Source organism: Streptomyces sp. NPDC030245 (assembly GCF_055572995.1).
In genome coordinates, this window is record NZ_JBVICF010000013.1 from 1 (window position 1) to 56595 (window position 56595).

General features: G+C 72.5%; 45 protein-coding genes and 2 pseudogenes (1 of these 47 only partly in view). 19 read left to right on the top strand and 28 right to left on the bottom strand.

The window, feature by feature from the left end:
• The 4 genes and pseudogenes from ACZ4Z4_RS30370 to ACZ4Z4_RS30385 form a co-directional block, all read left to right on the top strand.
• A pseudogene (locus tag ACZ4Z4_RS30370) lies at positions 1 to 198 on the top strand (enoyl-CoA hydratase); the annotation flags it as partial.
• Positions 199 to 263: 65 nt separating this feature from the next.
• Positions 264 to 1112: a CoA transferase subunit A gene (locus ACZ4Z4_RS30375; protein WP_468334262.1), complete on the top strand. Its 849-nt coding sequence runs from the start codon at positions 264 to 266 to the stop codon at positions 1110 to 1112.
• On the top strand, positions 1109 to 1903 hold the full coding sequence (locus tag ACZ4Z4_RS30380; protein WP_468334265.1) for a CoA-transferase subunit beta: 795 nt from the start codon (positions 1109 to 1111) through the stop codon (positions 1901 to 1903). The genes ACZ4Z4_RS30375 and ACZ4Z4_RS30380 overlap by 4 nt, the downstream gene beginning before the upstream one ends.
• 17 nt (positions 1904 to 1920) lie before the next feature.
• Positions 1921 to 3018, top strand: a complete 1098-nt coding sequence (locus ACZ4Z4_RS30385; RefSeq protein WP_468334268.1) for an NAD(P)H-dependent flavin oxidoreductase — start codon at positions 1921 to 1923, stop codon at positions 3016 to 3018.
• Here ACZ4Z4_RS30385 and ACZ4Z4_RS30390 read toward each other — a convergent pair.
• The 4 genes from ACZ4Z4_RS30390 to ACZ4Z4_RS30405 form a co-directional block, all read right to left on the bottom strand.
• Positions 2995 to 5658 (bottom strand): ATP-binding protein, encoded by a 2664-nt coding sequence (locus ACZ4Z4_RS30390; protein ID WP_468334271.1) that lies wholly within the window; start codon positions 5656 to 5658, stop codon positions 2995 to 2997. The genes ACZ4Z4_RS30385 and ACZ4Z4_RS30390 overlap by 24 nt on opposite strands.
• Before the next feature lie 376 nt (positions 5659 to 6034).
• Positions 6035 to 7192, bottom strand: coding sequence for an acetyl-CoA C-acetyltransferase (locus ACZ4Z4_RS30395; protein ID WP_468334274.1), 1158 nt, complete (start codon positions 7190 to 7192; stop codon positions 6035 to 6037).
• A gap of 46 nt (positions 7193 to 7238) precedes the next feature.
• Positions 7239 to 7883: a TetR/AcrR family transcriptional regulator gene (locus ACZ4Z4_RS30400; RefSeq protein ID WP_468334277.1), complete on the bottom strand. Its 645-nt coding sequence runs from the start codon at positions 7881 to 7883 to the stop codon at positions 7239 to 7241.
• Positions 7884 to 7898: 15 nt separating this feature from the next.
• Positions 7899 to 8681 (bottom strand): SDR family oxidoreductase, encoded by a 783-nt coding sequence (locus ACZ4Z4_RS30405; RefSeq protein WP_468334280.1) that lies wholly within the window; start codon positions 8679 to 8681, stop codon positions 7899 to 7901.
• Between the two features lie 102 nt (positions 8682 to 8783).
• On the opposite strand from ACZ4Z4_RS30405, the gene ACZ4Z4_RS30410 reads away from it, so the two are divergent.
• From ACZ4Z4_RS30410 to ACZ4Z4_RS30425, 4 genes are all read left to right on the top strand, one after another.
• On the top strand, positions 8784 to 9974 hold the full coding sequence (locus ACZ4Z4_RS30410) for an acyl-CoA dehydrogenase family protein (RefSeq protein WP_468334283.1): 1191 nt from the start codon (positions 8784 to 8786) through the stop codon (positions 9972 to 9974).
• Complete coding sequence (locus ACZ4Z4_RS30415; RefSeq protein WP_468334286.1) at positions 9974 to 10960, top strand: acyl-CoA dehydrogenase family protein; 987 nt, start codon at positions 9974 to 9976, stop codon at positions 10958 to 10960. Before ACZ4Z4_RS30410 ends, ACZ4Z4_RS30415 begins: the two co-directional genes overlap by 1 nt.
• A 117-nt stretch (positions 10961 to 11077) precedes the next feature.
• A complete protein-coding gene (locus tag ACZ4Z4_RS30420) occupies positions 11078 to 12262 on the top strand; it encodes an anhydro-N-acetylmuramic acid kinase (protein ID WP_468334289.1) in 1185 nt (394 codons plus the stop codon).
• A gap of 93 nt (positions 12263 to 12355) precedes the next feature.
• Positions 12356 to 13306, top strand: coding sequence for a DUF2510 domain-containing protein (locus ACZ4Z4_RS30425; RefSeq protein ID WP_468334291.1), 951 nt, complete (start codon positions 12356 to 12358; stop codon positions 13304 to 13306).
• A 195-nt stretch (positions 13307 to 13501) separates the two neighbouring features.
• On the opposite strand, the gene ACZ4Z4_RS30430 is transcribed toward ACZ4Z4_RS30425, so the two are convergent.
• Complete coding sequence (locus tag ACZ4Z4_RS30430) at positions 13502 to 14086, bottom strand: TetR/AcrR family transcriptional regulator (protein WP_362994993.1); 585 nt, start codon at positions 14084 to 14086, stop codon at positions 13502 to 13504.
• Between the two features lie 159 nt (positions 14087 to 14245).
• On the opposite strand from ACZ4Z4_RS30430, the gene ACZ4Z4_RS30435 reads away from it, so the two are divergent.
• Positions 14246 to 15082: a phosphatase PAP2 family protein gene (locus ACZ4Z4_RS30435; RefSeq protein ID WP_468334294.1), complete on the top strand. Its 837-nt coding sequence runs from the start codon at positions 14246 to 14248 to the stop codon at positions 15080 to 15082.
• A complete protein-coding gene (locus ACZ4Z4_RS30440) occupies positions 15079 to 15990 on the top strand; it encodes a DMT family transporter (protein WP_468334297.1) in 912 nt (303 codons plus the stop codon). Before ACZ4Z4_RS30435 ends, ACZ4Z4_RS30440 begins: the two co-directional genes overlap by 4 nt.
• Before the next feature lie 181 nt (positions 15991 to 16171).
• On the opposite strand, the gene ACZ4Z4_RS30445 is transcribed toward ACZ4Z4_RS30440, so the two are convergent.
• From ACZ4Z4_RS30445 to ACZ4Z4_RS30455, 3 genes are all read right to left on the bottom strand, one after another.
• The gene (locus ACZ4Z4_RS30445) at positions 16172 to 17104 is read right to left on the bottom strand and encodes an LURP-one-related family protein (RefSeq protein WP_468334300.1); all 933 of its coding nucleotides are present in this window, start codon (positions 17102 to 17104) and stop codon (positions 16172 to 16174) included.
• Between the two features lie 171 nt (positions 17105 to 17275).
• Positions 17276 to 19825, bottom strand: a complete 2550-nt coding sequence (gene valS, locus ACZ4Z4_RS30450) for a valine--tRNA ligase (RefSeq protein ID WP_468334303.1) — start codon at positions 19823 to 19825, stop codon at positions 17276 to 17278.
• 73 nt (positions 19826 to 19898) lie between these two features.
• Complete coding sequence (locus ACZ4Z4_RS30455; protein WP_468334306.1) at positions 19899 to 21956, bottom strand: phosphocholine-specific phospholipase C; 2058 nt, start codon at positions 21954 to 21956, stop codon at positions 19899 to 19901.
• Positions 21957 to 22228: 272 nt separating this feature from the next.
• Here ACZ4Z4_RS30455 and ACZ4Z4_RS30460 point away from each other — a divergent pair, with 272 nt between their 5' ends.
• Together ACZ4Z4_RS30460 and ACZ4Z4_RS30465 are read left to right on the top strand one after the other, a co-directional pair.
• Positions 22229 to 23518, top strand: coding sequence for a serine hydrolase domain-containing protein (locus ACZ4Z4_RS30460; RefSeq protein WP_468334309.1), 1290 nt, complete (start codon positions 22229 to 22231; stop codon positions 23516 to 23518).
• On the top strand, positions 23515 to 24063 hold the full coding sequence (locus ACZ4Z4_RS30465; protein WP_468334312.1) for a DinB family protein: 549 nt from the start codon (positions 23515 to 23517) through the stop codon (positions 24061 to 24063). The genes ACZ4Z4_RS30460 and ACZ4Z4_RS30465 overlap by 4 nt, the downstream gene beginning before the upstream one ends.
• A gap of 50 nt (positions 24064 to 24113) precedes the next feature.
• Here ACZ4Z4_RS30465 and ppk2 read toward each other — a convergent pair whose 3' ends face one another.
• Positions 24114 to 25070 (bottom strand): polyphosphate kinase 2, encoded by a 957-nt coding sequence (gene ppk2, locus ACZ4Z4_RS30470; RefSeq protein WP_468334315.1) that lies wholly within the window; start codon positions 25068 to 25070, stop codon positions 24114 to 24116.
• A gap of 140 nt (positions 25071 to 25210) precedes the next feature.
• Here ppk2 and ACZ4Z4_RS30475 point away from each other — a divergent pair, with 140 nt between their 5' ends.
• Positions 25211 to 25714 (top strand): FBP domain-containing protein, encoded by a 504-nt coding sequence (locus tag ACZ4Z4_RS30475; protein WP_468334318.1) that lies wholly within the window; start codon positions 25211 to 25213, stop codon positions 25712 to 25714.
• Between the two features lie 24 nt (positions 25715 to 25738).
• Here ACZ4Z4_RS30475 and ACZ4Z4_RS30480 read toward each other — a convergent pair whose 3' ends face one another.
• The 5 genes from ACZ4Z4_RS30480 to ACZ4Z4_RS30500 are packed head-to-tail and all read right to left on the bottom strand — an operon-like array spanning position 25739 to position 31719.
• Positions 25739 to 27175, bottom strand: coding sequence for a polysaccharide lyase 6 family protein (locus ACZ4Z4_RS30480; protein WP_468334321.1), 1437 nt, complete (start codon positions 27173 to 27175; stop codon positions 25739 to 25741).
• 36 nt (positions 27176 to 27211) lie between these two features.
• Positions 27212 to 28510 (bottom strand): alpha-L-fucosidase, encoded by a 1299-nt coding sequence (locus ACZ4Z4_RS30485; protein ID WP_468334324.1) that lies wholly within the window; start codon positions 28508 to 28510, stop codon positions 27212 to 27214.
• A gap of 46 nt (positions 28511 to 28556) precedes the next feature.
• Entirely contained in the window at positions 28557 to 29423 is an 867-nt protein-coding gene (locus ACZ4Z4_RS30490; RefSeq protein WP_468334327.1) for a carbohydrate ABC transporter permease, read from the bottom strand.
• Positions 29420 to 30394, bottom strand: coding sequence for a carbohydrate ABC transporter permease (locus ACZ4Z4_RS30495; RefSeq protein WP_468334329.1), 975 nt, complete (start codon positions 30392 to 30394; stop codon positions 29420 to 29422). Before ACZ4Z4_RS30495 ends, ACZ4Z4_RS30490 begins: the two co-directional genes overlap by 4 nt.
• Complete coding sequence (locus tag ACZ4Z4_RS30500) at positions 30391 to 31719, bottom strand: ABC transporter substrate-binding protein (RefSeq protein ID WP_468334331.1); 1329 nt, start codon at positions 31717 to 31719, stop codon at positions 30391 to 30393. The genes ACZ4Z4_RS30495 and ACZ4Z4_RS30500 overlap by 4 nt, the downstream gene beginning before the upstream one ends.
• A gap of 304 nt (positions 31720 to 32023) precedes the next feature.
• Here ACZ4Z4_RS30500 and ACZ4Z4_RS30505 point away from each other — a divergent pair, with 304 nt between their 5' ends.
• Positions 32024 to 33034 carry a hydroxyacid dehydrogenase gene (locus ACZ4Z4_RS30505; protein ID WP_468334334.1) on the top strand — a complete coding sequence of 337 codons (1011 nt, stop codon included), beginning with the start codon at positions 32024 to 32026 and terminating at the stop codon, positions 33032 to 33034.
• 17 nt (positions 33035 to 33051) lie between these two features.
• Here the strand turns inward: ACZ4Z4_RS30505 and ACZ4Z4_RS30510 are convergent, their stop codons facing one another.
• Together ACZ4Z4_RS30510 and ACZ4Z4_RS30515 are read right to left on the bottom strand one after the other, a co-directional pair.
• Positions 33052 to 33441: a (2Fe-2S) ferredoxin domain-containing protein gene (locus ACZ4Z4_RS30510; protein ID WP_468334337.1), complete on the bottom strand. Its 390-nt coding sequence runs from the start codon at positions 33439 to 33441 to the stop codon at positions 33052 to 33054.
• Positions 33442 to 33493: 52 nt separating this feature from the next.
• Entirely contained in the window at positions 33494 to 34834 is a 1341-nt protein-coding gene (locus ACZ4Z4_RS30515; RefSeq protein ID WP_468334339.1) for a 6-phospho-beta-glucosidase, read from the bottom strand.
• A gap of 95 nt (positions 34835 to 34929) precedes the next feature.
• On the opposite strand from ACZ4Z4_RS30515, the gene ACZ4Z4_RS30520 reads away from it, so the two are divergent.
• Complete coding sequence (locus tag ACZ4Z4_RS30520) at positions 34930 to 35790, top strand: hypothetical protein (protein ID WP_468334342.1); 861 nt, start codon at positions 34930 to 34932, stop codon at positions 35788 to 35790.
• 69 nt (positions 35791 to 35859) lie between these two features.
• Positions 35860 to 37159: pseudogene (locus ACZ4Z4_RS30525) on the top strand (MFS transporter).
• 6 nt (positions 37160 to 37165) lie between these two features.
• Here ACZ4Z4_RS30525 and ACZ4Z4_RS30530 read toward each other — a convergent pair.
• The 4 genes from ACZ4Z4_RS30530 to ACZ4Z4_RS30545 all read right to left on the bottom strand — a co-directional run bounded on the left by ACZ4Z4_RS30530 (position 37166) and on the right by ACZ4Z4_RS30545 (position 40437).
• On the bottom strand, positions 37166 to 37657 hold the full coding sequence (locus tag ACZ4Z4_RS30530) for a thioesterase family protein (RefSeq protein ID WP_468334344.1): 492 nt from the start codon (positions 37655 to 37657) through the stop codon (positions 37166 to 37168).
• Entirely contained in the window at positions 37654 to 38610 is a 957-nt protein-coding gene (locus ACZ4Z4_RS30535) for a 3-hydroxyacyl-CoA dehydrogenase NAD-binding domain-containing protein (protein ID WP_468334347.1), read from the bottom strand. Before ACZ4Z4_RS30535 ends, ACZ4Z4_RS30530 begins: the two co-directional genes overlap by 4 nt.
• Before the next feature lie 32 nt (positions 38611 to 38642).
• Positions 38643 to 39536 (bottom strand): beta-keto acid cleavage family enzyme, encoded by an 894-nt coding sequence (locus ACZ4Z4_RS30540; protein WP_468334350.1) that lies wholly within the window; start codon positions 39534 to 39536, stop codon positions 38643 to 38645.
• Between the two features lie 61 nt (positions 39537 to 39597).
• Entirely contained in the window at positions 39598 to 40437 is an 840-nt protein-coding gene (locus ACZ4Z4_RS30545; RefSeq protein WP_468334353.1) for a TetR/AcrR family transcriptional regulator, read from the bottom strand.
• Positions 40438 to 40712: 275 nt separating this feature from the next.
• On the opposite strand from ACZ4Z4_RS30545, the gene ACZ4Z4_RS30550 reads away from it, so the two are divergent.
• On the top strand, positions 40713 to 42596 hold the full coding sequence (locus ACZ4Z4_RS30550; RefSeq protein ID WP_468334925.1) for a potassium channel family protein: 1884 nt from the start codon (positions 40713 to 40715) through the stop codon (positions 42594 to 42596).
• Between the two features lie 12 nt (positions 42597 to 42608).
• On the opposite strand, the gene ACZ4Z4_RS30555 is transcribed toward ACZ4Z4_RS30550, so the two are convergent.
• The 4 genes from ACZ4Z4_RS30555 to ACZ4Z4_RS30570 form a co-directional block, all read right to left on the bottom strand.
• On the bottom strand, positions 42609 to 43463 hold the full coding sequence (locus ACZ4Z4_RS30555) for a metallophosphoesterase family protein (RefSeq protein WP_468334356.1): 855 nt from the start codon (positions 43461 to 43463) through the stop codon (positions 42609 to 42611).
• Positions 43464 to 43475: 12 nt separating this feature from the next.
• Positions 43476 to 45137 (bottom strand): cytochrome bc1 complex cytochrome b subunit, encoded by a 1662-nt coding sequence (gene qcrB, locus ACZ4Z4_RS30560; protein WP_468334359.1) that lies wholly within the window; start codon positions 45135 to 45137, stop codon positions 43476 to 43478.
• Positions 45138 to 45208: 71 nt separating this feature from the next.
• Complete coding sequence (locus ACZ4Z4_RS30565) at positions 45209 to 47113, bottom strand: helix-turn-helix domain-containing protein (protein WP_468334361.1); 1905 nt, start codon at positions 47111 to 47113, stop codon at positions 45209 to 45211.
• 128 nt (positions 47114 to 47241) lie between these two features.
• Positions 47242 to 48627 carry an MFS transporter gene (locus ACZ4Z4_RS30570; protein WP_468334364.1) on the bottom strand — a complete coding sequence of 462 codons (1386 nt, stop codon included), beginning with the start codon at positions 48625 to 48627 and terminating at the stop codon, positions 47242 to 47244.
• A 228-nt stretch (positions 48628 to 48855) separates the two neighbouring features.
• Here ACZ4Z4_RS30570 and ACZ4Z4_RS30575 point away from each other — a divergent pair, with 228 nt between their 5' ends.
• Positions 48856 to 50472: a GMC oxidoreductase gene (locus tag ACZ4Z4_RS30575; RefSeq protein ID WP_468334367.1), complete on the top strand. Its 1617-nt coding sequence runs from the start codon at positions 48856 to 48858 to the stop codon at positions 50470 to 50472.
• A gap of 4 nt (positions 50473 to 50476) precedes the next feature.
• On the opposite strand, the gene ACZ4Z4_RS30580 is transcribed toward ACZ4Z4_RS30575, so the two are convergent.
• Together ACZ4Z4_RS30580 and ACZ4Z4_RS30585 are read right to left on the bottom strand one after the other, a co-directional pair.
• Positions 50477 to 50956: a carboxymuconolactone decarboxylase family protein gene (locus ACZ4Z4_RS30580; RefSeq protein ID WP_468334928.1), complete on the bottom strand. Its 480-nt coding sequence runs from the start codon at positions 50954 to 50956 to the stop codon at positions 50477 to 50479.
• Between the two features lie 15 nt (positions 50957 to 50971).
• A complete protein-coding gene (locus ACZ4Z4_RS30585; protein ID WP_468334370.1) occupies positions 50972 to 52048 on the bottom strand; it encodes an NAD(P)H-dependent amine dehydrogenase family protein in 1077 nt (358 codons plus the stop codon).
• Between the two features lie 112 nt (positions 52049 to 52160).
• Here ACZ4Z4_RS30585 and ACZ4Z4_RS30590 point away from each other — a divergent pair, with 112 nt between their 5' ends.
• A complete protein-coding gene (locus ACZ4Z4_RS30590; protein WP_468334373.1) occupies positions 52161 to 54947 on the top strand; it encodes a helix-turn-helix transcriptional regulator in 2787 nt (928 codons plus the stop codon).
• A 23-nt stretch (positions 54948 to 54970) separates the two neighbouring features.
• On the opposite strand, the gene ACZ4Z4_RS30595 is transcribed toward ACZ4Z4_RS30590, so the two are convergent.
• Positions 54971 to 56011, bottom strand: a complete 1041-nt coding sequence (locus ACZ4Z4_RS30595) for a diiron oxygenase (RefSeq protein ID WP_468334376.1) — start codon at positions 56009 to 56011, stop codon at positions 54971 to 54973.
• A gap of 25 nt (positions 56012 to 56036) precedes the next feature.
• Positions 56037 to 56595, bottom strand: the end of a protein-coding gene (locus ACZ4Z4_RS30600) for an ATP-grasp domain-containing protein (RefSeq protein ID WP_468334378.1). The gene runs 704 nt beyond the window's last position; 559 of the gene's 1263 nt are visible here — the last part of the coding sequence; the start codon falls outside the window, past its right edge; it ends in the stop codon at positions 56037 to 56039.

Sequence of the window (56595 nt, forward strand, 5' to 3'; positions counted from 1 at the left end):
ATGGAGTTGGCCCGGGAGATCGCCCGCAAGGACGGCACACTGCTGCGCTTCGCCAAGACCGCGATCAACGGAATCGACCCCGTGGACGTGCACCGCAGCTACCGCTTCGAGCAGGGCTTCACCTTCGAGGCCAACCTCAGCGGCCTGGCCGACCGCATCCGTGAGGACTTCGGGACGCGAGAAGAGGGCGGGTCATGACCGACAGGAGCGATGGGGCCGGCAGGAGCGGCAGGAGCGGTGGGACCGGCAGGACCGACAAGCGAATGACGCCCGACGAGATCGTGGGGCGGCTGGCCAGCGGCATGACGCTCGGCATCGGCGGCTGGGGCTCGCGCCGCAAGCCGATGGCCCTGGTCCGCGCGCTGCTGCGGTCCGAGGTCACGGACCTGACCGTCGTGTCGTACGGCGGCCCGGACATCGGTCTGCTCGCCGCCGCCGGCCGCATCCGCAAGCTCGTCACGGCCTTCACGACGCTCGACTCGATCCCCCTGGAGCCGCACTTCCGCGCGGCCCGCGAGCGTGCCGCCTTCGACCTCGTCGAGCTGGACGAGGCGATGTTCATGCAGGGCCTCACCGCGGGCGCCCAGCGGCTGCCGTTCCTGCCGATCCGCGCGGGACTCGGCTCGGACGTCCTGCGGGTCAACCCCCACCTCCGGACGGTCACTTCGCCGTACGAGGACGGGGAGGAGCTCGTCGCCGTGCCCGCCCTGCGGATGGACGCGGCCCTGGTCCACCTGAACCGCGCGGACCGCTTCGGCAACGGCCAGTATCTGGGCCCCGACCCCTACTTCGACGACCTGTTCTGCGAGGCCTCCGACACCGCGTACGTCTCGTGCGAGCGGATCGTCGACTCCGCCGAGCTCACCGCGCACGCCGCGCCCCAGACGATGCTCGTCTCCCGGCACTCGGTGACGGGCGTGACCGAGACGCCCAAGGGCGCGCACTTCACGTCCTGCGTGCCCGACTACGCCCGCGACGAGCCCTTCCAGAAGGCCTACGCCACCGCGGCGGCCGACCCGGAGGCCTGGCAGACCTTCCGCGACCGCTTCCTCGCCGGGACCGAGCACGACTATCAACTGGCCGTCCAAGCCTGGCACAAGGAGCAGCGATGACCCTCCCGCGACCGACCGCGCCAGGGGCGCCCGGAGCCACCGCGACCCGCGCCGAGTACTGCGTGATCGCCTGCGCCGAGGCCTGGCGGGACGACGGCGAGATCCTCGCCTCCCCCATGGGCACGGTCCCCTCGGTCGCGGCCCGCCTCGCCAAGCTGACCTTCTCCCCCGACCTGCTGCTCACGGACGGCGAGGCCCTCCTCATCGGCGACGTCCCGGCCGTCGGCTCCGCGTCGGCGGTGACCGAGGGCTGGCTGCCGTACCGCAGGCATCTGACCATGGTGATGGGCGGCCGACGGCACGTGATGATGGGCGCGAGCCAGCTCGACCGCTTCGGCAACCAGAACATCTCGTGCATCGGCGCCTGGGAGCGCCCGAAGCGGCAGCTCCTGGGCGTGCGCGGCGCGCCCGTCAACACGCTGAACAACCCGGTGAGTTACTGGATTCCGCGGCACTCGACGCGGGTGTTCGTCGAGAAGGTCGACATGATCAGCGGGGTCGGGTACGACAGCGCGGCCGTCGCCGGGCCCTCCGCGACCCGCTTCCACGAGCTGCGCCGGGTCGTCTCCGACCTCGGCGTCTTCGACTTCAGGACCCCCGATCACACGATGCGCCTGGTGTCCCTGCACCCGGGCGTGACCCTGGAGGAAGTGCGCGAGGCCACCGGGTTCACCCTGGCCGTGCCGGACGCCGACATCCCGTACACCCGCGAGCCGACCGCCGAGGAGCTGCGGCTGATCCGCGACGTGGTGGACCCGGGCGGCCTGCGCGACCGCGAGGTGCGCCCGTGACACAGGAACCGCCGCCCATGACACCCACCCTGCGGACGCCGCTCACCGAGCTGGTCGGCGTCCGGCACCCCGTCGTCCAGACCGGCATGGGCTGGGTGGCAGGCCCCCGCCTGGTCTGCGCGACCGCGAACGCCGGGGCGCTCGGCATCCTCGCCTCCGCCACCATGACGGTCGAGCAGCTGCGGTCTGCCGTCCGCGAGGTCAAGTCCCGTACGCCCGCGCCCTTCGGGGTGAACCTGCGTGCGGACGCGGGCGACGCCAGGGAGCGGGTCCGCATCATCGTCGACGAAGGGGTGCGGGTCGCGTCCTTCGCGCTCGCGCCGTCCAAGGAGCTGATCGCCGAGCTCAAGGACGCCGGCGTGGTGGTCATCCCCTCGATCGGCGCGCGCCGGCACGCCGAGAAGGTCGCCGCCTGGGGCGCGGACGCCGTGCTCGTGCAGGGCGGCGAGGGCGGCGGTCACACCGGCGAGGTCGCCACCACCGTGCTGCTCCCGCAGGTCGTCGACGCGGTGGACATTCCCGTGATCGCGGCCGGCGGCTTCTACGACGGCCGCGGCCTGGTCGCCGCCCTCGCCTACGGCGCCGCGGGTGTCGCCATGGGCACCCGCTTCCTGCTCACCTCGGACTCGCCGGTGCCGGACGCGGTCAAGGCCCGCTATCTGGCCGCCTCCGTCAAGGACGTCACCGTCACCACGCGCGTGGACGGCCTCCCGCACCGCATGCTGCGCACCGAGCTGGTGGCCGGTCTGGAGAGGTCCGGCCGCGTCGCCTCCCTCGCCCGCGCGGTGCGGCACGCGGCGGCGTTCCGGAAGGTGTCCGGACTCGGCTGGGCGCGGCTGGTCCGCGACGGCCTCGCGATGAAGCACGGCAAGGACCTCACCTGGAGCCAGGTCGTCCTCGCCGCGAACACCCCCATGATGCTGAGATCGGCGATGGTGGACGGCCGTCCGGAGCTGGGCGTGATGGCGTCGGGCCAGGTGGCGGGCCTCATAGCCGACCTGCCCTCGTGCGCGGAGCTGGTGGGGCGGCTGATGCGGGAGGCGGACGAGGTCATGGACGGGTTGCGCGGTCGGTACGGACCGGGGTCAGGGTCAGGCCCGCCCGGCGACCGATGACCGGGGGCCGAGGTGGTCCAGGGCCCGGTCGGCGAGGCCGTCCGCCCCGCAGGTCCGCGCCAGGGTCAGGCCGTGCTCCAGCTCCACCGCGGAACCCGCCGCGATGCCGTACTCGACGCGGGCGACCGCGTGTTCGTACGCGCAGGGTGAGGCCTCCAGATAGCTGACGGCCTGGCGGTACAGCGCGACGGCGCGCGGGCCGCTCTCCAGGGCCGCCGCACACCGCAGCGCCTCACCGATCGCGGTGTCCGTGCCGAACCGCTCGGCCTGCATCCGGGCGTCCGAGACGAGGTGCGCCGCCCGCTTGGGATCCTTGCCGGCCAGGGCGCGGGCGAGGTCGTACGCCCATGGTGCGAGGACGGTGTTGTACTGGCCGCGCGCCGTCAGCGCCTTTGCCGTCGCCTCCAGTTCGTTGAGCCCCTCCTCCGTGCGGCCGAGGGCGAGCAGGAGGCGCCCGCGCACGGACGGCGCGTCGGGGACGTAGATCGTGGAGGCGGAGGGCGGCGCGAAGCCGTACCGGTCGGCGATCTCACCGGCCTCGTCGATGTGCCCGCGGGCCAGGAGCGTGTCGATGAGCATGCTGGCCGCCTCCCAGTGCATGGGCAGGCCCTGGCCGACACGGTCGGCGAGGCGCAGGCTCTCGCGCAGCGAGCGCTCGGCGTCGGTCAGCCGACCGCGCCTGCGGTACACATAGCCGAGGAAGGCGTGGGCGAGTGCGAGGTGTCCGCCGCTCCAGCCCGCGGTCTCGTAGGCGCGCACGGCCTCGGTGAACAGGCTCTCGGCGCGGTCGAGGCGGTCGGAGAAGGCGTACGACCCGCCGAGCATCAGGCGGAGCTCGAAGCTCCACTCCGTGTCGGTCCAGCCGAGTCCGGGCGCGAGGCGGCCGTTGACGAGGGCGCGGTCGCAGAGCTCGACGACCAGTTCCGCGCTCTCGCCGCGGGTCATGGCGTCGAAGGCGCGCAGGATGAGCAGGGCGCGCTCGGAGTTGTCGCGGCCGGTGAGAGGTCCGGCGAGGGCGGCGAGGCGCCGCGAGCGTCCTGGCGAGTCCTGCTCGCCCGCGTGGATGCCCTCCCACATGTAGTGCACGGCTTGCAGGCGCAGCCTCGCGGGTCCCGGTTCAAGTCCGGCCGCCTCCTCGGCGATGGCGCGCAGGCCTTCCTCCAGCTGGTCGTTGTGGACGAAGGCCTGGGAGAGACGGCAGACCGCGTCGACGCGCAGCTCCCCGTCGAGGCCGCGCATCGAGAGGGCTTCGCGCAGATGGCGGATGGTGGTGGCGGGCGAGGTGAGCATGGTGGCGCAGCCGAGTTCGTAGAGCACGCGCGCGTGGATCTCGGGCAGCGGAGGCTCGCGCAGGGCACGCTCCAGGCAGCGGCGGGCCGCGTCGGGCGCGCCGACGGCGAGGTGTTCGGCGGCGGCCTCGCGCAGCTGCTCGACGAGCTCGGGGTCGTCGTCCGGGTGGACTTCCAGGAGGTGCCGGGAGGCGGCCGCCGCGCCACGCCCGGAGAGGGTGACGACGGAGGCGGCCTGGCCGTGCATCGCGGTGCGGGTGGCCGCCGGGATGGAGCGGTAGACCGTGCTGGCGATGAGGGGGTGGACGAACTCCAGGCCGTCGTCGCCGTCGGTCAGGATGCGCGCGGCGCACAGCCGCTCCGCGCAGCGTTCGGCGCTGTCGGGCAGCATGCCGGCGAGCTGGGCGGCCAGGTCGAGGGAGATGGCGCTGCCGAGGATGGCGGCGGCCCAGGCGAAGCGGGTGGCGTCGGTGCCGAGTCCTTCGAGGCGGGCGACGAGGCCGCGGCCGCGGGCGGTGCGGTTGAGGGCGCGGAGTTCGTCGGCGGAGCTCTCCACCGGTTCCAGTTCGCTGTCCTGCACCTTGGCGAGGAGTTCGACGCTTTCGTACGGATTGCCGCCGGTGACCGCCCAGACCTCGCGGCAGAACGGGGCGTCGGCGTGCTCGCCGAGCGTCGCGCGGGTCAGGCCGGCCGCGGCGTCCGGTGTGAGGGCGCGCAGTGTGCTGAAGGAGCGGGCCTCGGCGGCGACGGTCGCGAGGTGGCGGGCGCTGTCGCCGGTGGCCTCGCCGGGCCTGCGGGCGACCACGACGAGCACGGGCAGTTCGTCCAGGCGCTGGGCGAACGTGGCGAGCCAGTGCAGTGTTTCCTGGTCGGCCCAGTGCGCGTCGTCGATGAGGAGGACGAGCGGCCAGTGCAGCCGGGAGAGCCGGGACACCGCTTCGACGAGGCCGTCGCAGACGCCTTGCGGATCGGCTTGGGGGCCGCCGGGCTCGGTTATGCCGAGGGCGGGTCCCGCGATGTCGTAGCAGTCTCCGAAGTACTCGCGGGCCTCGTCGGGGGTGAGCTGGACGAGCGCGGGCTGAAGGAGTTGTCGTACGACGTTGAAGGGGACGGAGGTGACCGTCTCGCCGCCGCGTGCGGACCAGACGGTGGCGCGGCCCTCCGCCATGCGGCGCACCTCGGCGAGGAGTGCGGTCTTGCCGATGCCGGCCTCTCCGCAGAAGGCGAGCAGGCCGCCCGTGGTCGTCGCGTCGGCGCAGAGCTCGTCGACGGCCCGCGCCACCGCGGCGAGTTCGGCGTCGCGTTCCCACAGCGGGGCCCAGGCGGCTCCTCCGGGCCGTCCCTGCGTCATCGCGCTACCTCCCGGGGTCGCTCAATCGACGTACAGAAGTCGAGACTAGCCGGGTCGGGGCCGCTGTGGAGCGCGGTCGGGCCAGGTACTCCCGCAAGGGGTGAGGAAGAGGGCGTCCCGGGGGCGGCCGGTGTACACCCGCGGGCCGCAGAGCCTGTGTCATGACCCCGGCCGGGTGGTCGCCGCCTGGCACGCACTCCCCCAAGGCCTGAAAGGCCAGGGGGGGACCCCCATGCCGCGTTGCCGAACCGCCCTGGTAGCTCCTCCCCCAGGCCTGAAGGGCCCGGGGGGACCCCCACCGAGGACGCTCCGGCGCCTTGCGATCGCACGCACCAGACGACGCCCACTGATCCGACCGGGGTTATGACACAGACTCTCAGAGTAGTTCGACGATGGTCACGTTGGCCTGGCCGCCGCCCTCGCACATCGTCTGGAGGCCGAACCGGCCGCCGGTGCGCTCCAGTTCGTGCAGGAGGGTCGTCATCAGCTTGACGCCGGTCGCGCCGAGGGGGTGGCCGAGTGCGATCGCGCCGCCGTTCACGTTGACCTTGTCGGGGTCGGCGCCGGTCTCCTTCAGCCAGGCGAGGACGACGGGGGCGAACGCCTCGTTGATCTCGACGAGGTCGATGTCGGCGATGCCCATGCCGGTCTTCTTGAGGGCGTGCGCGGTGGCGGGGATGGGCGCGGAGAGCATGCGGATGGGGTCCTCGCCGCGCACGGAGAGGTGGTGGACGCGGGCGCGGGGCGTCAACCCGTGTTCGCGTACGGCCCGTTCGCTCGCGATGAGGAGTGCGGCGGCGCCGTCGGACACCTGTGAGGAGCAGGCGGCGGTGATCGTGCCGCCGTCGAGGACGGGCTGGAGGGCCGCCATCTTCTCCAGGGTCGTGTCGCGGCGCGGCCCCTCGTCGGTGGCGACGTCGCCGTGGGCGACGAGTTCGCGGTCGAAGCGGCCCTCGTCGATGGCGCGGACCGCCCGCCGGTGCGAGCGGAGCGCGAACTCCTCCATGTCGCGGCGGGATATGCCCCACTTCTCGGCGATCAGCTGGGCTCCGTGGAACTGGTTCACGGGCCGGTTTCCGTAGCGGGCGCGCCAGCCGTCGCTGCCCGCGTACGGGCCTTCGGTGAGGCCGAGGGGTTCGGCGGCCTGCCGGGAGGCGAAGGCGATGGGGATCATCGACATGTTCTGGGTGCCGCCCGCGACGACGAGGTCCTGGGTGCCGGAGAGGACGCCCTGGGCCGCGAAGTGCACGGCCTGCTGGGAGGAGCCGCACTGCCGGTCGATCGTCACGCCGGGCACCTCTTCGGGGAGTCCGGCCGCCAGCCAGCTGGTGCGGGCGACGTCACCGGCCTGCGGTCCGACCGTGTCCAGGCAGCCGAAGACGACGTCGTCGACGGCGGCGGGGTCGATGCCGGTGCGCTCGACGAGCGCCTTGAGGACGTGGGCGCCCAGGTCGGCGGGGTGGACCCGGGAGAGTCCTCCCTTGCGCCTGCCGACGGGGGTGCGGACCGCTTCGACGATGTAGGCCTCGGCCATGACTGCGTGCTCCTCGGTCGGGGGGCGCCGGGTGGCGGCGCGCCGCTTACGTACGTACGGAGATGCCGTCCAGGACCATCGACAGGTACTGGCGGGCGATCTCCTCGGGGCTGTGGCCGCCGCCGGGGCGGTACCAGGACGCGGCGACCCAGACGGTGTCGCGCACGAAGCGGTAGGCGAGCCGGACGTCCAGGTCGGCGCGGAAGACGCCTTCCGCGACGCCCCGCTCCAGCGTCGTCAGCCAGGCCTTCTCGAAGCGCTGCTGCGAGTCCGACAGGTACTGGAAGCGCTCCTGTGCGACCAGGTGTCTGGCCTCTTTCTGGTAGATGGCGACGGCGGCGCGGTGCCGGTCGATCTCCCGGAAGGACTCGGTGACGAGGGCTTCGAGCGTCGCGCGGGGGTCGAGCTGGGCCTGGAGCACGGCGTCGTACCCGTCCCACAGCTCGGTGAGGAAGGTGCGGAGGATCTCTTCGAGCATCGACTCCTTGGAGTCGAAGTGGTAGTAGAGGCTGCCGGCGAGCATCCCCGCGGAGTCGGCGATCTTGCGGACCGTCGTCGCGTTGTACCCCTGCTCGGCGAAGACGTCGGCGGCGATGCCGAGGAGTTCGCGGCGGCGCTCGGGCGAGGGGCTCACCTGGGGCTTCTTCTTGGTGGCGGCTTTGTCACCGGCACTCTGTTTCTGATTCGGCACACCGTCATTCTCCGCCTACGCGTGCTGGCTGCTGACCGAGACCGTCTCCCCCGTCATGTACGAGGAGTAGCCGCCGGCCAGGAAGACGATGACGTTGGCTATCTCCCAGGGCTCCGCGGGCCGTCCGAACGCCTCTCGCGCGGTGAGCTCTTCGAGGAGCTCGGGCGAGGTGACCTTCGCGAGGTGGGGGTGGAGGGCGAGGCTGGGCGCGACCGCGTTGACCCGGATGCCGTGGGGGGCGGCTTCGAGGGCGGCGCACCGGGTGAGCGCCATGACGCCCGCCTTCGCCGCCGCGTAGTGCGCCTGTCCTGTCTGGGCGCGCCAGCCGAGCACGGACGCGTTGTTCACGAGGACACCGCCGCGGCCGGTGGCGCGCATGCGGCGCAGGGCGGCGCGGGTGGCGCGGAAGGTGCCGGTCAGCGTGACGTCGACGACTCTGTCCCACTGCTCGTCGGTCATCTCCGTGAGCTCGGCGGTGCCGCCGAGTCCGGCGTTGTTCACGACGATGTCGAGGTGGTCGTGGCGCCGCTCCGCCAGGTCGAACAGCGCCTGGACCTGCCCTTCCTCGGTGACGTCGCACGGAATGCCGTCGACGCGGTCGGCGCCGAACTCCTCGGCGAGCGACGCCACCGTCTCCTTGGTGCGGCGCGGGTGGGCGTCTCCTATGACGACGCGCGCGCCCTCCTCCAGGAAGCGGCGCGCGGTGGCGCCGCCGATGCCGGCTCCGGCGGCCGCCGTGATCACGGCGGTGCGGCCCGCGAGCAGATCGTGCGCGGGCACATAGGCGGGTGGCTCCATGGCGGCCTCCGATTCCGGGTCCGGGCCCTCGACGGCCGGTCCCCCTTCAGGCTAATCTACCAAACACTTGTTAGGGAAGTGGATCGAAGAGGTGGGTCACCGATGGACCTCGACTTCACCGCCGGGGAAGAGGAGTTCAGGCAGCGGGCGCGCGCCTGGCTCGCGGCGCACGTGCCGGCCGCGCCCCTGCCCTCGCTGGAGACCGAGGAGGGTTTCGCGGCCCACCGCGCGTGGGAGCGCACACTCGCCGCCGACCGCTGGTCGGTGGTGTCCTGGCCGGAGGAGTACGGCGGACGGGGCGTCGACATCGTCAAGTGGCTGGTGTTCGAGGAGGAGTACTACGCGGCGGGCGCGCCGGGCCGCGTCTCGCAGAACGGCATCAGTCTCCTCGCGCCCACCCTCTTCGCCTTCGGCACCGAGGAGCAGCGCGCGCGGGTGCTGCCCCCCATGGCGACCGGCGAGGTGATCTGGGCGCAGGCCTGGTCGGAGCCGGAGGCGGGCTCCGACCTCGCGTCGCTGCGCTCCACCGCCCGCCGCACGGACGGCGGTTGGCTGCTCAGCGGGCAGAAGACGTGGTCGTCGCGGGCCGCGTTCGCCGACCGCGCGTTCGGCCTGTTCCGCAGCGGAGCGCCCGAGGGGGGCGGGGACAAGCCGCACCGGGGCCTGACGTATCTGATGTTCCCGCTCGACGCGGACGGGGTGACGCTCCGTCCCGTCGGGCGCCTGGACGGCAAGCCCGCCTTCGCCGAGCTCTTCCTGGACGACGTCTTCGTGCCGGACGAGGACGTGATCGGCGAGCCGGGCCAGGGCTGGCGGATCGCCATGTCCGCCACGGGCGACGAGCGCGGTCTGACGCTGCGCTCCCCCGGCCGCTTCCTCGCCGCCGCGGACCGGCTGGTCCGGCAGTGGCGACAGCACGGGGTCCCGGCCGACACGGCGCTGCGCGACCGGGTCGCCGACGCCGTCGTCGGGGCCCGTGCCTACGCGCTGTTCACCTGGGCCAGCGCCTCGCGGTCCATGGCCGGGGAGACGCTCGGCGCCGAGTCCAGTCTCAACAAGGTCTTCTGGTCGGAGTACGACATCGCGCTGCACGAGACGGCGCTCGACCTGCTCGGCCCGGACGGCGAGCTGACCGACGGCGCCCCACCGGACGACGCCGACCGGACCGACTGGGTCGACTGGGCCGAGGGTTACGTCTTCGCGCTCGCCGGACCCATCTACGCGGGGACGAACGAGATCCAGCGCGACATCATCGCCGAGCGCCTGCTCGGTCTGCCGAAGGGACGCCGCTGATGAGGTTCCTCCTCGACGAGGCGCAGCGGGAGTTCGCCCGCTCCCTGGACGCGATGCTGACGGCGGCCGACACGGTGGGGGCCACGCGCGCGTGGGGGCGCGGCGACCACGCGCGGGGGCGGGCGGTGTGGGCGAGGCTGGCGGACGCGGGGGTCTTCGCGCTGCCGGTGCCCGAGGAGTACGAGGGGGTGGGGCCGCTCTCCGTCGAGACGGCCGTCGCCTTCGTGGAGCTGGGGCGGCACGCCGTGCCGGGGCCCGCCGTCGAGACGGTGGCGGCGGCCGTGCTCCTGGCGCGGCTGGCCGAGGAGGGTGAGCGGGGACCGGCCAAGCGCTTCCTGCCCTCCCTCGCCTCGGGGGCGGCGAGCGCGACGCTGACGCTGCCGGACGGCGGCCCGCACGCCCTGGACGCCGACGCCGTGGACCTGATCCTCGCGGTGACCGACGGCGACCTGCGGCTGGCCCCCGGGCACGCGCGCGTGCGCCGCTCCCTCGATCCCGCACGGCGCCTCGCCGCGCCGCTGCCCGGCGGGGAGCTCCTCGCCTCGGGTCCGGCCGTGACCGCGGCGGCGCGGCGGGCGGGCGAGTGGGCGGCGCTCGCCACGGCGGCGCAGTCCCTCGGCGTCGGCCTGGCCCTGCTCGACAGGACCGTCGCGTACGTGAAGCAGCGCACCCAGTTCGGGGCGCCGGTCGGGACGTTCCAGGCCGTCAAGCACCGGCTCGCGGACGTGCTGGTGCGGCTGGAGTTCGCGCGGCCGCTGGTGTTCGGCGCCGCGACGACCATGGCGCCGGCCGATGTCGCCGCCGCCAAGGTCGCCGCGGGCGAGGCGGCGTACGGCGCGGCCCGTGCCGCGCTCCAGCTGCACGGGGCGATCGGGTACACGGCGGAGTTCGACCTGTCCCTGTGGCTGACGAAGGCGCGGGCGCTGCGGAGCGCATGGGGGGATCCGGGGATGTGGCGGGGGCGAGTACTCGACGCCCGCTGGTGAGAGGGGGCTCTGCCCGCTCCTGCACGGCGTACCGCTTTCCGGGAACAGGAGCCGTCCGCGGCCCCCGGGATGCGATGATCAAGCGCAGGGGTGCGCCGACCGAGAAGGAGGCCCCACGTGCGCGTGATCGGGCTGATGTCAGGGACCTCGTACGACGCGATCGACGCGGCGGCCGCCGATCTGGCCCTGGACGGCGACTGTCTGACGCTCACTCCCCTCGGGCTGATCAGCCGTGGCTACGACGCGGGGCTGCGCGCCCGGCTCGCGGCCGCGCTGCCGCCCGCCGCCACCACGCTCGCCGAGGTCTGCCGCCTGGACACCGGCATCGGGCGGGCCTTCGCGGCCGCCGCGGCCGAGGCGGACCGTGAGCTGTGCGACGGACGGGCCGAGTTGGTCGCCTCGCACGGGCAGACCGTCTACCACTGGGTGGCGGACGGGCAGGTGCACGGCACGCTGCAACTCGGGCAGCCCGCGTGGATCGCCGAGGCGACCGGCCTGCCGGTGGTCGCCGACTTCCGCCCCCGGGACATCGCGGCCGGCGGCCAAGGGGCGCCCCTGGTCAGCCTGGTGGACCGGATGTGGCTGCGCGGCAGGCCGGGCGCTCCGGCCGCGCTGAACCTCGGCGGCATCGCCAACATCACCGCGGCCGACGGGACCGCCTTCGACACCGGCCCCGCCAACGCGCTGATCGACGCCGCGGTGCGCGAGGCGACGGACGGCCGCCTCGCCTACGACCTGGACGGCGAACTGGCCACCCGCGGCACGGTCGACGACGGGCTCCTCACCCGGCTCCTGGCCGAGCCCTACTACGCCCTCCCGGCGCCGAAGACGACGGGCAAGGAGCTCTTCCATCTGCCCTATCTGCGTGCGGCGTTGGAGGGGTACGAGGAGCTGCCCGCCGAGGACGTCGTCGCCACGCTCACCCGCCTCACCGCCCGCACGGTCGCCGACGCCGTCCGCTCCGTGCGCGCGTCCGAGGCCGTCGTCTCCGGCGGCGGGACGCGCAATCCGGCGCTGATGGCCGCGCTGCGGGCGGAGTTGGGCGAGGGGATCCCGGTGCGCACCTCCGACGAGCTGGGCCTGCCCGCCGCGGCGAAGGAGGCGTACGCCTTCGCCGTCCTCGGCTTCCTGACCCTGCACGGCCTCCCCGGGACCGTCCCCGCGAGCACGGGGGCGCGGCACGCGAGCGTGCTGGGTTCGATCACGCCGGGACGCCGGGGAACGCCGTGGCCCCGGACGGTGGAGGGGGCCGTGGCACCCGAGAGGCTCCTGGTCAACGGGCATGCGAGCGCGGGCCGGTAGCGGACAGCGGGGGCCGACGGAAAAGGCCGATACGCCGATACTGGACGGCCCCCTCTCATCCGTCTTTCACGCGGTGCTCATACGCTGACGGCCATGACCCAGATGACTCCCCCCGGCTGGTACCCCGATCCCGGCCAGACCGCCGGCGGTCCTCCCACCGAGCGCTGGTGGGACGGGAACGTGTGGACGGACCAGGTGCGGGCCGCCGGCGGTACGGCGGCGTACCCGACTCAACAGGCCTTTCCCGCCTACCCCGGAGAGGCGCCCGCCCCGCGCCGCAGACTGCGCGTGGCGATAGCCGCCGGTGTGGTGCTCGCCGTGCTCGCCGGGATAGGCGGCGGTGTGTACGCCCTGACCGCGGACGACGACGGGGACGGCGCCGACACCGCGGTCCGGGAGCCGTCGGCCGACGCCCCGCGGGAGCCGGGAGAGCCGCAGGCGCCGGAGTCGCCCCGGGCGCCGCGGTCGCCGGGCGCGCCCGAGGGGCAGCCCCCGGGGCATGACCCGGGCTTCGCGAGCGACGTGGTGAACGGCATCAGGATCCCCGTGCCGGACGGCTGGAAGGGCGGCACCACGCAGTTCGGCGCCGGGGTCCAGACCGACCCGATCCCCTGCCCCGGCAACGCGGAGGAGCAGTGCACCCGGGGCAGCGCCTACTCGCAATCGGCCGAGCAGCTGAAACTCGACGGCAAGACGCCCGAGGCGGCCGCCAAGGAAGACATCAAGAAGAACGCGAAGCAGGGGTACGGCGGCAAGACCTACGGCAAGATCACCTCGCACAAGGTGCTGGCCTCCGAGCCGATCACCGTGGCGGGCCAGAAGGGCTACCACGTCCGCTGGAAGGCCGTCACGCAGAAGAGCGACGACGGCTACGTCGAGTCGCTCGCCTTCCCGTCCCCCACCGACAAGTCGAAGCTCGTCATCGTCCGCATGGGCATCGACGTCAACGAGAAGGCCCCCTCACCGTCCGCCATGGACGAGATCGCGAAGGGGATCAAGGCGGGCCCGGTCGTCGACGGCGGCGGGGCCGGCCAGGACGTATAGCGGAGACATGTAGCGGAGACGTGTAGCGGACCGGAGAGCCGGGCCGGGCGGACGGGACCGGAGAACCAGGACCGGACGGGGTTCCTCGCCGCTCAGGAGGAACCCCGTCCGGCCCGGGGGTGCGCGCCGCCCCCGTCCCCACGGTGCGGCGCGGGCGGGCCCGGGTCCCGTCATCCGACAGACCCGGGCCCACGATCAGGTGAGGCCCAGCGCGGGGAGCACGCAGGCCTCCACGAAGCGGGTCACGTACTCCTCGTCGGCGTACGCGCCCTCCAGGATCGGCCTGGCCCGCAGCACGCCGAACAGCTGCACGGAGAGGAACTCCACCGCCGGATGCCCCGCGGCGATCTCGCCGCGCTCGACACCGCGCTCGATGATCGCCGCCATGGCCCTGAGCTCCGGCTCGACCAGCGTCTCGCGCAGCACCCGCTGGAGGTCCTCGTCCTGAAGGACCGCGTGGCTGAGCGCCTGCACCAGCATCGTGTCGCGCCCCGACTGCTCGCCGGCGGCCCTGGCGGCCTCCCGCAGGTCCCCGGCGAGGCTGCCGGTGTCGATGCCGGCGAACCGCACGCAGCGGTTGGCGCGCAGCGCGGCGGCCACGAACTGCGGCTTGGTCTTCCACTGGCGGTAGAGCGTGGACTTGCTGCACCGAGTGCGGGCGGCGACGCCTTCCATGGTCAGCGCCTCGTAGCCGCACTCGCGGAGCTGGTCGAGGACGGCGTCGTAGAACTCCTGCTCACGCTCGGGCGTGATCTTCGAGCGGCTCGACGTCGACGTCATGGCTCTTCTCCTCGGTACGGCGGCCGATCGGCTCGATCGACACCTTTCGAAACGCGAGTGTACCGGTACGCCACCGTATCGGTACACTGGCGTATCGATGAGTGGGGCGATCCTCCGCTCAGACCGCACTACCCAGTCATCACGCAAAGGGGCCGGGGGATGGAATCCCGAACCGAGCCTGCCGAACGGGAGCCGGACATATCCGTCCGGAAGCCGGGCGCGACCGCCGTCCGGAAGCCGGACACAGCTGCCCGACCGCCCCTCGTCCGGGAGCTCCTCCTCGTCGTAGGACTTTTCCTCGTCTACAAATTCGGCAGGCAGCTCGCCAACGGGCACACCGGCGAGGCCTTCCACAACGCGCACCGCGTGTGGGACGCCGAGCGCTCGCTGCACCTGCCCGGCGAGGGCGCCGTGCAGAACGCACTCCTCAGCAGCGACTCGCTGATCCACATCGCGAACACGTACTACGCGACCGTGCACTTCCCGGCGACGCTGCTCTTCCTCGTCTGGCTGTACTGGCGCCGCCCGCGGCACTACGTGTGGACGCGGCGGGTGCTCGCCGCGCTGACCGCGGCCGCGCTCGTGCTCCACCTCGGCTTCCCGCTCGCGCCGCCGCGGATGCTGGACGCCGCGCACCTCGTCGACACGGCCCAGGTGTACGGGCCGTCGGTGTACGCCGCCAAGCCCGCGACCGACACCATGGCGAACCAGTTCGCGGCCATGCCCTCGCTGCACTTCGGCTGGGCGCTGATGCTCGCCGTCGGACTGATCGTCGCCACCTCCACGCGGTGGCGCTGGCTCTGGCTGCTGCACCCGCTGCTGACCCTGCTCGTGGTGGTCGGCACCGCCAACCACTACTGGCTCGACGCGCTCGCGGCGACCGCGCTGCTCGGCATCGCCCTCGCGGTGATCCGGCTGCCCCGGCCCGGACGCTCCCTCGTCGTGCGCCGCTCGGCGCCCGCACGGGAACTGATCACCTCGGGGGCCGGCCGGTGAACGCCACGCTGCTCGCCGTCGCGCTCTCCCTCGTCTCCGCGGCCGCCTACGCCGCCGCGGCGGTCGCCCAGGAGCGGCTGGCCTCCCGCGTCCGCGAGGGCGAGGGCGGGGCCGTGGGCATGCTCGCCAGCGGCACCTGGTGGTCCTCCGTCGGGCTCAACGCGTCCGCCGCGCTGCTGCACGTGGCGGCCCTGAAGTACGGCCCGCTCACCCTGGTCCAGCCGCTCGGCGCCCTCACCCTGGTCGCCGCCGTGCCGCTGGGCGCGCGGCTCGCGGGCCGCCGGGTCACGCGCCTGGAGTGGCGCGGCACCGGGCTCACGCTCATCGGCCTCGGCACGCTGCTCCTGACCGCCTCGGGGCCGGCGCCGGACGACACGCTGACCGTGCCGGAGGCGCTGGTCGTGGCCGCCGCGACCATGGCGGTCATCGGCGTCCTCTCCCGGCCCGGCACGCGGCCCGGACTGCGGCACGCGACGGCGTCCGGCTTCGCCTCCGGGGTCGCGTCGGCGCTCACCCAGACCGTGACGGTCGCCGTCACGGACCGGTCGGGCCCGCTGCTCAGCCCGCAGGTGGTCGTCGTGGCGCTGCTCGTCGCGGCGTTCGCCGCGGGCGGGCTGCTGCTCTCGCAGACCGCCTACCGCGGGGGCCTCGGTGCCCCGCTCGCCGTGGTGACCCTCGCCAACCCCGTGGCGGCCTCGGTCATCGGCGTCGCCCTGCTCGGCGAGCGCCTCCAGGGCGGAGCGGGCGGAATCCTCGTCGCGGTGGCGGGCGGGGCGGTGGCGGCGTACGGGGTGGTGGTGCTGACGCGCTCGCCGCGCGGCGCCGCGGGCGAAACCGTGGCCGAGCCGCTGCCCTCGATCCCGGCTCAGCCGGTGGAGTCCGCGGGGCTGCGGCTCTCTCGGTCCTGAGCCCTGTTCCCTCTCCCGGTACGACAACGGCGTCGGCCGTACCCCCGTCCCTCCCGGGTGGGTGCGGCCGACGCCGTTTGGGGCTGCGGGCCCGATGTGGCTGGTCGCGCAGTTCCCCGCGCCCCTGGGACGCCGGCGCTCGGTCGGACGCCTCGCGCCCCGGACGGGGGCCTGCGCTCGGCTATCCGAACCCTCGCGCGTCCTGCTTCAGGGCCGTGTCCACCGTGAGGGCCGTCGCCACGACGAGGCTCAGGAGCGGCTCGGGGAGCTGATAGTGGATCTGGAGGACGTAGTTGTCCGCCGTGGTGAACATCGTCTTGGCGAGGCCCTCCCACGTCTTCGTGATCCGGGCCACCTCGTTGTCGGCGTGGTCGACGATCGCGAAGTTCCAGGCGCGCCAGTTCTCCGCCTTGATCGCGCCGACCTGCTGGCCGTTCACCATCATCGCGAAGTTGATCTTGCCGATCATGTTCTGCTGGACGATCTCGCCGACCTGCTGCCCGTCGGGGCGCTCGACGATCACCCGCGACTTCATGAACTTGCGGGGCCGCGTCAGCATCATCTGCGGCTGGCCGTACGCGTCGCGGATCTCCAGCTTGTGCGTCATGAACTGGTCGACGCTGGCGACGAAGCGGGCGACCTTCTTCAGGGCACTCTGGCCGACCTGGACGACCGAGCCGAGCGTGTTGCCCGACTGGTCCATCACGCTGTACTCGTTCGTCAGCTCGATGAGCTTGGCCTTCTGGTTCACGACCAGGACCGGCTCCGTGAACAGCGTGCCGCCGCCCTGCGCGGACGGGGCGACGCCGGCCTGCTGCTGCACCTGGCGCTGCACCTTGGCCGGGTCGGCCGCCGGCGGAGCCTGCATCGGCGCCTGCGGCTGGCCGAACTGGCCCTGCGGCTGGCCGCCGAACTGGCCCTGCGCGGGCTGCTGGGCCTGCGCCGGCTGCTGGGCCTGCTGCGGAACCTGCTGGGCCTGGGCCTGGGGGGCCTGGCCCTGCTGGGCCGGGCTGGTGTGGTCCGTCCACTGGGAGCCGTCCCACCAGCGGAGCAGCTGGGCCGCGCCGTGCGGGTCCGGGTACCAGCCTGCAGGAGTGTTCGAATGCGTTGTCACCCGGGAGACCCTACCCCCCGGGTACGGGCCGTCCGCCAGTCACTTTGCACGGGTGTGACCTCCGACTCAGCGGGCGGCGGGCCGCGGGCCGCGCGCGGGTTCGTCGCGGCTGGTCGCGCAGTTCCCCGCGCCCCTGAGGAGCGCCCTTCGGGCAGCTCCTCAAGGGCGCCGTCAGAACGCGACCTCCACCCGCAGCCCCTCCCCGCCCTCCCGCAGCTCCACCGCCGACACACGTCCCGCCGCCCGCACATCGCCCTCCGCCGCCGCGAAGCGGTCGAGGGTCGCGCGCGGTGCCGTGACCGTGGCGTGCGCGACGTCCGCCCGCATCGACAGCTTCGCCCGCGACTTGGCCCCGCGGATCGCCGCGATGGCCTCCGCCGCCGTGCCGAGGACCGCCGCGTCGCCCGCGTGCTCGCGCGGCTCCGCCCCGCTCGGCCAGGCGGCACGGTGGACGGAGCCCGCCCGCCACCACGACCAGACCTCCTCCGTGACGAAGGGCAGGACCGGCGCGAAGAGCCGCAGCAGGACGTCGAGCGCCGTGTGCAGCGCCGCGCGGGCCGACGCGGTCGCGGCCGCGTCGCCGTGGTCGCCGTACGCGCGGGCCTTGACCAGCTCGACGTAGTCGTCGCAGAAGCGCCAGAAGAACTGCTCCGTGCGTTCGAGGGCGCGCGAGTAGTCGAAGGCGTCGAAGGCCGCGGTGGCCTCCTCGGCGGCCGACGCCAGCTCGGCGAGCAGCGCACGGTCGAGCGGCTCGGTGACGGCGGCCCCCGCGGGGGCGTCGCCGAGGCTCAGCACGAACTTGCCGACGTTCAGCAGCTTCGTGGCGAGGCGGCGGCCGATCTTCATCTGGCCGACGTCGAACGCCGTGTCCGTGCCGGGGCGGCCGCTCGCCGCCCAGTAGCGGACCGCGTCCGCGCCGTGCCGGACGAGCAGGTCGTCCGGGGTGACCGCGTTGCCCTTGGACTTCGCCATCTTCTTGCGGTCCGGGTCGAGGATCCAGCCGGAGATCGCCGCGTGCCGCCACGGCAGCGCACCGTGCTCGGCGTGGGAGCGCACGATTGTGGCGAACAGCCAGGTGCGGATGATCTCGTGGGCCTGCGGGCGCAGGTCCATCGGGAAGACCCGCGCGAACAGGTCCGGGTCGGTCAGCCACTTGCCCGCTATCTGCGGGGTGAGCGAGGACGTCGCCCAGGTGTCCATGACGTCCGGGTCGCCGACGAAGCCGTGCGGGGCGCCGCGCTGCGCCGGTTCGTAGCCGGGCGGGGTCTCCGCGCTCGGGTCGACGGGCAGGGCGGAGCGGTCGGGGACGATCGGGTGGTCGTGGTCGGGCCGGCCCGAGCCGTCCAGCGGGTACCAGACGGGGATCGGGACGCCGAAGAACCGCTGGCGGCTGATCAGCCAGTCGCCGTTGAGGCCGCCGACCCAGTTCTCGTAGCGGATCCGCATGTGCGGCGGGTGCCAGGCCAGTTCGGTGCCGCGGGCCAGCAGCCGGTCGCGCAGCGCGGCGTCGCGGCCGCCGTTGCGGACGTACCACTGGCGGGTGGTGACGATCTCCAGGGGCTTGTCGCCCTTCTCGTAGAACTTCACCGCGTGCGTGACGTGGCGTGGTTCGCCCCTGAGCTCGCCGCTCCCGCGCAGCATCCCGACGACCCGCTCGCGCGCCGTGTGCGCGGTGGCGCCGGCCAGCTCCGCGTACGCCGCGACGGCCGCCGGTGTCTCGACGCCGCTCGGCGGCTCGGCGCGGAAGCGGCCGTCCCAGCCGATCACCGGCCGCGTGGCGAGCCGCAGTTCGCGCCACCACGTGACGTCGGTGGTGTCCCCGAACGTGCACACCATCGCGATACCCGTGCCCTTCTCCGGGGTGGCGAGGCGGTGGGCGACGACGGGAACCTCGACGTCGAAGAGCGGAGTGCGGACGGTCGTGCCGAACAGGTGCCGGTAGCGGTCGTCGTCGGGGTGGGCGACGAGGGCGACGCAGGCGGGGAGCAGTTCGGGGCGGGTCGTCTCGATCTCGACGGGGCGGCCGTCGGCGCCGTGGAAGGCGAGGCGGTGGTAGGCGGCGGGCCGCTCACGGTCCTCCAGCTCCGCCTGGGCGACCGCCGTACGGAACGTGACGTCCCAGAGCGTGGGCGCCTCGGCGACGTACGCCTCACCGCGCGCGAGGTTGTTGAGGAACGCGAGCTGCGAGGCCGCGCGGGCCTCGGTGCCGATGGTCCGGTACGTACGGGACCAGTCGACGGAGAGCCCGAGCCGCCGCCACAGATTCTCGAAGGCCTGCTCGTCCTCGGCGGTGAGCTGCTCGCAGAGCTCGATGAAGTTCCGGCGCGAGATGGGGAGTTGGCGCTTGCCGGGGTTCTCGGGCGGGGTGAAGTCCGGGTCGTACGGCAGGGCGGGGTCGCAGCGGACACCGAAGTGGTTCTGGACGCGCCGCTCGGTCGGCAGGCCGTTGTCGTCCCACCCCATGGGGTAGAAGACTTCCTGGCCGCGCATGCGCCGGTAGCGGGCGACGGCGTCGGTGTGGGTGTACGAGAAGACGTGGCCGACGTGGAGCGAGCCGCTGACCGTGGGCGGCGGGGTGTCGATGGAGAAGATCTCGTCCCGCGTCTTCGAGCGGTCGAAGGCGAATACGCCCGACTCGTCCCATCGCCGAGACCACTTCTCTTCGAGCCCGTCGAGGACGGGCTTCTCGGGGACGCCTGCACGGCGACGGGTGGATGCCATGCCTCTGGATGCTAACCACGCCCGCCGCCCGCAGGCGCCCCCTTTTTCTCGGCCCTCCTCGGCCCTCCCGGTGTCAGACGGTGATGATCGCCGGGTCGCTGACGCCCGCCGCGCCGGTCTCCACATGGCCCGCGAGACGCCGCAGCCATCCGGCGTCGCCGTCGGACTTCACGGTCAGGTCGTACCAGCGCTTGCTCGCCCGCAGGTCGACGGTGTGCTCCACGGAGGAGCCGGCCCTGACCTTGAAGGTCTGGCCGGCGCCGCCGTAGGCGTTGGTCACCGTGAGGTTCACATCGGCGCTGCCCGCGTTCTTCAGGGTCAGCTTGATGTTGCCGGTCGTGCCGTCGTGGCGGGCGACGACCTCGGGTCCCGCCTTCTTGCCGGGGCCCTTGAAGGTGCGCAGGAAGCCGTTGGGGCCGAAGACGGAGAGGTCGTAGGCGTCCTTGGAGTACTTCGAGTTCCAGGTGTCGGAGACCGACTTGCCGGCCTCCGTGGTGTACGTCCACGGGCCGTCGGTGCGGTTCGCGGACCGGACGTGGAAGCAGACGCCGGCCTTGGCGCCCCCGCTGAAGGTGAGCGCGAACTTCCCGGCGACGGGGTCCGCTGCGCCGTCCACGAGCGGCGCGTACGGCAGCGCGCGGGCGGGCCGGGAGCCGCGCTCCTGCTTGGGCAGGGCCGGGTTGGCGGGCGCCTTCGGCACGTAGTCGGGGTGGCGCTTGTTGTCCGGCGGCTCGTAGGCGGCGGTGTCGGGGAGCTCGGCCAGGTCGGTGTCCTTGCCGCTGAAGTCGAACGCGGACGTCAGGTCGCCGCAGATCGCGCGGCGCCACGGCGAGATGTTGGGCTCCTTGACGCCGAAGCGCTTCTCCATGAACCGGATGATCGACGTGTGGTCGAAGACCTCGGAGTTCACGAAGCCGCCGGTGCTCCACGGCGAGACGACGATCATCGGGACGCGCTGGCCGAGGCCGTAGTGCCCGGCCGCGTAGGAGGCGTTGCCCGGGAAGTAGTCGAGGGTGGTGTCGACGGTGGACTTGCCCTGGTTCGCGTCCTTCGGCACGTACGGCGGGACGATGTGGTCGAAGTAGCCGTCGTTCTCGTCGTAGGTGATGAACAGGGCCGTCTTCGCCCACACCGCGGGGTTGGAGGTGAGCGCGTCCAGGACCTGGGCGATGTACCAGGCGCCGTAGTTCACGGGCCAGTTGGGGTGCTCGGTGAAGGCCTCCGGGCAGGCGATGTAGGAGACCTGCGGGAGCCTGTCCGCCTTCACGTCGGCCGTGAGGATGTCGAAGTAGCCGTCGCCCGCCTTGGCGTTGGTGCCCGTGCGGGCCTTGTCGTACAGCGGGTCGCCGGGCTTGGCGTTGCGGTACCTGTTGAAGTAGAGGAGCGAGTTGTCGCCGTAGTTGCCGCGGTAGGCGTCGTCGATCCAGCCCCAGTGGCCCGCCGCGTCCAGGCCGTCACCGATGTCCTGGTAGACCTTCCAGCTCACACCCGCCTGCTCCAGGCGCTCCGCGTACGTCGTCCAGTCGTAGCCGAGCTCCTGGTTGCCGAGGACCGGGCCGCCGCCCTTGCCGTCGTTGCCGACGTGGCCCGTGAGCATGTAGTAGCGGTTGGGGTCGGTGGCCCCGATGAACGAGCAGTGGTAGTCGTCACAGACCGTGAACGCGTCGGCGAGCGCGTAGTGGAACGGGATGTCGTTCCGCTCCAGATAGGCCATCGTCCGCTCGGACTTCGCGGGGATCCACTGGTCGTACGCGCCGTTGTTGAACGCCTTGTGGCCGCCCGCCCAGTCGTGGTCGAGGCCGGCGATGAACTGCATGCCGAGGTTCTCGGCGGTCGGGTGGAAGGGCAGCACCTCCTTGCCACCGCCCCGCTGGTGCCAGACCGGCTTGCCGCTGGGCAGGGTCACCGGGCGCGGGTCGCCGAAGCCGCGTACGCCCTTCAGCGTCCCGAAGTAGTGGTCGAAGGACCGGTTCTCCTGCATCAGTACGACGACGTGCTCGACGTCCTTGATGGTGCCGGTGGTGCGGGCGGCCGGCAGGGACGCGGCGCGGGCGATGCTCTGGTTGAGCATGGCGAACGTCGCGGTGCCGCCGGCCAGCTGCATGAAGCGGCGCCGATTGAGTTCAGGCATGAAGGTTCCGACCTCGTGTTTTGTGGGGGACGTGAGCGGGGTGAAGTGTGCCAAGGGGAGCAAGCGCTACGGAAGAGCCTGTGACGGCTGTGTGAAGAGAAGTCCAACCTCTGGCGGGCAGGACACAAGCGACGGGCATCGTGGCGGAAACCCGTACATTCAGCGCAGGCATTTCTTCACGCGTCGTGCACACGTCGGGCCCTCTCGCAGCCCTCTCGCGGTCCTCTTGCGACCCTCTTGCGGCGATAGGTGCCGTAGGCAACCATGAGGCCATGACTCTGCGCGTCCATGGCACCTGCGCCCCCGGGTTCGAGCGCGTGCGTGCGGAATTCGAGCGGAACTTCACCGAGCGCGACGACCTCGGAGCGGCCGTCGCCGCCACGGTCGGCGGCGAGCTCGTCGTCGACCTGTGGGGCGGCGACGCGGACCGCACCGGTGCCCGCCCCTGGGAGCGGGACACCCTGGTCAACGTCTACTCCACGACCAAGGGGACGACGGCGCTCTGCGCCCATCTCCTGGTCGACCGAGGCGAGTTGGACCTGGACGCGCCCGTCGCGCGGTACTGGCCGGAGTTCGCGCGGGAGGGCAAGGACGACATCCCGGTGCGCTGGCTGCTGAGCCACCGCGCCGGTCTCATCGCGCCGCACGAACCGCTGGCGCCGGGCGCGGTGTACGACTGGGAGAGGGTGACGGACGCGCTGGCGGCGACGCGGCCGTGGTGGCGGCCCGGCACCGCCCAGGGCTACCACGCGGTGACGTTCGGCTTCCTCGTCGGCGAGGTGGTGCGGCGCGTCACGGGTGTCTCGCTCGGGACGTTCCTGCGCGCCGAGGTGACCGGGCCGCTCGGCGCCGACGTCCACGTGGGCACGCCGGAGAGCGAGCACGGGCGGTGCGCGGACATGGCACCGGCCCTCCGCGCCGCCGAGGAGCCGCCGCCTTCGACGGAGCCCGGCGAGGCACCGACGTCGCCCCGCACGGATGCCGGTGCGGAACCGAAGTCGTCCCGCACCGTCTTCGGTGAGGCACCGAAGCCCCCGGTCGGCGGTCTGGCGGACCACCCGATGGCGCCGGTCACGCTCGCCCTGGGGTACCTGCCGCTCGGCGACGTGAACGCCGCGGCCTACCGCAGCGCGGAGATACCCGCGGTCAACGGCCACGCCACCGCGCGCGGACTCGCCGCCGTCTACGCCGAGTTGGCCAACGGCAAGCTCCTCTCCCCCGGCGCCGTGCAGCGGCTGCGCACCCGGCAGGGCGGGGGCGACGAACCGGACCTGGTACTGCGGGCGGGCCTGCCGCTCGCCGAGAACTGGCCGTGGGGCCTCGGCTACATGCTCAACCAGTTCGGGCAGGCGGGCCCCAACCCACGGGCGTTCGGGCACGGCGGCGCGGGCGGTTCCTACGCCTTCGCCGACCCGGAGAACGGCGTCTCGTACGCGTACACCATGAACCGCATGGGCGCCGGGACCTCCGGCGAGGACCTGCGCAGCATCCACCTGGTCGGTGCGCTGTACGAAGGACTGGCCGAACCGGCCCGGGTGCGGGGCCCGATGATGGGGTCATGACTTCACGCAGAAGAGCCGTCTTCTTCACGGGCGAGCCGGACGACCCCCGCTACGGCGCGGTCACCACCGGGGACGAACGGGCCATGCTCGTCAGCTTCCTGCGGTCCCAGCGCGAGACGCTGGAGATCAAGTGCCGAGGGCTTGAGCGGGAGTTGGACCGGCGGTCCGTGGCGCCGTCCGCGCTGTCGCTGCTCGGCCTGGTGCGGCACCTCACCGACGTGGAACGCCGCTGGTTCCGCAAGGACCTCGCAGGGCTGGACGTCGCACCCCTCTACGCCACGCCCGACAACGCCGACGAGGACTTCGACGGCGCGGTGGCGGAGCCCGGCGCCGTCGCGGCGGCCTGGGAGGCGTGGCGCGCCGAGGTGGCGTTCGCCGAGCGGTTCGTCGAGGAGGCCGCCGACCTCGACGTGGCGGGGCAGGACTCCTGGCTGGGCGCGGTGTCGCTGCGCTGGGTGCTGCTGCACATGGTCGAGGAGTACGCGCGCCACAACGGCCACGCCGATCTGCTCCGGGAGCGGATCGACGGGGCGGTGGGGCTGTAGGCCGCGGCCCGGAGGGGCCGCCGGTACGGGGTGGGCAGGAGGCAGGGGGCTCAGGTGCGGGGGTGCCGGCCGGGACCCTGGTCGTTGGGGGCGAGCTTGCTGGGCGACAGGTCCGTGGGGTCCTCGCCGGGTTCCAGCAGGGTGTTGGCCGGGCCGATGATCAGCGGGTCGGCCTTCCCCACGGCCTCCGTGTCCTTGGCCTCGTAGTCGACCCGCAGCAGCAGATGGCGCATGGCTTCGAGGCGGCCGCGCCGCTTGTCGTTGGTCTTCACGACGGTCCAGGGGGCGTGCGCGGTGTCCGTGGCCCGGAACATCTCGACCTTCGCGTACGTGTAGGCGTCCCACAGGTCCAGGGAGGCCACGTCGGTGGAGGACAGCTTCCACTGGCGCACCGGGTCGACCTGCCGGATCGCGAACCGGGTCCGCTGCTCGGCCCGTGAGACGGAGAACCAGAACTTGACGAGGATGATGCCGTCATCGGTGATCATCTTCTCGAACAGCGGAGCCTGCTCCAGGAAGTGCCGGTGCTGTTCGGGCGTGCAGAACCCCATCACCGGCTCGACGCCGGCGCGGTTGTACCAGGACCGGTCGAAGAAGACGATCTCGCCCGCCGTCGGCAGCTGGGCGACGTACCGCTGGAAGTACCACTGGCCCGCCTCGTGCCCGTTCGGCTTGTCCAGCGCCACGGTCCGCGCGCCGCGCGGGTTCAGGCGCTCGGTGAAACGTTTGATCGTGCCGCCCTTGCCCGCCGCGTCGCGCCCCTCGCACAGCACCACGATGCGCATGCCCCGGTCGCGCACCGACTTCTGCAGTTTCAGCAGCTCGATCTGGAGGATCCGCTTGCGCCGCTCGTACGCCCGGCGGCCCAGCTTCTGCGTGTACGGGTAGTTCTCCCGCCACGTCTGAAGGGGCTGCCCCTGCTCGTCGAGGAGCACCGGGCGTTCCGGGCGGGCCTCGTCCACCGAAAGGCCCTTGAGCAGATCCTCGCCGTTCTCACCGGTCGGCACTACGCGGCCACCTCTCCCTCGAAAGTCCCTCGACGCCTCAGTCGACAGCCTGCCCCGAGGATCGCGACTCAGCACCCGCGCCCGGTGACCGGGGAAAAAATGGCAGGACGGCGCCACGGCCCGTTGGTACCTTGCGGATCATGAAGTCCGTAAGTGAGCACGAGATCCGCGCGTCCTTTGTGAACTGTTCGAAGGGCGAGGCCCGCAGACTCACCCTCCCGGCGGACTTCGCCGACACCCCCTGGTCCGACCTGGACTTTCTCGGCTGGCGGGACCCCAAGGCGCCCGAGCGCGGCTATGTCGTGACGTGGCGGGACGACCGACCCGTGGGCATCGCCCTGCGCGCCTCCACCGGGGCGCGCAAGAGCATGCTCAAGTCCAGCATCTGCTCGGTCTGCGTGACGCCGCAGTCCGGCTCCGGCATCACGCTGCTCGTGGCCCCGAAGGTGGGCGCGGCGGGCCGCCAGGGCAACTCCGTCGGCCTGTACATCTGCGCGGACCTGGCCTGCTCCCTCTACGTACGGGGGAAGAAGACCACGGCGCAGGGCCGCCGCCGCCTGGAGGAGAGCCTCACGCCGCAGGAGCAGAACGCGCGGACCATGCGGAACCTCAACGGTTTCCTGGATCAGGTCCTCGACGGCTGACCGGGGCCCGACAGGAGCTGACACTCAGGGCGCGTGCGGGCCGACGTCCGCCGCCGTGAGGGGGCGGCGCAGCGGTGCCGCCGTCGCGTACTCGTCGGCGCCGATGTCCCGGGTGCCGCCGCGCGGGTCGCCGTCGATGTCGTCGGTCACGGCGGGGCTGCCCAGCGTGGCCCTGCCGATCGCCGCGCTGCCCGCCGAGAGGCGGAACACGCCGTCGGGCCCGCGCCGGAGCTTCGGGTCGGCCCGGCTGAAGCCGCCCGCCGGAATGTTGCCGTTGGCTGCGGCGCCCCACAGGAGGTTGCTCCGCCAGGTGAAGCCGGTGGTCTTCTCCATCGCGACCAGCTCTCCGGAGTCGCCCACCAGGAGGTTGTCGGCGACGACCACCTTCTGGGGTTCGTAGGCGCGGTTCTCTCCGGAGACGGTCTGGGCGTTGCCGTAGAGGGTGTTGTGGACGATCACCGCGCGGTCGCAGGCGTCGTTGCCGCGCCGCTCGTCGGACGTCTCGCCGGAGTGGTGGTCGCGAGTGCTGCCGCTGCCGATGACCAGCGCCCGGCCGGACAGGCCCGCCACGTAGTTGTTGACGATCAGGTGGTCGTTGCCGTAGAGGCGCAGGCCCTCCTTGCCGTCGAGCAGGTAGTTGCTCTCGACCCGGGTGCGGTTGCCGTGGCGCAGGACGATGCCGCCGACGCTGTCGCGGATGGTGTTGAAGCGGACGGTGTTGTCGGACGACTTCACCGAGATGGCCTCGGGGTCGCCGTCGCACCGTTCGAAGAGGTTGTACTCGACGACGGCGCGGGCGCCGGACAGGGCGCGGGGGCTGACGCCGAGGCGGATCGGCTCACCGCCGTTGTCGCCGGCGAAGGTGTGGTCGGAGAAATGGTTCCGGAGGATGTGCACGCGCTGGGCCATGGCGGTGCTGCCCGCTCCCTCGACGCCGAGGAAGACACCGAGGGTGGTCTTGCCGTGGAAGTGGTTGCGGTCGACCTTGGTGTCGTCGGCGCGCACCATCACCCAGTGCAGGCCCTCGATGTCGGCGAGCTGGAAGTCGTTGCGGGTCAGCCGGATGCGCGAGCAGTTCGCCGGTATCTCCAGGGTGGTGCTCTGGCGGAACGCGAAGCCGGTGACGGTGATGTTGCTGGAGCCGCTGAGGACGAAGCCGCGCTCGCCGCGCAGGACGGCGCCGCCCCGGGAGGCCGAGGCGATGGTGATGGGCGCCTCCTGCGTGCCGTGTTTGCCCGTCACGTCGATGGAGCCGCCCGGCGGCACGGTGTAGGTGCCGTCCGCGAGGACGATCCGGTCGCCGGGGACCGCGCTGTCGATGGCTCTCTGGAGGTCGGTCAGGGAGCTGACGGTGGCGGTCGCCGTGGGTTCGGCGGCGCCCGCGGTGCGCAGGGTGGCGAGCGGCGCGGCGGCGAGTGCCGCTCCGGCGGCGGTGCCGGTGAGGAAGGTGCGGCGTTGCATGGTGCCTCCAGGGGGGCGGGGGGGGTGGGAGGGGTGTCAGCCGTCGGTGGATGTGTCCGTGTCCAGGAAGAGTTCGATGACGGGGACGGGCGTGTCCGGGCGGCGCACGGGGAGCTGGAGGGTGAGGGTGCCCGCGGGCTGTCCGCCCATCTCGGTGTTGAGGGCGGGCTGTCCGGGGGCGATCTCGACGCGGGGGATCTCGGACGCGTCATTGAGGAGCTGGGCGTAGCGGACGCGGCCGGCGAGTCCTGGCAGGTGCAGATGGCGCAGCGGCCAGGCGAAGAGGTGGACATAGAGCCGGTCGCCGCGCAGGGTGTAGCGGCAGTCGGCGGGGGCGGTGTACGGGGCGGGGCCGCAGCCGCGGACCGACCTCTCGTGCAGGTCCATCCAGTGGCCGAGCTCGCCGAGGACGGCGACGGCGTGCGGGTCGAGGTCGCCGCGGCCGGTGGGGCCGACGTTGAGCAGCAGGTTGCCGCCCTTGGAGACGCCGTCGACGAGCATGCGGATCAACAGGTCGGCGCTCTTGTGGTCGTGGTTGTCGCGGTCGTAGCCCCAGCTGCCGTTGAGGGTCTGGCAGGCCTCCCAGACGACGGGCTTGCCGTCCTTCGTCATGGGCCCTGCGGGCTGGTACTGCTCGGGGGTGACGAAGTCGCCGGGCAGGCCGGTCCTGTCGTTGACGAGGACGTGCGGCTGGAGCTCGCGGATCAGCTCCATCAGTCGCGGCGCGTCCCAGTCGTCGGGCCCCTTCCCGCCCCACCAGTGCCGGCCGGCGTAGGAGAAGTCGAAGAAGAGGTAGTCGACGCGGCCGAAGCCGGTCAGCAGCTCGCGGACCTGGCCGTGCAGATAGCGCCGGTAGTCGCGGATGTCGCGGTCGGCGTGGGCGGCCTTGAACTCCTCGTCGTCGCGCTGGGGGTGGGTGCCGTCGACGGGGAACGACGGGTGGTGCCAGTCGATCAGTGAGTAGTAGAAGCCGACCTTGAGCCCCTCGGCGCGGCACGCCTCGACGAAGGGGGTGAGGAGGTCGCGGCCGTACGGGGTCCGGGTGGCCTTGTAGTCGGTGAGGGCGCTGTCCCACAGGCAGAAGCCGTCGTGGTGCTTGGTGGTCAGGACGACGTAGCGCATGCCGGCGGCCTTCGCCGTCCTCGCCCACCGCACCGGTTCGTAGCGGTCGGGGTCGAAGTGGTCGAAGTAGACCTGGTACTGCTCGTCGGTCTGCTTCTCCCGGTTCTTGACCCACTCGTGGCGGGCGGCGAGGGAGTACAGGCCCCAGTGGACGAACATCCCGAACCGGTCGGTGGTGAACCAGGTGGTGTCGGGGGCGACGGTCGGGGTCACGGGGTGGCGCTCCTTGGGGTCGACGGTTGGGGGCGGGGGTGACGGGTCAGCCCTTCAGGGCGCCGGAGGACAGCCCCGACACGAAGGAACGCTGGAAGAAGAGGAAGACGATCACGGAGGGGAGCAGGGCGAGCAGCGAGGCCGCGAGGACCACTCCGGGGGTGACGTCGGGGTCGATGCGCAGGGTGCGCAGCGCCAGCGGGAGCGTGTAGGAGGAGGAGTCGGTGGCGACGAGGAGGGGCAGCAGGTACTGGTCCCAGATCATCGTGAAGCCGAAGACCCCGATGACGCCCAGCGCCGGTTTGCACATGGGCAGGATGATCTGGGCGAAGATGCGCAGGTCACCGGCGCCGTCGATGCGGGCGGCCTCTTCGAGTTCCCTGGGCACGTCCTTCATGAACTCGGTCATGACCAGGATGGAGAAGCCCCAGGCGCCCAGCGGGACGATCATGCCGGCGAGGGTGCCGATGAGGTTGAAGTGGACGACCGGCAGATCGGCGAGGATCAGGGAGAGCGGCAGGGCGAGGATCTCCTCGGGCAGCATCAGCGTGGCCAGGATCGCCACGAGGGCGATGGTCATGCCGGGGAAGACCTTCCTGGCCAGCGCGTAGCCGGCCAGGACGGAGACGGCCACCTGGAGCAGCAGGCCGAAGCCGACCACGAAGAACGAGTTCAGGAGATACGTCAGGACGCCCTGGTCGAAGGCGATCCTGAAGTTGTCCAGGGTGGCGCCGGAGGGGATGACGCTCAGCTGCGTCGGGTCCTTGACCTTGCTGAAGGCGCTGACCAGCAGGGCGAGGAGCGGCCCCGCGAAGACGATCAGCACCAGGAGGTAGGTGACCGCCTTCAGGAGGCGGCCGCCCGGGCTCCTGCTCTCGGTGAGGCCGAGCGCGGTCTCGGTCGGCGCGTTCATCTGCTCTCCCTGCGGCGCACGAGGTGGACGACGATCGTGAGGACCAGCGTGGTGAGGAACAGCAGGACGGCTCCCGCCGCTCCGACGCCGAGCCGGTTCTGTTCGAGGCCGAGCTTGTAGATGAGGGTCATCACGACCTCGGTGGAGCCGTCGGGGCCTCCGTTGGTGAGCAGGAAGACCTCGGTGAACACCCGCAGGCCGCGGATCGCGGCGAGGATGAACAGAATCGAGAAGACCGACCGCAGTCCGGGCACCGTCACGTGCCGCACCCGCTGGAACCGGGAGGCGCCGTCGACCTTCGCGGCCTCGTACAGGCCGCGGTCGACGCTCGCGAGCCCGGCGAGGAAGATCATCATGTCGTAGGGGGCGCCCCGCCAGACGCCGGTGACCATGATGGACACGAGTGAGGCGTCGGGGTCGTTGATGAACCCCGACGGGCCGAACCCGACGAGGCCGAGCAGGGAGTTGACCATGCCGTCGCCGGTGGGGTGGTACATGATCCGCCACAGTTCGGCGACGACGGCGATCGGCACCACGACCGGCAGGAACGCCGCGGAGCGCACGAATCCCAGGCGGCGCCCCTGCCCCTCCATGAGCAGGGCGAGGACCAGTCCGAGGAGCATCGAGCCCGCCGTCTGCCCGGCGGCCAGGACGACGGTGTGCCAGGCGGCCTCGCGGAACCCCGCGGAGCCGAGGACGGTCGCGTAGTTCTCCGTGCCCACCCACTTGTTGCCGAGGTAGGGCTGGACCTCCTGGAAGGACATGGTCAGCGCGTTGGCCATGGGGATGAACTTGAAGTACAGGAAGAGGAGCAGCGCCGGGGCGAGGAAGAGCCAGGGCGTCCACCACCGGCCGGCGCGGCGGCCGCGTCCCCGGCGGGCGGCCGCGGCCCCGCCGCCCGTCCGCCCCTTCGGTCCCGCCGCGGTCCCTGGCCCGGGGTGCGGGGCGTGTTCGACCTGGTCGAGGCTCATGACGCGGCGATTCCCTGTTCCTGGAGGATGCCCGCGAGCTTCTTGTCGAGGTCGCGGAGCTCGCCGCGGGTGTCCAGGCCGCAGTCGGCCATCAGCGCGTTGACGGTCTCCGCGGTGGCCTGGCGCACCGCGGTCCAGTTCGGGACGGCGGGGGCGTACCGGCCGGAGGAGCGGTAGATCTCGTCGTACGTCTTCCAGCGCGGGTCCGGGCGGACCTTGGAGACGTCCACCGTTTTATTGACGGGCAGTTGGACGGTGAAGCCGGTCTCGCCGCGCATTCCGGTGCGCTGCCCCTCGGGGGAGACGGCGAAGTCGGCGAAGGCGTCCTGGCCCGCCCGGTTCTCGGAGCCCGCCATCAGGTAGACGGTGCCGCCCTCGGCGAGGACGGTGGCGTCCTTCGGGCCCTTCGGCATCGGCACGACCTCGTACTTGTCCTTGCCGAGGACCTCGTCGAAGCGGGGCAGCAGGTAGGGGCCGACGGCGAACATGCCGGTGCGGCCGGCCTCGAACGTCTCGTTCGTGGGCGGGGTGTCCATGGTGACCGCGCCGGGCTGGACGGCCTTGGCCGCGCAGCCGAGGTCGCGGAACCACTGCATGGCCCCGACCGACTCCTTGGTGCTCATCACGGGCCTGTACTTGCCGTCGCCGGCCTCGGTGATGAAGTCGCCGCCCGCGGCCCAGAGGAAGTTGGAGAAGTACCAGGAGGCGTAGCCGCGCTTGGTGGAGAGCGGGGCGGCGAGGCCGAAGGTGTTCTTCTTGCCGTCGCCGTCCGGGTCCTTCGTGGTGAAGGCCTTGGCCATGGCGGCGAAGTCGTCCCAGTCCTCGGGGACGCCGAGCTTCAGCTTCTCGCGCCAGTCCTTGCGGATGAGCAGCCCGGTGGCCTGCGCGGAGTACGGCAGGCCGTACTGCTTGCCGTCGACGCCCTTGCCGGAGTCGAGCCCCTGGGCGACGAGCTGCCGGCTGTGCTTGATCTTGTCCAGGTCGATCTCGCGCAGCAGCCCCTGGCTGTGCATGGCGCCGAGCTGTGTCACGTCGTTCATGACGATGTCGGGGAGGTCGCGCTGTGCGGCCCGCTGCTGAAGTTTGGTCTCGAAGTCGTCGAAGATGGCGGTGACTTCGACCCGGTGGCCGGTGGCCTTCTCGAAGGCGGCGGCGAGCGCGAGCGTGCCCTTCTCGCCGGGGCCGCCGGGTGTCGTCCTGGTCCACAGTTCGAGGGGCGCCTTGGAGTCCTGCTCGACGTCCGCTCCCGCGGGACCTGATGTACAGCTGGTGAGGATCAGTGCCGACGCGAGGAAACCCGCACCGATCCACCGCGATCTCTGCATCGCAACTCCCGTTCCACCGCGTCACAACCGCCTTTAGCAAGCGCTTGCCGGGGGACGCTAACGGGCGTCAAATCCTGGGTCAATACTCCGATGAATACGAGATTTCTTGAGCAGCGTCAGGGTGATCCGGCTCTACGCCCACCGAGGTGCCGCCGCCCGGACCCGCACCTCTGCGCAGGGGTGAGCCGCGCGGGGCCGCCGACCCTCGAACAATTCCCCTCCATGGGTGGACACTTGAGTCATCCGATGTATCGTCTCCTCCAGCAGTTCGGTCGAAATGTCGAACACGAGGAGCGTCATCGACATGGACGAGGCGGTACACCGGCCGACGGCCCTGCTGGTCATGGAGGAGGAGCGGCGGGCGGACGTCTATCCGGCCGAGGTGCTCGCCGGCCTCGACCGGCTCGTGGACCGCGTACGCCCCTCCCTCACTCGTGACCAGCTCGACGAGCACCCCGACGTCCTGTGCCGCGCCGAGATCCTGCTCACCGGCTGGGGCGCCCCCGTCCTCGACGCGGCCTTCCTGTCGCGGGCGCCCGCGCTGCGGGCCGTCCTCGTCGCCGCGGGGTCCGTACGGCACCTGACCACGCCCGCCTTCTGGGCGCGCGGCATACCGATCGTCTCGGCGGCCGCGGCCAACGCGGTGCCGGTGGCGGAGTTCACCCTCGCCCAGGTCCTCCTCGGCCTGAAGCAGACCCACCGCATCGGCCGCGAGGTGACCCGGAACCGCAGCTTCCCCCACAACCCCGCGGTTCCGGGTGCCTACCGGTCACGTGTGGGTCTGCTGGGGCTGGGCCACATCGGCCGGCTCGTCGCGGCGCACCTCGGCCGCTTCGACGTCGAGGTCCTCGCGACGGACCCCCTCGCCTCCGCCGACACCGCGCGGGAGGCGGGAGTACGGCTCGTCGGCGTCGAGGAGCTCTTCGCCACCTGCCACGTCGTGAGTCTGCACGCGCCTCTCCTGCCCGAGACCCGCGGCGTCGTCGGAGCGCGCCTGCTGGCCTCCCTGCCGACCGGCGCGACGCTGGTCAACACGGCCAGGGGCGCGCTCGTCGACGAGGGCGCGCTGACGGACGTCCTGCGCGCGAGGCCCGACCTCACGGCCGTGCTCGACGTCACGCATCCCGAGCCCCCGGCCCCCGACTCGCCCCTCTACGACCTGCCCAACACCGTCCTGACCCCGCACCTCGCCGGCGCGCTCGGCGCCGAACGCCACCGCCTCGGCCACCTCGTCCTCGACGAACTCGACCGCTTCCTCCGCGGCCGCCCCCTCCAGCACGCCATCGACCCCGAACGGGCCGCGACCCTCGCCTGAAAGCGGCCGACGCAGCCCTAGCTCGCGCGGGGGTCGACCATCTGGAGGGTGAGCGTGTCCGAGGGCTCGGCGAGGCCCGGGCCGCCCGCGGCGGCCCAGGCGAGTATGCCGTCGAGCGACTCGTCGTCCGTGACGAAGCCGACCCAGGCGGCCCGGCCGCCCCGCCTGCGCCCCTCGGAGGAGGGCTGGACCACGACGATGTTGGCCTGGCCGCACGGGCCGAGGCAGTCGCTCGTGCGCACCGCGAACCGGCCGCGCGAGGCCGCCGCCGCGGAGCGCAGCCGCTCCAGCTGCCAGGCGTGGTCGATGCCGGGGTTCTTGCGCGGGTCGCCGCAGCAGCAGCCCCGGCACACGACGAGCGTGCAGGGGCGGCGGGCGGCGGCACCGATGGAGACGACGGGACTCATGTCGTGATCATCTCAGGTGTGGGCGGCTGGGGTGTGGCCAGCTCGTATGTGGTCAGCTCAGGTACGCGAGGCCGGGGTGCACCTCTCGGTAGCCGTCCACCAGGCGACGCGCGACGGTCACGGAGTCGACGAGCGGGTGCAGCGCGAACGCCTTGACGGCGGTGGCCGCCGAACCGCTGTCCACCGCTGCGAGCACCTCGCGCTCGACCGCCTTGACCGCGCAGACCAGGCCGGTGGCGTGGCCGGGCAGCGGGGCCACCGACATGGGGTGGGCGCCGTTGGCGTCGACGGAGCAGGGCACCTCGATCACGGCGTCCGCGTCCAGCGCGGCCAGGGTCGTGCCGTTGCGGACGTTGAGGATCAGCGTCGACCGCTCGTCGCGCGCGATGGCCCGCATCAGCGCGAGGGCGACCTTCTCGTACCCGCCGGACTCCAGGTCCTCCTCGGCCCGCTCCCCCACGCCCGCCGCTTCCCTGTTCTCCGCCATGTACGCCGCCTCACGCTCGGCGAGGGTGTCGCGCCAGGCCTTGAGGGCGGGGGTCCCGGGGTGCCGCATGTCGGCGTAGAAGCGGGCCTGTTGGTGGTGGAGGAAGGCGCCGCGGGTCCGCTCGGCCTGCTGGTAGGCGCGCACGGTGTCGCGGTTGAAGTAGTAGTAGTGCAGGTATTCGTTGGGAATCATGCCGAGCGACTGGAGCCAGTCGGGGCCGAACAGCCTGCCCTGCTCGAAGGAGACGAGGAGTGCGGGGTCGGCGAGCAGCCGCGGCAGTTCGTCGCGGCCCGCGATGTGCAGCCCGCGCAGCCAGCCCAGGTGGTTGAGGCCCACGTAGTCGATGAAGGCATCGTCGGGGTTGCCGCCGAGCACCTGCGCGACCCTGCGGCCGAGCCCCACGGGCGAGTCGCAGATGCCGATGACGCGGCCGCCGAGGTGGCGGGACATGGCCTCGGTGACCAGCCCTGCGGGGTTGGTGAAGTTGATGACCCAGGCGTCGGGGGCGAGCCGGGCGACGCGGCGCGCGATGTCGAGGGCGACGGGCACGGTGCGCAGGCCGTACGCGATGCCGCCCGCGCCGACCGTCTCCTGCCCGAGCACACCCTCGGCGAGGGCGACGCGTTCGTCGGCGGCGCGTCCCTCCAGGCCGCCGACGCGGATGGCGGAGAAGACGAAGTCGGCGCCGCGCAGCGCCTCGTCGAGGTCGGTGGTGGCGGTCACGGAGGGCGCGTCCGGGACACCGGCCGCCTGGTCGGCGAGGACACGGGCGACGGCGTCGAGCCGGGCCGCGTCGAGGTCGTGCAGGACGACGTCGGTGACGCGGCCCTCGGCACGGTCGCCGAGGAGAGCTCCGTAGACGAGCGGCACACGGAACCCGCCCCCGCCGAGAATTGCCAGCTTCACGTCTGAACCGCCTTCTGTCGGACCGTTATCACCGGTGCTCACGTTACGTACGATGACGCGGCAGCGTTCCGACCCCCCACGGAGGTAGCGCCCCGATGACCCTTTGGAAGGCATCAACCGCCCTGCTCGGCACCGTCGCCCTGGCGGTGATGACGGGCGGCGCCGCCTCGGCCGCGCCCGCCTCGCCCGGCGGCTGGCAGGAGTCCGGCACCTCGCACGTCAACTCCCTCACCGGCAGCCAGGGCCTGGCGAGCCGCGCCGACGGCAGTCTCCTGTACCGCGGCCTCGGCTCGATACCCCTCGATCTGCGGGCCAAGGGCTGGGGGCACATAGGCGACCCGGACATCGCGAACGGCCACACCTTCGACGCCTACCAGGGCGGCGACAGCGCGGCGTCGAAGATGTTCGCGGTCACGACGCCGGCCGGGAAGCGTTACCTGTACGAGCACCCGCTCGACGCGGGCGAGAAGCTCAACAACTCCTTCGCGGCCGTCTCGCCCGACGCGCGGTGGCTGGTCTCCGGCGAGTGGGGCGACCAGCACCGCCTCCAGGTGTTCCCCGCCCCGCTCCTCAACCCGTCGACCCCGCCCACCGGCGGCGCGCTCCCCCAGGCCGGGCAGATCACGCTCGACAAGCCGGTGCGGGACATCCAGGGCTGCGACTTCGCGTCCGACACACGCCTGGTGTGCGCCTCCAACGACGCGTCCAAGGAGCTGTTCCCCGAGGACCGGCCGGCCCTCCAGGTCGATCTGGAGCGCCCGCTCGACGGGCGGCCCGTGACCGGCCGCGTCACGAGCCTCTTCGCGGCGCCGCAGCGCAGCGTCTGCTCCGGCACGTTCGAGACGGAGGGCGTCGACTACGACGCCGCGCGCCGCACCCTGCGCGTCGAGGTGGTGCCGCCCGTGCCGTGTCTGGTGACGACGGCGGTGTACGCGTACCGGCCGACCACGGGCTGACGCCGGGGCCGGTGTCCGGCTGACGGACGGTACGTGTGGGGCGGCACCACCTGGGGGAAGGTCGTGATCATGACACAGCACGACCAGCAGGTGGCCGCCCCCGTCCCCGCCCCCGAGCGGCGCCCGATCCGGCAGTTGCTCGCCGCGTCGGTCGGCAACGCCGTGGAGTGGTACGACTGGTACGCGTACACCTTCCTCGCCACCTACATCGCCGGCCAGGCCTTCCCCAAGGGTTCCGGCAACTCCCTCGTCCCGCTGCTCTCCACGTTCGCCGTCTTCGCGGTGGGCTTCTTCATGCGGCCCGTCGGCGGGCTGCTGATGGGGCGCGGTCGCCGACCGGCGGGGCAGACGGGCGGCGCTGACCGTCACGATCCTGCTGATGGGCGGCAGCAGTCTGCTGGTCGGCCTGACCCCGACGTACGCGGCCGTGGGCGTGGTCTCGCCGGTCGTGCTGGTGCTGGCCCGGCTGCTCCAAGGGCTCTCCGTGGGCGGGGAGTTCGCCGCGTCGACGACGTTCCTCGTCGAGTCGGCGGGCCCGGGGCGGCGCGGTCTCTTCTCCAGTTTCCAGTACGTCTCCACGAGCATCGGGCAGCTCGCGGCGTCCGGCGTCGCCGCCCTCCTCGTCGCCACGCTCTCCGACGGGCAGATGGACGGCTGGGGCTGGCGGCTGCCCTTCTTCATCGGGGCGGCGCTGAGCCTGGTCGGCTTCTGGATCAGGCAGGGCGCGCACGAAACGCACCGGGCGCCCGCCGGAGAAGGCGCCCGGCCGGGGCTGTTCGACGCGCTGCGGCACCATCCGCGCCAGTCCCTGCTGATCTGCGGCATCACCGCGGGCGGCACCCTCGCCTACTACACCTGGACGTCGTACCTGCCCACGTACGCCGAGCTGAACACCGACATCAGCAAGGGTCAGGCGCTCCTCGCGGGCACGCTCTCCCTCGCCTTCTTCACCGTGCTCCAGCCGGTGGGCGGGCTGCTCTCCGACCGGTTCGGGCGCAGGCCACTGCTGCTGTTCTTCGGCGTCGGCTTCGCCGTGCTGAGCGTGCCGCTCCTCAAGTCCCTGACGGGGTCGTTCGGTTCGCTGCTGCTCGTGCAGTGCGCCGGCATGGTGCTCCTGACCGGCTTCACGTCGATCTCCGCGGCCGTGAACGCGGAGGTGTTCCCGGCGCGGGTGCGGGCGGCCGGGATCGGTTTTCCGTACTCGCTGACCGTCGCGGTGTTCGGGGGCACGGCCCCGTACATGGGCACCCTGTTCAAGGAGATCGGGTCCCCCGGGCTGTTTCCCGTGTACGTGGCCGTGCTGTGTGTCGCTTCGTCAGCCGTCTATCTCCGGCTTCCGGAAACCGCGCACACGCCTCTCGAACGGTGACTCCCCCTAGGGAGTCTTCGGTACCTCGGCGATCGAGCGGCCCGCCCACTGCGGCGCCGGTTCCGTCAGGGCGACGAGGCGCTCGCGGATCTGGTCCGGGAACGGGGTGGCCCGGCCCGCGGCCTGGTCGACGTGGAGTGCGAGCAGCTCCGTGGTGGCCACGGGCGTCGCGTCCGGGGCGGGCTCCGCGCCCTCGGCCCCGACCACGTACATCTCGTGCGTGAACCGCGCCTTCTTGGCGTCCGCACCCAAGATCCTTGTGCGGACGGCGAGATGGGAGTCCTCGGAGACGTCGTCGAGGTACCGCACGTGCGCCTCGACCGTGTAGAGGGAGCAGCCGGTGGACTCGCGGTAGCCGGCGTGCAGGCCCGTCTCGATCATCATGGCGTCGGTGGCGTAGCCGAAGACGAGGACGTAGAAGGCCTCGCTCATGTGGCCGTTGTAGTCGATCCACTCGGGGCGCACCGTCCGGTGGAAGAGCGGCAGGGGCTCGGTCACTCGGTGCCTCCCGGGAGCCGGCCCGTGGCGCGCAGGACGTCGATGACGCCCTGGTCCCGCTCGGCGACGAGGTCCGCGATGGTGCGGCCGTTCGCCGCCTCGTCGCACCCGGCGACCACGGCGTCGTACAGCTTCTTGTCGAGCTCGGGCGCTTCGAGGCGCGTCCACGGCGACTTCAGGGAGGGGCCGAAGTGGTCGAGCATGTGGGCCATGCCGCCCTCGCCGCCCGCGAGCGCGAAGGTGAGCATGGGGCCCATGAACGCCCAGCGCAGTCCGGGGCCCTCGGTGATGGAGTCGTCGATCTCCTGGACCGTGGCCTCACCGTTGGCGACCATGTGCAGCGCCTCGCGCCACAGGGCTTCCTGGAGGCGGTTGGCGATGAAGCCGGGCACCTCGCTCTTCATCGTGATGACGGATTTGCCCGCGACCTCGTAGAACCGGGACGCCCAGGCCACGGCGTCTGCGTCGGTTCGCTCGCCGCCGACGACCTCGACGAGGGGGATCAGGTACGGCGGGTTGAAGGGGTGCCCGACGACGAGGCGGCCCGGTGTGGCGGCCTCGGTCTGCATGTCGGTCATCGGATAGCCGGAGGTGGAGGAGGCGATGACGACGCCGGCGGGGGCGGCGGCGTCCACCTGCGCGAGGAGCGCACGCTTGAGCTCCAGCTTCTCGGGAGCGCTCTCCTGCACGAACTGGGCGTCGGCGACGGCCTCTTCGAGGGTCGCGGCGACGGTGAGGCGGTCCCGCGACGCGCCGTCGGCGAGGCCGAGCTGGGTCAGCGCGGGCCAGGCGGCCTCGACCAGGCGGCGCAGCCGCTGCTCCGCGTCGGGGGCGGGGTCCCAGGCGGTGACGTCGTAGCCGCGGGCCAGGAAGTGGGCGACCCAGCCGCCGCCGATCACGCCGGCGCCTATGCAGGCGACGCGGCGGACGTTCTCGGGGGTGGTGTTGCTCATGGTGATGATGTCCTCTGCGGGGGGGGTGGGCGTCAGGACCGGGGCTTGAGGCCCAGCTTCTGCCGGGCCTCGTCCGGGGTGGCGACCCGGGAGCCCAGGTTCTCGGTGATCTGCACCGCACGCTCCACGAGCTGCGCGTTCGTCGCCTTGTTGCCCTTGCCGAGGTAGAGGTTGTCCTCCAGGCCGACGCGGACCTGGCCGCCGAGGAGGATGGACTGGGCGACCCACGGCATCTGCATGCGGCCGAGCGCGAAGCTGGCCCACTGGGCGCCTTCGGGCAGCATGTTGACCATGGACTGGAGGACGCCCGGGTCGGCCGGGGCGCCCCACGGGATGCCCATGCAGAGCTGGAAGACGGTGGGGTCGTCGAGCAGTCCTTCGGCGAGGAGCTGCTTGGCGAACCAGAGCTGGCCGGTGTCGAAGATCTCCAGCTCGGGGCGGACGCCGAGCTCCTGGATGCGCTTGGCGCCCTGCCGGAGCATGTCGGGGGTGGAGATGTAGAGGTTGCTGCCGTCGCCGAAGTTGAGGGAGCCGCAGTCCAGCGTGCAGATGTCGGGGAGCAGGTCCTCGACGTGCGGGAGGCGGTCGAGGCCGCTGACGAGGTCGGTGCCGGGGAGGTGCTTGAGGGGCTCGTCCGGGTCGATGACGAGGTCGCCGCCCATGCCCGCGGTCAGGTTGATGACGACGTCGGTGCCGGTCTCCTTGATGCGCTCGACGACCTCGCGGTACAGGCGCGGGTCGCGGGAGGGGGCGCCGGTCTCGGGGTCGCGGACGTGGATGTGCACGACGGCGGCGCCCGCCTCGGCGGCCTCGACCGCGGAGGCGGCTATCTGCTCGGGCGTGACGGGCACGTGCGGGCTCTTGCGCACGGTGTCGCCGGCGCCGGTCAGGGCGCAGGTGATGATGACGTTGTCGTTCACGGGCATGCGGAACTCTCCCTCGGGGGTGGGGTGTTGTGCAGGGGGGTGTACGCGGTCGTACGGGAGGTCAGTGCGCGGTGAGCGTGGCGTCGACGTAGGCGGTGAGCGCCTCGTGCATGGCGTCGGGGCCGGTGCCCGGCGCGTCGGGGCCGGAGGCGAGGACCTGCGTGGCGAGGCCGTCGATGAGGGCGGTCAGGCGCAGCGCGGCCGCCTCGGGGTCGGCGGGACGGAAGACGCCGTCGGCCATGCCGCGGCGCAGGACGTCGGCGACGGTGGTGCGCCACTGGCGGTAGTAGTCGGCGTGCAGGCGGCCCACGGCGGTGGAGCGGGCGGCCTCCGCCCACAGGTCGAGCCAGACGCCCCACTGCCAGCGCTGCTGCGGGGTGCGGGGGATCTGCAACTCGATGAGCTGGCGCAGTTCGTCGGCGGCGTCGGCGGCGTCCGCCACGCGGGCCGCCCGGCGCGCGGTGTCCTCGTCCATGCACCAGCGCACGGCGGCTTCGAGGAGGTCGTCGCGGCCGGGGAAGTGGTAGTGGATGGCGGCGGTGCTGGTGTCGCAGGCCGCCGCGATGTCCTGCACGCGCACGGCGTGGAAGCCGCGCTCCGCGATGAGGCGGACGGTCTCGCGGACGATCTGAAGGGGGCGGCCGCCCTCGGGCGCCACGGCGCGCTCGCGCCGGGCGGCGGGCTCCGGCGGCCGGGCGGCGCCGAGCAGCCAGCCCGCGTCGACCCCGCCGGTGTCCGCGATGCGGGCGAGCTCCGCGGCCGTGAAGCGCCGGGTGCCGCCCAGCGAGCGGGAGAGCTTGGAGGGGTCCATGACGATACGGCGGGCGAATTCGCGCTGGGTCACTCCGGCGTCGGCGATCACCTTGCGGACGCGGTCTGCCACCTCGGGGTCGTGCTGCATGGTCGGCGACCCTACCCGCGCGTTGCGGCGAACGCAATGCACAATCGCGTCCAGCGTCGCACCACTCCCCCATATCTCCAGCATTTGAAGAGACCCTGAGCAGGAATTGCGATCCTGACTGATGCATCAGTCATCGGTTCTTACGGACGCCGCACGGAGCCCTCCACGTACCGGCCCGGCGCGGGAACCAGGCGGCCGCGTGAGGCACTCTTCCTTCTGTGTCGCACGCATCTTCGTTTCCCCCACAGCGCCCGCCGCTGCCCGCGCCCGGCCACATGGTCGTGTGCGGCGGTGACAACGTCCTGGCCCACCGGCTCGCCGCCGAGCTGCGCGGTGTCTACGGCGAACAGGTCGTCCTCGTCGTGCCGCCCGCGGGCCGCGGCGAGCCCAACAGGCCGACGGGGCGGGCCCGGACGACGGCGCTGATCGGACGTATCACCGCCGCCGTCTCGCGCACCACGGGGAACGGGAACGGAAACGGGGACGGTCCCGCCGAGAGCGGCGACGCGGCCGACCTGCCGCGGACCCTGGAGGCCGCCGACCTCACCGACGACGTGCTGGCCGAAGCGGGCATACCGCAGGCCGCCGCGCTCGCGCTCATGCACGACGACGACGAGACCAACATCCGCACGGCGCTGGCGGCCCGCAGGCTCAACCCCCGGCTGCGCCTGGTGATCCGGCTGTACAACCGCAAGCTCGGGCAGCACGTGGAGGAGCTGCTCGACCAGGCGGCCGCCGTGGCGGGCCTCGCCACCACCGACGCCAGCGTCACCGTCCTGTCCGACGCGGACACCGCGGCCCCGGCCCTCGCGGCCACCGCGGTCGCCGGTACCAGCAAGGTCGTGCACGCCGACGGGCTGCTGCTGCGCGCGGTGGAGCGGACCCCGCCGGCGCCCGGCGAGGTGGCGCCGCGCGGCCTCGCGACCCTCGCGCTGCTCTCGGCCACCGCCAACGACCCGGCGGGCGCGGAGGGTTCGGACGACGCGGCCGTCGGCGCGGGGCCCCGGCTGCTGCCGGACGACGACGCCGTCGCCGCGGCTCCCGGGCGGGGCGCGCTGGTCCTGGAGACCGTCTCCTACTCGGGTGCCACGCCGCCGCCCGGCTTCCTCGCGGGGCGCGGCGTGCCGCTGCGGGAGCTGTTCTCGCGGCGGCTGCGCTGGTCGGTGGCCGGGTTCGCGGCGGCCGTGGTCGGCATGGCCATCGCGTCGATCGTCACCACCGAGGACACCACCCCGCTGCACGCCACGTATCTGACGCTCCTGGACCTCTTCTCGATCAACGACCCGGCGACCGACGGGCCGATGAGCCGGCAGATCCTCCAGCTCCTCGCCGGCCTGGTCGGGCTGCTGCTCCTGCCGATCCTGTTCGCCGCCGTCCTGGAGGCGCTCGGCACCTTCCGCACCGCGTCGTCGCTGCGCCGCCCGCCGCGCGGCCTCTCGGGCCACGTCGTCCTGCTCGGCCTCGGCAAGATCGGCACGCGGGTCCTCGCCCGGCTGCGCGAGCTGGACATCCCGGTGGTGTGCGTGGAGGCCGACCCGGAGGCGCGCGGCATCTCCCTGGCCCGGCGGCTGCGGGTGCCGACCGTCATCGGCGACGTGACGGAGGAGGGTGTCCTGGAGGCGGCCAAGGTGCACCGCGCGCACGCCCTGCTCGCGCTGACCAGCGCGGACACCATCAACCTCGAAGCGGCCCTGTACGCACGGTCGGTGAGGCCCGATCTGCGGGTGGCGCTGCGGTTGTACGACGACGAGTTCGCGACCGCCGTCTACCGCACCCTGCGCGCCGCGCACCCCGGCGCCCTCACCCGCAGCCGCAGCGTGTCCGCGCTCGCCGCGCCCGCGTTCGCCGGGGCGATGATGGGCCGGCAGATCCTCGGGGCGCTGCCCGTCGAGCGCTCGGTGCTGCTCTTCGCGGCGCTCGACGTGTCGTTGCGGCCGCAGCTGACGGGCCGCAGAGTCGCCGAGGTGTTCCGGCCGGGGTGCTGGCGCGTCGTGGCCCTGGAGCGCGCGTCCGGGCAGGGGCCCGGCCTGTCGTCGGGCCTGGAGTGGGAGCTCGACCCGGAGTACGAACTGCGCCCCGAGGACCGCGTCGTGCTCGCGGCGACCCGGCAGGGCCTGGCCGAGCTCCTCGCCCGCAGACCGCTTCCCGCCCCGTCCTGACGGGCCCGCCCGTCACCCCTCGACGGGCGGCACCGGCAGGATCTGCCGCAGATGCGGATCGGGGTGGAAGTCCCTGCGCCACTCGCGCGGGTAGCCGACGGACGCCTCGATGTGCGGCACCCCGTCGTGCACGGTGGTGCGCGGGATGTGCAGGTGGCCGTAGACGACGGCGGCCGCCTCGTACTTCACGTGCCAGTCGGCGGTGCGCTCGGTGCCGCACCACAGGGCGAACTCGGGGTAGCGCAGGATCCGCAGGGGTTCGCGGATCAGCGGCCAGTGGTTGATGAGGATCGTGGGCATGCCGGCGGGCCGCTCGGCGAGCCGCTCCTCGGTGTGCTTGACGCGGGCGCGCGACCAGTCGTCGCGGGTCGCGTACGGGTCGGGGTGCAGGAAGTACTCGTCGGTGCAGACGACGCCCGCCTCGTGGGCGACCTTCAACGCCTCTTCCTTGTCGTGGGTGCCCTCGGGCCGGAAGGTGTAGTCGTAGAGCAGGAAGAGCGGGGCGACGAGGACCGGGCCGCCCGGTCCGCGCCACACGGGGTAGGGGTCCTCCGGGGTGACGACCCCCAACTCGCGGCAGAGCGCGACCAGATGCTGGTACCGCTCCTCGCCGCGGAGCTGGACCGGGTCGTCCTTCGGCGTCCACAGTTCGTGGTTGCCCGGCGACCACACCACCTTGGCGAAGCGGCCGGCGAGCGTGCGCAGCGCCCACTCGATGTCGGCCATGCGCTCGGCGACGTCACCGGCGACGATCAGCCAGTCCCCGTCGGTGCGGGGCCGGATGGTCTCGACGTACTTCCTGTTCTCCGCGTAGGCCACGTGCAGGTCGCTGATCGCGAGCAGCTGGGGAGTCTTCTCGGATGCCATCACCGTGTGAGGCTAACCGAGCCGGTGGTGATCGTCCTCCCCCCGCTGGATCGCGAGGTACTCCTCCGGTGTCGCCTTCGGCACCTGCGCCTTGGGGCCGTACATCGCGTCGGCCAGGCGGGCGCGGAGGCGTTCGGACATCCGCACCTTGCGGGTCACTCCGTTGGCGTCGGTCACCGGGCCGATCCGGTAGGGCACGGGCTGTTCGTGGGCGGTCAGCCGGAACAGCTCGGCCTGCGTGAGCGGTTCGTGGACCTCGACGTACTCGCCGTGCGGGAGGCGTTTGACGGTGCCGGTCTCCCGGCCGTGCAGCACCTTCTCGTGGTCCCTGCGCTGGAGCCCGAGGCAGATCCGGTGCGTGACGACGAACGCGAGGACGGGCACGACGAAGGAGCCGATCCGCACGAACCAGGTGAGCGCGTTGATGGAGAGGTGGAAGTGGGTGGCCCAGATGTCGTTGCCACCGCCGATCATCAGCACGCCGAACAGCGAGAGCCAGGCGACACCGAGACCGGTGCGCACCGGCGCGTTGCGCGGCCGGTCCGCGATGTGGTGCTCCCTCTTGTCGCCCTTGATCCACGCCTCGATGAACGGATAGACGCCGATCGCCAGGAGGATGAGCGGGAAGAGCGAGAAGGGAATGAAGACGCCCAGGTTGAGCGTGTGGCCCCAGGCGTTGATCTCCCAGGCGGGCATCACCCGGATCAGCCCCTCGGAGAAGCCGAGGTACCAGTCGGGTTGAGCGCCCGTCGAGACCAGGTCCGGGCGGTAGGGCCCGATCGCCCAGACCGGGTTGATCGAGGCGACCGCGCCCATGATCGCGAGCACGCCGAAGACGAGGAAGAAGAAGCCGCCGGCCTTGGCGATGTAGACGGGCAGGAACGGCGCCCCGACCACGTTCTTCTCGGTCCTGCCGGGCCCGGCGAACTGGGTGTGCTTGTGGTAGAAGACCAGGATCAGGTGGGCGACGACGAGCCCCAGCATGATGCCCGGCAGCAGCAGCACATGGATGGGATAGAACCGCGGGATGATGTCCTCCCCCGGGAACTCCCCGCCGAACAGGAAGAAGGAGAGGTACGTCCCGACGACGGGGACGGAGAGGATGGCGCCCTGCATGAAGCGGATGCCGGTGCCGGAGAGCATGTCGTCGGGGAGCGAGTAGCCGGTCAGGCCGGTGAGGATGCCGAGGAACAACAGGGTCCAGCCGAACAGCCAGTTGAGCTCGCGCGGCTTGCGGAACGCCCCGGTGAAGAACACCCGCATCATGTGCACGAGCATCCCGGCGACGAAGACGAGCGCGGCCCAGTGGTGGATCTGCCGGATCAGGAGGCCGCCGCGCACCTCCATGCTGAGGTCCACCGTGGATTCGTACGCCCGGGACACCATGATCCCCTTGAGCGGTACGTACGGCCCGTCGTAGACGACCTCCGACATGCTCGGGTCGAAGAAGAGGGTCAGATAGGTGCCGGTGAGGATCAGGATGATGAAGCTGTAGAGGCAGATCTCCCCGAACATGAACGACCAGTGGTCGGGGAAGATCTTGCGCATCTGGCTCTTGGCCAGGGTGTGGATGCCGAGGCGCCCGTCCGCCCAGTCGGCGACCCGCTCACCCTTGGTGCGCCGTACAGGTTGTGCATTGGTCCCGGTGCGCTCGATCTCGATGCGTCCGCTCATGCGACTCCCTTTCAGGCGGTTCCAGGGTAGGTCGCTTGTATGACGGATCCAACAGTCGCGGCTGTGACAAGTCAGTCCTGCGGGGTCAACCGGTGCAGCCGCAGCGCGAGTTGGATCTCCAGGGTGCGGGCGGGCGTGTTCCAGTCGTCGCCGAGGAGCCGCGCCACGCGTTCGAGCCGCTGCACGACCGTGTTCACGTGGACGTGCAGGGCCGTCTTGGCCTTGGTGAGGCTGCGGTCCTCACCGAAGTACGCCTCCAGGGTGCGCACGAGCTCGGTGCCGCGTGCGGCGTCGTAGTCGAGGACGGGGCCGAGCGTGGCCCGGACGTAGGCGCCCAGGTCGGCCTGTTCGCCGATGAGGAGCCCGACGAAGCCGAGGTCCGCGAGGGCCGCGCCGCGCCCGGTGTGGCCGAGCGCCCGCAGCGCGGAGAGGCACCGCAGGGCCTCGGCGTGGGCGGCGGGCAGCCCGGCGGGTCCCGGGGCGGGGCCCGCGGCGCCCACGGTGACCGGGGCGCCCACCGAGTGGCCCAGGGCGGCGGCGAGCGCCGGGGCGTCGGCGCCGGGGGCCTCGGCGGGGGTCACGATGACCACGTCGTCGTGGTGCAGTCCGGCGAGGCCGCTGTGGGTGCGGGCGGTGCGGTGCGCGGCGGCGAGCAGCCGCGGCCGGGGAGCGCTCTCGGTGTGGGCGACGAACACCGCGTGCGGGCGGTCGAGCCGGACGCCGAGGCGGCGGGCGCGGCTCGCGAGGCCCGCCGGGTCGCCGGCAGGGGCGAGCAGGTCGCCGAGGAGCTCGCCGCGCACCCGGTCCTCGGTCTCGGCGACCGACCGGCGAAGCAGCAGGAGCAGTGCGGTGACGACGCCCGCCCGCTCGAACAGCCGCCGGTCGGTGTCGGCGAGTTCGGGGCGGCCGGTCAGGGCGATGCTGCCGAGGAGTTCGGGTCCGGCGAGGACCGCGCACACCCAGGTGCCGTCCTGCGGGACGGCGCGGCCGCTGGCGCGCGAGGCGGCCACGGCGGGGGCGGGCGGCGGCAGGGGGCCGGTGCCGGTGCGGGCCAGTTCGACGCCGTCGGCGTCGTGGATGAGGACGCCGCCGTCGAGGAGGGCGGCGATGCCGTCGGCGACCTCCTCGGAGCCGCCGCCGCGCAGCACGAGGTCGGTGAGCTGGTCGTGGGCCTGTTCGGCGCGGCGCATGGCCCTGCTGTGGGCGCGGATGGTCTCGGTGGCGGCGTTGAGGTCGACGAGTGCGGCGCGGGTCTCCTCCAGGAGGCGGGCGCCGTCGATGGCGATGGCGGCGTGGTCGGCGAGGGAGGAGAGCAGCACGATCTCCTCCGTGGCGAAGTCGCGGGCCGCGCGGTCGGCGGCGTACAGCACGCCGATGACGCGCGCGCCGAGCCGCAGCGGCACGCCGAGGATGGCCCGCAGCCCCTCCTGACGGACGGCGCTGTCGATGGCGTCGGTGTGGTGGAAGCGGGGGTCCTGCTGGTAGTCGCCGGTGACGTAGGGGCGGGCGGTCTGGGCGACGAGGCCGCCGAGCCCCTCGCCCATGCCGAGCCGCAGCTGCTGGAAGGCGGCGGCGACACTGCCGTCGGTGACCCGCATGTAGGTGTCGCCCGCCGCCTCGTCGTTGAGCGAGAGGTACGTGACGTCCGTGCCGAGGAGCAGTTTGGCGCGCCGCACGATGGCGCGCAGCACGGCGTCCGGGTCGCGGAGCGCGGCCAGGTCGCTCGCGGTGTCGAAGAGGGCGGTGAGCTCGGCCTCGCGGCGGCGGTGCGTGGACAGGGTGCGGTGGATGCGCAGGGCGACGTCGGTGGCCTCGTCGAGCGCGGCGAGGTGGCCGGGTGCGGCGCCGGCCTCGCGGGCGCGGGCGGCGGGGCGCGCGAACTCCTCGGCGGGCGCGCCCCGGTCGAGGAGGTCGAGCAGGGTGCGCAGGCCCGCCTGGGGTTCGGCGTGGTCCGCGCCCTCGGTGGTGGGGAGCATGGGGCGATGGTCTCCCGGCGGGGTGGGTACGGTCGATGGCCTGCCCCGGATACGTGGGAGGGGCAGGCCGTGACGGGGAGGGACAGCCGCCATGACCTGCCCCCAGGGCAGGCCGTCGCGGAGGGGGGTCAGCCGCCGAGCGGTACGGAGCCCTCGTGCTCGGGCAGCGGGTGCGGGGCGGGTCCGCCGGTCTCGTCCGCGGCCAGGTCCCGCCCCCTGGTCTCCCTGGCGAAGCACACGGTCACCGCGGTGACGAGGGCGGCTGCGGACAGGTAGAGGGCGACGGGCAGGGCCGAGTCGTAGTCCTTGAGCAGTTCGACGGCGATGATCGGGGCGAGCGCCCCGCCGATGATGGAGGCGAGCTGGGAGCCCATCGAGGCGCCGGAGTAGCGGACCTTGGTGTCGAACATCTCGGAGATGAACGCGGCCTGGGGTCCGTACATCGCGCCGTGGAAGAGCAGCCCGACGGTGACGGCGAGCGCGATGACCGGGAAGGAGCGGGAGTCGACCAGGGCGAAGAAGGCGAAGGCCCAGCCGGCCATGCCGAGGGCGCCGATCAGGGTGACCGGGCGGCGTCCGACGCGGTCGGAGAGCGCGCCCCACAGGGGGATGGTGACGAAGTGGAAGGCGGAGCCGATGAGCACCGCGTTGAGGGCGTCGCTCTTGGGCAGGTCGAGGTGGACGGTGACGTAGACGAGGACGAAGGCCGTGAGGATGTAGTAGGAGATGTTCTCGCCGAAGCGGACGCCGATGGCGGTGAGCACCTCGCGCCGGCTCGTGCGGAACACCTCGACCGCGGGCGGCTTCTCCCGCTCCCCCGCCGCGGCGGCGGCCGCCGCCTTCTCCTGCGCCGCGAGGAAGACCGGTGACTCGCTGACAGAGATGCGGATCCACAGGCCGATCATCACGAGCACCCCGGAGAGCAGGAAGGGCACGCGCCAGCCCCAGGCGAGGAAGGCCTCGTCGGACTGGACGGCGGCGAGCAGCGCGAGCACTCCGGTGGCCAGCAGGTTGCCGCCGGGCGCGCCGGCCTGCGGCCAGGAGGCCCAGAAGCCGCGGTTCTTGTCGCCGCCGTGCTCGGAGACGAGGAGGACGGCACCGCCCCACTCGCCGCCGAGGGCGAAGCCCTGCACGAGGCGGAGCACGGTGAGCAGGACGGGCGCGCCGACGCCGATGGTCGCGTGGGTGGGGAGGAGGCCCATCGCGAAGGTGGCGCCGCCCATCATCAGCAGGCTGATGACGAGCAGCCTCTTGCGGCCGAGCCGGTCGCCGTAGTGCCCGAAGACGAGGCCGCCGAGGGGGCGTGCCGCGAAGCCCACCGCGTAGGTGAGGAACGAGAGCAGCGTGCCGACCAGGGGGTCGCTCGACGGGAAGAAGAGGCTGTTGAAGACCAGCGCGGCCGCCGAGCCGTAGAGGAAGAAGTCGTACCACTCGATGGTGGTGCCGACGAGGCTCGCCGCCACGATCCGGACGATTCCGGTGCGGGCGGGTGGGGCGGTTCCTTGCGAGGCCATGTGCACCACTTCCAGTCATTCCGCGGGGACGCTTCCGTACCGGCACAAGGTAGGAAACCGCAGATCAGTGGCGTATATGGCGGAGCACCATGGTTGTGCCGCCGGTGGTGTGAGCGGCCGACACGAGGGGGGCGAGATCGGACAGAAGTTACTTTTAGGTATGGCGTGACTTCCCCTGCCGGCAGCAGTAGAACTCGTTTCGATTCAGCCATGAGTGAGGAAGGTCACATGAGTACTACACCCAAGCCCAGCGCCCCACCTGATGGGGTGTCACGTCGAAGATTTCTCGCAGGAACAGGTTCCATTCTCGGTGCCGCCGCACTCACGGCCCGTACCGTACCGGCCCGCGCGCTCGACGCCGCCCGCGTCCCTGCCCTGGTGATCGGCACCGGGTACGGCGGCTCCGTGGCCGCCCTGCGGCTCGCCGAGGCCGGCGTCGACGTGCACATGGTCGAGATGGGCATGGCCTGGGACACCCCCGGCTCCGACGGCAGGATATTCGCCAACACCACGAGCCCGGACGTCCGTTCCTACTGGCTGCGCACCAAAACCAAGCAGCCCCTCAGCAACTTCCTCGGCTTCCCGCTCGACAAGGCCGTCCCGCGCCACACCGGGATCCTGGACGCCGAGGAGTTCGGCGGCATCACCGTCTACCAGGGGCGCGGCGTCGGCGGCGGCTCACTGGTCAACGGCGGCATGGCGGTCACGCCACGGCGCGAGCACTTCGCCGCCGTCCTGCCCACGGTCGACGCGGGCGAGATGTACGGCACGTACTACCCGCGCGCCAACGCCGCCCTCGGCGTGAGCACCATCGACCCCGACTGGTTCGAGACGGCCGAGTGCTACCAGTACGCCCGCGTCGGCCGCAAGCACGCCCAGCGCTCCGGCTTCGGGTTCGTCTTCGTGCCCGACGTCTACGACTGGGAGTACATGAAGAAGGAGGCCGCGGGCACGGTCCCCAAGTCCGCGCTCGCGGGCGAGATCCTCTACGGCAACAACCACGGCAAGAAGTCCCTCCAGCAGACCTACCTGGCCCGCGCCAGGGCGACCGGCCGGGTCACCGTCTCACCGCTCCACAAGGTCACCTCGGTCGCCCCGGCGTCCGGCGGCGGCTACACCGTCACCATCGACCGGATCGACACCAGCGGTGCCACCACCGCCACCACGTCCGTCACCGCCGACCGCGTCTTCTTCGCCGCGGGCAGCGTCGGCACCAGCAAGCTCCTCGTCAAGCTGAAGGCCACGGGCGCCCTGCCCCGCCTCAACGGCGAGGTCGGCAGGGGCTGGGGCGACAACGGCAACGTCATGTGCGGCCGCGCCAACCACATGTGGGACGCGACGGGAAAGCTCCAGTCGTCCATCCCCACGGCCGGCATCGACAACTGGGCCGCGGGCGGCGCCTTCGCCGAGGTCGCGCCGCTGCCCACCGGCATCGAGACGTACGCCTCCTTCTACCTGTCGATCACGAAGAACCCGCACCGCGCCGAGTTCACCTGGAACCCGGCCGCGGACCGGGCCGAGCTGAACTGGCAGACCGCCTGGAAGCAGCCGTCGATCGACGCGGCCAGAACCATCTTCGACAAGATCAACGCCAAGGAGGGGACGATCTACCGGACCGACCTCTTCGGCACGTACAAGATCTGGGGCGACCACCTCACGTACCACCCGCTCGGCGGCGCGGTGCTCGGCAGGGCCACCGACAACTACGGGCGCCTGCACGGCCATCCGGGGCTGTACGTCATCGACGGCGCCCTGATCCCCGGCAACACCAGCGTCAACCCGTTCGTCACGATCACCGCCCTCGCGGAACGCAACATCGAGCAGATCATCACCGCCGACCTGTGAAGCGTCACGGTTTGGGCAGTACACACACCGTGTCGAGGCCGAGCACGTGATTGAGCCGGCCGAAGGCGAGCCACGAACCGATGCTCATGCTCAGCTCCACGATCTCGGCCTGGCTGTAGTGCGCGGTCATCCGCGCCCAGAACGCGTCGTCGAGGTTGTGGTGGTCCAGGGCGTACCGTTCGGCGTACTCCGCGGCCAGCCTCGTGCGGTCGTCGAAGGCGTCAGTGGTGCGCCACTGGGTCACGGCGTCGGCGAAGCCGTCCTCGACCTTGTGCCCGTCGCGCTCGGTGCGCCAGTCCAGGCAGAACAGACAGCCGTTGATCTGGGCGACGCGGAGCCGCGCCGCCTCGAACTCCCGCAGCCCCAGGGTGGTATGGGCGTACACGGCGAGCGAGAAGTTCGACGCGGCCGCCCCGATGCCGGGCACCAGGTCGCCCCACACGTACGGGATCGCGTCCTGGCCCTCGGGGATGTCGATGCGCAGGGGTCCGCTCACGGGTCACTTCCTTCCGAGTCGGCCGGCTGCCGGACGCAGCGGGACGTCGAGCGCGTCGTAGAGCCCCGGTTCGGCGTTCACGAGCCAGTCGACGGCGTTCACCAGACGGCCCACCGCCGTGGCGTTGCCGCCCGCCGACCGGTTCTCGTCCTCGTCGGTGGCCTCGACCGTGACCTCGACGCGCGGACGGCCCTCGACGATCACCCGGTGGGCGCCGTCACCCCCGTCGGGCGGGCTCGGCCAGTCCGGCGCGCACGACGGGTGGATGCGGGTGACGTGCTCGATGACGAGACGCGGTACTCCCTCGACGGTGCCCCGTACCTCGAAGCGCACGGCTCCCTGGGTGCCCGCCGCGAACTCCCCCATCGTCCGCGTGCGCACCGCCTCGTCGAGCGCCCGGCGCTCCAACGTCTCGTCGACGTCGTCGAGTTGTACGTCGAGGGCTCGGGCCAGCAGCCTGATCTGGCCGCCCCACACCATGGTCGGGACCGAGGGCGCGAGCATCGGCGGCTCGTACTCCATCGGATGCCCCATGCCGATCAGATGGCGGACCGAGTCCTCCTGGTCGTACGTCGAGTAGTCGAAGATCTCCTGGCAGCGGATCGCTTCGACGGTCGAGCCGAGCCCGCTCACCAGCAACGGCAGGACGTCGTTGGCCCAGCCGGGGTCCACGCCGGAGACGAAGAGCGAGCCGCCGCCCTCCGCGACGGCCGCGAGCACCGGGTCCCTGAACTCCGCGGGCGCGCCGAGCCGGTCGTAGAGCGCGTACAGCGCGGGCGTGACGACCACGGCACCGGCCCGCACCGCCCTGACGACATCGGCGAGCGCGTCGTCGGGGCGCAGATCGCCGGAGGCCGCGTACACCACGGCGCGCGGCCGGGCAGCGAGGACCGCCCCGACGTCGTCCGAGGCCGACACACCCAACGCCCGCCCCAGCCCCGCCAGTTCGCCCGCGTCGCGGCCGGTCTTCGCGGGGTCGTGCACGAGCACGCCCGCGAGCGTCAGCCCGGGATGGGCCTCGACGGCACGGACGGCCGCACGGCCGACATTGCCGGTCCCCCAGACCACCGTGGGAATCATGCGCGGAGGGTAGCGAGGGGCGGCGACGGTTGACAGAGGCGCGGCCCGAGAAGAAAAGAAACGTCCCCTTCCACGCCTCTCCGAAGTCATGTACCGCCGGTACGCTTTACGCATGCTCCTGGGGCGTTCGGCGGAATGCGCTCGTCTTCTCGCTCTCATCGACAAGGCACGCGGGGGCGAGAGCAGCGCCCTGCTCATCCGCGGGGAAGCAGGCATCGGCAAGACCAGTCTCGTGGGTTACGTCGCCGAGCAGGCCGACGACCTGCTGCGGCTCGGCACCCGCGGCGTAGAGGTCGAGTCCGACCTGCCCTACGTGGGCCTCGCCGACCTGCTCCGGCCCGTCCTGCACTTCCTCGACCGCATCCCGGAGCGGCAGGCCGCCGCGCTCACCGGCGCGCTCGCGCTCGGACCCGCCGTCGCCCAGGACCGGTTCGCGGTGGCCGCGGGCACACTCAGCCTGCTCGGCGCGCTCGCCGAGGACGGCCCGGTCCTCGTCACCGTCGACGACGCGCACTGGCTCGACCCGTACTCCCTGGACGCGCTCGCCTTCGCCACCCGCAGGCTGGGCCGCGAGGGCGTCGTCGTCCTGTTCACCGCACGCGACGAGTCGGAGGAGGCGGTGTCCCGGCTCGCCTCCGTCGAGACGTTCACCCTCACCGGCCTCGACCCCGACTCCGCGCACCGGCTGATCGCCGAGGAGGGCACCGCCGAACTCACCGAGCAGGAGGCGGCCCGGCTCCTCGCGGAGGCGCGCGGCAACCCCCTCGCCCTCATCGAACTCCCCGCCCTCCTCGCGGGCAGCGGCGCCGGGGACGACGACGGCGAAGGCTCCGGAGCGCCCCTGCCCATCGGCGAGATGCTGGCCCACACCTTCGGCAGCGCCGTGGCCCGGCTGCCCGCGGAGGCACAGGACGCCATGCTGCTGCTCGCCGTCCTCGGCACCCGGCCGCTCGCGGGCACCGAAGCCGCGCTGCGGGCCCACGGACTCAGCTACGAATCCCTGGAGGCCGCGGAGGAAGCCGGCCTGGTCGTCGAGGAGCGCGACGGATACGCCTTCCGGCACCCGCTGGTGCGCTCGGCGGTCTACCACGGCGCGACACCCGTGCGCAGGCGCCGCGCCCACCACGCCATCGCCCGCTCCCTGCAAGGAGCGACCGCGCCCGCCCTTGAGCAGTACGCCTGGCACCTGGCCGCCTCGGGCGCCGAACCGGACGAACACGTGGCGTCCCTCCTGGAGAACGCCGCGTCGGGAGCCCCCGAAACCCTCGCCTACCCGCTGGCCTCCCGGCTGTACGAGCGGGCCGCGCGCTTCACCCCGGCGGGGCAGCACAAGGCGGAGCGGCTGCTGTGCGCGGCCCGCGCCTCCCAGGCGGCCGGGTCGCTGAACGAGGCGGCCACCATCCTGGACCGCGCCCTGGAACACGCCGAACAGCTCGGCACCCAGCTCGACATCCGGCAGCTGCGCTGCTACCTGGACGTGCAGCGCGGCCGCCCGACCCGCTCGCGCGAACTGCTCAGGTCCACCGCCGACGAGGCGGAGAAGGTCGACCCGGCGCTCGCCGCGATCATGCTCGGCGGCATCGCGCTCACCGAGCTCGCCGTCGGCGACCTCACCGCCGCCCGCGGCACCTCCGCCGCGGCGATGGACCTCGCCGACTCCGCGCACGAGACGCTGCTGCCCGTACGCCTCCTGCGCACCCTGGTGCTGCTGCTCGGCGGCGACGCGGAGGCGGGCCGCGCGCTCCTGCGCGAGCTGGCGGAGCCCCTCGCGTCGCCCGACCCCGCCTTCCCCTACCCGCTCGCCGGGGTGGGCGGCCTGTGCCACCTCGCGGCCGAGGAGCTGGACGAGGCGCACACCATGCTGGACCGGGCCGCCTACACCGCGCGGAGCTCCAGCGCGGTGGGGCTGCTCTCGCACCTCCTGTGCACGTTGTCGGTCGTCGAGTACTGGCGGGGCCGCTGGACGACGTCGCTCGCCCACGCCGACGAGGCGGTGCGGCTCGCCGAGGCCAGCGGCCAGCTGATCGAGGTGGCGCGCGGCCTGCCCGCCCTGGTCAAGACAGAGGCCGTCCTCAACCGCGAGGAGGACTGCCGGCGGCACGCTGCGCAGGCCATGGAGTGGGCCGCCTCCACCGAGCTCCAGATGGATGCGGCACGCGCGCTCGGCGGGCTCGGCCTGCTGGAGCTGGGCCTCGGCCGTTTCGAGGAGGCCGTGCACCACCTGGAGGAGGTGCGGGCCTTCTCGCAGCGGCACGGGCGGGGCGACGGCCTGTATCTGACGTGGGCGGCCGACCTCGCCGACGCGTACGTCCACCTGCACAGGACCGACGAGGCGCGCGAGGTCCTCGACGTCCTGGAGTACGAGGCGGGGCGCGGCCACCGGCCCGTCACCGCGGGTGCGGCGGCCCGCTGCCGCGGGCTGCTCGAACCGGGCGATCCGGAGACGGCGTCACGGCACATGCGGCGCTCCCTGGCCCTGCTCTCCGAGCGTCCGGTCCCCTTCGAGCGGGGGCGGACCGAGTTCGCGTGGGGCGAGCAGCTGCGCAGGCAGGGGCGGCGCAGCGAGGCACGGCGCCTCCTGGAGCGGGCGCTCGCCACGTTCGAACGGCTCGGCGCGGCCGGGTGGGCGGCACGCGTGGCGGCCGAGCTGCACGCCGCGGGCGGCACCGAAGTGCGGCCGGAGCGGGCGCCGCTGGAGCGGCTGACGCCGCAGGAGTTGCAGGTCGCGCTGGTGGTCGGCCGGGGTCTGACGAACCACGAGGTGGCGGAGCGGCTCTTCCTGAGCGTGAAAACCGTCGAGTTCCACCTCAGCAACATCTACCGCAAGCTCGACGGAGTGCACCGCAGGGCGCAGCTGGTGCGACTGCTCGCCCAGGCCTCGGAGGTCTCGGGGGTCTGACCGCCCGCCTGCCGCGCCGCCGGTCACGGCGGACCGGGCGGAAGGAGACCGGCCGCGGCGAACGCCTCGGTGGCGCCCGGGAGTTCGAGGACTCCGGCGTCACGGAAGAGCCGGACGGTGCGGGTCGCGGCGGACCGGAGCGCGGCCTCGCTGCGCCGGGTGCGGTAGCTGTCCTCGATGACCTGCCGCACGGCGTCGGCGCGGAGCCCCGCCACGGTCAGCGCGGCGCCCACCGGCCGCAGGTCGGGCGCGACACCGGCGACGATCAGCTCGGGCAGCGAGCGGGCCGCGCGCCGCTTCAGCGGCACCGGCAGGCCCTCCCACAGCCGTTCGAAGAAGCGGGAGAAGTACACGTGGTGGTGGTCCTCGTCCCGCGCGTGGTCGCGGACGACGTCGCGCACGACGGGCAGCACCGAACGGTCACCGGGGAGTTCGTTCAGGGCCGGCGTGACGAGCGTCTCGAAGACGACGACCTGGAGCAGCTGCGCCAACAGCGGCTCCCCGGGCAGAAGTTCCGAACCGATGCCGTCGAGCTGGCGCAGGAACGGGTCGAAGGCGTAGGGCAGCGGCGGGATGCCGGTCGCCTCGGCGAGCTGCTCGACGAGGTCGAGGCTGAAGAGGGCGTGGTAGCCCTCGTCGCAGTAGATGCGGTACGCGTCCAGGCGCACCGCGGCGGGCAGCGCGAGCCCGGTGCGGCCGTCCGCTATGCGCTCGGTGGCGCGGTTGACCACGCGGGTCTCGAAGTGGGCCGTGAACGTCAGGTAGTGGTAGAGGTGCCGGGCCAGGAGTTCGTGGCGGCGCCGGTCGGGCAGGGCACGGACCAGCGGGTGGCTCCAGTACGGCACCAGGCGGGGCGGGAAGAGCCTGGTCGCGGGGTCGAGGGGGCCCGCGACGGTGCGGTGGGGGCCGCTGCGCACACCCGACCGCTCGTACCAGTCGGCACCGGCGTCGGTACCGGTGCCGGGATCGGCGTCGCTGTCGGCGCCGGTGCCGGTTTCCGCGTCGCTGTCGGCGCCGGTTGCCGCGCCGGTGCCGGTTTCCGCGTCGGGCTCGCTGTTCGTCATCTCTTCTCTGATGTCGGCTCTTCTCTCAGGAAGCGGCTCGTCCGTCGGGCGCCACGGTCAACGGCCGTGCTGTCAGGCGTACTTGATCGGCCGCCGCGTCCAGCCGTGCGGCACATTCGGCGGGCGTGCCAGCCTCGCACAGGACGTAGGCGTACCGCTGGAGATGGTCCAAAGGTGGCATGCCGCGCTCGTCCCCGGGCGCCGCGAGGGCCACGGACCGCAGCAGTCCCTTGGCCGCGTCGGCCTCGGGTACGGTCACGTGTTCCACCTTGCAGTGCTCTTGCGGGTGGAGGAAGCGGATGCCGGCGGTGCGGGTCCGGTCGGGCGTGAGGCGGGGCGGGACGCGCAGGGCGACGTCCACGGCCACCAGGCCCGGGTCGATGCCCGTCGCCAGGAACCCGAGGTACGGGACGAGGTCCCCGCCGAGCCGGCCGTTCACCTCGACGACGGCGAACCCCCGTGGCGTCAGGCGGACTTGGGTGTGCGTCATGGTGTCGTCGACGCCGAGCACGCGGTGGGTCTCGGCGAGCACCCAGCGCAGCGCCGGGTCGCCCAGGAGCGGGTCGTCGGCGCTCACCAGGTGG

Coding starts and splice junctions, on each gene's coding strand:
- ACZ4Z4_RS30375 (WP_468334262.1), top strand. CDS start 264: ATGACGCCCGACGAGATCGTGGGGCGGCTGGCCAGCGGCATGACGCTC.
- ACZ4Z4_RS30380 (WP_468334265.1), top strand. CDS start 1,109: ATGACCCTCCCGCGACCGACCGCGCCAGGGGCGCCCGGAGCCACCGCG.
- ACZ4Z4_RS30385 (WP_468334268.1), top strand. CDS start 1,921: ATGACACCCACCCTGCGGACGCCGCTCACCGAGCTGGTCGGCGTCCGG.
- ACZ4Z4_RS30390 (WP_468334271.1), bottom strand. CDS start 5,658: ATGACGCAGGGACGGCCCGGAGGAGCCGCCTGGGCCCCGCTGTGGGAA.
- ACZ4Z4_RS30395 (WP_468334274.1), bottom strand. CDS start 7,192: ATGGCCGAGGCCTACATCGTCGAAGCGGTCCGCACCCCCGTCGGCAGG.
- ACZ4Z4_RS30405 (WP_468334280.1), bottom strand. CDS start 8,681: ATGGAGCCACCCGCCTATGTGCCCGCGCACGATCTGCTCGCGGGCCGC.
- ACZ4Z4_RS30410 (WP_468334283.1), top strand. CDS start 8,784: ATGGACCTCGACTTCACCGCCGGGGAAGAGGAGTTCAGGCAGCGGGCG.
- ACZ4Z4_RS30415 (WP_468334286.1), top strand. CDS start 9,974: ATGAGGTTCCTCCTCGACGAGGCGCAGCGGGAGTTCGCCCGCTCCCTG.
- ACZ4Z4_RS30425 (WP_468334291.1), top strand. CDS start 12,356: ATGACCCAGATGACTCCCCCCGGCTGGTACCCCGATCCCGGCCAGACC.
- ACZ4Z4_RS30430 (WP_362994993.1), bottom strand. CDS start 14,086: ATGACGTCGACGTCGAGCCGCTCGAAGATCACGCCCGAGCGTGAGCAG.
- ACZ4Z4_RS30435 (WP_468334294.1), top strand. CDS start 14,246: ATGGAATCCCGAACCGAGCCTGCCGAACGGGAGCCGGACATATCCGTC.
- valS (WP_468334303.1), bottom strand. CDS start 19,825: ATGGCATCCACCCGTCGCCGTGCAGGCGTCCCCGAGAAGCCCGTCCTC.
- ACZ4Z4_RS30455 (WP_468334306.1), bottom strand. CDS start 21,956: ATGCCTGAACTCAATCGGCGCCGCTTCATGCAGCTGGCCGGCGGCACC.
- ACZ4Z4_RS30460 (WP_468334309.1), top strand. CDS start 22,229: ATGACTCTGCGCGTCCATGGCACCTGCGCCCCCGGGTTCGAGCGCGTG.
- ACZ4Z4_RS30465 (WP_468334312.1), top strand. CDS start 23,515: ATGACTTCACGCAGAAGAGCCGTCTTCTTCACGGGCGAGCCGGACGAC.
- ACZ4Z4_RS30475 (WP_468334318.1), top strand. CDS start 25,211: ATGAAGTCCGTAAGTGAGCACGAGATCCGCGCGTCCTTTGTGAACTGT.
- ACZ4Z4_RS30480 (WP_468334321.1), bottom strand. CDS start 27,175: ATGCAACGCCGCACCTTCCTCACCGGCACCGCCGCCGGAGCGGCACTC.
- ACZ4Z4_RS30490 (WP_468334327.1), bottom strand. CDS start 29,423: ATGAACGCGCCGACCGAGACCGCGCTCGGCCTCACCGAGAGCAGGAGC.
- ACZ4Z4_RS30495 (WP_468334329.1), bottom strand. CDS start 30,394: ATGAGCCTCGACCAGGTCGAACACGCCCCGCACCCCGGGCCAGGGACC.
- ACZ4Z4_RS30500 (WP_468334331.1), bottom strand. CDS start 31,719: ATGCAGAGATCGCGGTGGATCGGTGCGGGTTTCCTCGCGTCGGCACTG.
- ACZ4Z4_RS30505 (WP_468334334.1), top strand. CDS start 32,024: ATGGACGAGGCGGTACACCGGCCGACGGCCCTGCTGGTCATGGAGGAG.
- ACZ4Z4_RS30510 (WP_468334337.1), bottom strand. CDS start 33,441: ATGAGTCCCGTCGTCTCCATCGGTGCCGCCGCCCGCCGCCCCTGCACG.
- ACZ4Z4_RS30520 (WP_468334342.1), top strand. CDS start 34,930: ATGACCCTTTGGAAGGCATCAACCGCCCTGCTCGGCACCGTCGCCCTG.
- ACZ4Z4_RS30535 (WP_468334347.1), bottom strand. CDS start 38,610: ATGAGCAACACCACCCCCGAGAACGTCCGCCGCGTCGCCTGCATAGGC.
- ACZ4Z4_RS30540 (WP_468334350.1), bottom strand. CDS start 39,536: ATGCCCGTGAACGACAACGTCATCATCACCTGCGCCCTGACCGGCGCC.
- ACZ4Z4_RS30545 (WP_468334353.1), bottom strand. CDS start 40,437: ATGCAGCACGACCCCGAGGTGGCAGACCGCGTCCGCAAGGTGATCGCC.
- ACZ4Z4_RS30550 (WP_468334925.1), top strand. CDS start 40,713: ATGGTCGTGTGCGGCGGTGACAACGTCCTGGCCCACCGGCTCGCCGCC.
- ACZ4Z4_RS30555 (WP_468334356.1), bottom strand. CDS start 43,463: ATGGCATCCGAGAAGACTCCCCAGCTGCTCGCGATCAGCGACCTGCAC.
- qcrB (WP_468334359.1), bottom strand. CDS start 45,137: ATGAGCGGACGCATCGAGATCGAGCGCACCGGGACCAATGCACAACCT.
- ACZ4Z4_RS30565 (WP_468334361.1), bottom strand. CDS start 47,113: ATGCTCCCCACCACCGAGGGCGCGGACCACGCCGAACCCCAGGCGGGC.
- ACZ4Z4_RS30570 (WP_468334364.1), bottom strand. CDS start 48,627: ATGGCCTCGCAAGGAACCGCCCCACCCGCCCGCACCGGAATCGTCCGG.
- ACZ4Z4_RS30575 (WP_468334367.1), top strand. CDS start 48,856: ATGAGTACTACACCCAAGCCCAGCGCCCCACCTGATGGGGTGTCACGT.
- ACZ4Z4_RS30585 (WP_468334370.1), bottom strand. CDS start 52,048: ATGATTCCCACGGTGGTCTGGGGGACCGGCAATGTCGGCCGTGCGGCC.
- ACZ4Z4_RS30590 (WP_468334373.1), top strand. CDS start 52,161: ATGCTCCTGGGGCGTTCGGCGGAATGCGCTCGTCTTCTCGCTCTCATC.
- ACZ4Z4_RS30595 (WP_468334376.1), bottom strand. CDS start 56,011: ATGACGAACAGCGAGCCCGACGCGGAAACCGGCACCGGCGCGGCAACC.